The organism is Streptomyces sp. NPDC048507 (assembly GCF_043199995.1).
In the GTDB taxonomy this organism is placed as follows: Bacteria; Actinomycetota; Actinomycetes; order Streptomycetales; family Streptomycetaceae; genus Streptomyces.
The window spans coordinates 338107-394086 of sequence record NZ_JBICWZ010000006.1 but is presented as its reverse complement, the minus strand read 5'-3'; the positions used below and the strand labels follow the sequence as shown (position 1 = coordinate 394086).

The 55980-nt window shown below is 73.7% G+C and carries 51 protein-coding genes, 1 tRNA gene and 1 pseudogene (2 of these 53 cut by a window edge); 33 read left to right on the top strand and 20 right to left on the bottom strand.

Translation table 11 applies throughout. The features are described 5' to 3' along the window. From ACGFXC_RS19790 to ACGFXC_RS19755, 8 genes are all read left to right on the top strand, one after another. Nucleotides 1–608 carry the 3' end of a right-handed parallel beta-helix repeat-containing protein gene (locus tag ACGFXC_RS19790; protein WP_393714432.1) on the top strand. The gene continues 1531 nt to the left of window position 1, outside the view, so only the last 608 of its 2139 coding nucleotides appear in the window; its start codon lies off the left edge, out of view; it ends in the stop codon at nucleotides 606–608. 454 nt (nucleotides 609–1062) lie between these two features. Next, nucleotides 1063–1866 carry a hypothetical protein gene (locus ACGFXC_RS19785; protein WP_393714595.1) on the top strand — a complete coding sequence of 268 codons (804 nt, stop codon included), beginning with the start codon at nucleotides 1063–1065 and terminating at the stop codon, nucleotides 1864–1866. Nucleotides 1867–1928: 62 nt separating this feature from the next. Beyond that, the gene (locus tag ACGFXC_RS19780; protein ID WP_393714431.1) at nucleotides 1929–3266 is read left to right on the top strand and encodes a hypothetical protein; all 1338 of its coding nucleotides are present in this window, start codon (nucleotides 1929–1931) and stop codon (nucleotides 3264–3266) included. Nucleotides 3267–3311: 45 nt separating this feature from the next. Further along, nucleotides 3312–3932, top strand: coding sequence for a TetR/AcrR family transcriptional regulator (locus tag ACGFXC_RS19775; protein ID WP_393714429.1), 621 nt, complete (start codon nucleotides 3312–3314; stop codon nucleotides 3930–3932). Nucleotides 3933–4236: 304 nt separating this feature from the next. Further along, a complete protein-coding gene (locus ACGFXC_RS19770; protein WP_393714427.1) occupies nucleotides 4237–6471 on the top strand; it encodes a molybdopterin-dependent oxidoreductase in 2235 nt (744 codons plus the stop codon). A 73-nt stretch (nucleotides 6472–6544) separates the two neighbouring features. Then, a complete protein-coding gene (locus ACGFXC_RS19765; protein ID WP_393714425.1) occupies nucleotides 6545–8005 on the top strand; it encodes a CitMHS family transporter in 1461 nt (486 codons plus the stop codon). 98 nt (nucleotides 8006–8103) lie between these two features. Continuing rightward, complete coding sequence (locus ACGFXC_RS19760) at nucleotides 8104–9516, top strand: aldehyde dehydrogenase family protein (RefSeq protein ID WP_393714423.1); 1413 nt, start codon at nucleotides 8104–8106, stop codon at nucleotides 9514–9516. Between the two features lie 88 nt (nucleotides 9517–9604). Next, the gene (locus ACGFXC_RS19755; RefSeq protein WP_393714421.1) at nucleotides 9605–10690 is read left to right on the top strand and encodes a Zn-dependent alcohol dehydrogenase; all 1086 of its coding nucleotides are present in this window, start codon (nucleotides 9605–9607) and stop codon (nucleotides 10688–10690) included. Between the two features lie 19 nt (nucleotides 10691–10709). On the opposite strand, the gene ACGFXC_RS19750 is transcribed toward ACGFXC_RS19755, so the two are convergent. After that, nucleotides 10710–11408 carry a TetR/AcrR family transcriptional regulator gene (locus ACGFXC_RS19750; protein ID WP_393714419.1) on the bottom strand — a complete coding sequence of 233 codons (699 nt, stop codon included), beginning with the start codon at nucleotides 11406–11408 and terminating at the stop codon, nucleotides 10710–10712. An 89-nt stretch (nucleotides 11409–11497) separates the two neighbouring features. On the opposite strand from ACGFXC_RS19750, the gene ACGFXC_RS19745 reads away from it, so the two are divergent. The 3 genes and pseudogenes from ACGFXC_RS19745 to ACGFXC_RS19735 all read left to right on the top strand — a co-directional run bounded on the left by ACGFXC_RS19745 (nucleotide 11498) and on the right by ACGFXC_RS19735 (nucleotide 13655). Beyond that, on the top strand, nucleotides 11498–12649 hold the full coding sequence (locus tag ACGFXC_RS19745; RefSeq protein ID WP_393714417.1) for an acyl-CoA dehydrogenase family protein: 1152 nt from the start codon (nucleotides 11498–11500) through the stop codon (nucleotides 12647–12649). An 84-nt stretch (nucleotides 12650–12733) separates the two neighbouring features. Next, nucleotides 12734–12946, top strand: a pseudogene (locus ACGFXC_RS19740) (YiaA/YiaB family inner membrane protein); the annotation flags it as partial. An 82-nt stretch (nucleotides 12947–13028) separates the two neighbouring features. Further along, entirely contained in the window at nucleotides 13029–13655 is a 627-nt protein-coding gene (locus ACGFXC_RS19735; RefSeq protein WP_393714415.1) for a TetR/AcrR family transcriptional regulator, read from the top strand. A gap of 74 nt (nucleotides 13656–13729) precedes the next feature. Here ACGFXC_RS19735 and ACGFXC_RS19730 read toward each other — a convergent pair whose 3' ends face one another. After that, entirely contained in the window at nucleotides 13730–14191 is a 462-nt protein-coding gene (locus tag ACGFXC_RS19730) for a MaoC family dehydratase (RefSeq protein ID WP_393714413.1), read from the bottom strand. A gap of 95 nt (nucleotides 14192–14286) precedes the next feature. Here ACGFXC_RS19730 and soxR point away from each other — a divergent pair, with 95 nt between their 5' ends. Next, nucleotides 14287–14733: a redox-sensitive transcriptional activator SoxR gene (gene soxR, locus ACGFXC_RS19725; RefSeq protein WP_393714411.1), complete on the top strand. Its 447-nt coding sequence runs from the start codon at nucleotides 14287–14289 to the stop codon at nucleotides 14731–14733. Here the strand turns inward: soxR and ACGFXC_RS19720 are convergent. The 4 genes from ACGFXC_RS19720 to ACGFXC_RS19705 all read right to left on the bottom strand — a co-directional run bounded on the left by ACGFXC_RS19720 (nucleotide 14711) and on the right by ACGFXC_RS19705 (nucleotide 19200). Next, a complete protein-coding gene (locus tag ACGFXC_RS19720; RefSeq protein ID WP_393714409.1) occupies nucleotides 14711–15541 on the bottom strand; it encodes a 3-keto-5-aminohexanoate cleavage protein in 831 nt (276 codons plus the stop codon). The two genes, soxR and ACGFXC_RS19720, sit on opposite strands and share 23 nt — an antisense overlap. Further along, complete coding sequence (locus ACGFXC_RS19715; RefSeq protein WP_393714407.1) at nucleotides 15538–16206, bottom strand: hypothetical protein; 669 nt, start codon at nucleotides 16204–16206, stop codon at nucleotides 15538–15540. Before ACGFXC_RS19715 ends, ACGFXC_RS19720 begins: the two co-directional genes overlap by 4 nt. 154 nt (nucleotides 16207–16360) lie before the next feature. Then, the gene (locus ACGFXC_RS19710; protein ID WP_393714405.1) at nucleotides 16361–17848 is read right to left on the bottom strand and encodes a serine-threonine protein kinase; all 1488 of its coding nucleotides are present in this window, start codon (nucleotides 17846–17848) and stop codon (nucleotides 16361–16363) included. A 104-nt stretch (nucleotides 17849–17952) separates the two neighbouring features. Then, entirely contained in the window at nucleotides 17953–19200 is a 1248-nt protein-coding gene (locus ACGFXC_RS19705; RefSeq protein WP_393714403.1) for an exo-beta-N-acetylmuramidase NamZ domain-containing protein, read from the bottom strand. Between the two features lie 84 nt (nucleotides 19201–19284). On the opposite strand from ACGFXC_RS19705, the gene ACGFXC_RS19700 reads away from it, so the two are divergent. From ACGFXC_RS19700 to ACGFXC_RS19690, 3 genes are all read left to right on the top strand, one after another. Then, a complete protein-coding gene (locus tag ACGFXC_RS19700) occupies nucleotides 19285–20058 on the top strand; it encodes an SDR family oxidoreductase (protein ID WP_393714401.1) in 774 nt (257 codons plus the stop codon). Continuing rightward, nucleotides 20043–21743 (top strand): class I adenylate-forming enzyme family protein, encoded by a 1701-nt coding sequence (locus tag ACGFXC_RS19695; protein WP_393714399.1) that lies wholly within the window; start codon nucleotides 20043–20045, stop codon nucleotides 21741–21743. The genes ACGFXC_RS19700 and ACGFXC_RS19695 overlap by 16 nt, the downstream gene beginning before the upstream one ends. A 61-nt stretch (nucleotides 21744–21804) precedes the next feature. Continuing rightward, entirely contained in the window at nucleotides 21805–22416 is a 612-nt protein-coding gene (locus ACGFXC_RS19690; RefSeq protein WP_393714397.1) for a TetR/AcrR family transcriptional regulator, read from the top strand. Here ACGFXC_RS19690 and ACGFXC_RS19685 read toward each other — a convergent pair. Further along, nucleotides 22355–23551, bottom strand: a complete 1197-nt coding sequence (locus ACGFXC_RS19685) for an alkene reductase (protein ID WP_393714395.1) — start codon at nucleotides 23549–23551, stop codon at nucleotides 22355–22357. The genes ACGFXC_RS19690 and ACGFXC_RS19685 overlap by 62 nt on opposite strands. A 61-nt stretch (nucleotides 23552–23612) precedes the next feature. Here ACGFXC_RS19685 and ACGFXC_RS19680 point away from each other — a divergent pair, with 61 nt between their 5' ends. Then, nucleotides 23613–23996, top strand: coding sequence for a MerR family transcriptional regulator (locus ACGFXC_RS19680; RefSeq protein WP_393714393.1), 384 nt, complete (start codon nucleotides 23613–23615; stop codon nucleotides 23994–23996). Between the two features lie 13 nt (nucleotides 23997–24009). Here the strand turns inward: ACGFXC_RS19680 and ACGFXC_RS19675 are convergent, their stop codons facing one another. The 9 genes from ACGFXC_RS19675 to ACGFXC_RS19635 form a co-directional block, all read right to left on the bottom strand. Further along, nucleotides 24010–24672: an acetate uptake transporter gene (locus ACGFXC_RS19675; protein WP_393714391.1), complete on the bottom strand. Its 663-nt coding sequence runs from the start codon at nucleotides 24670–24672 to the stop codon at nucleotides 24010–24012. A gap of 228 nt (nucleotides 24673–24900) precedes the next feature. Continuing rightward, nucleotides 24901–26100, bottom strand: a complete 1200-nt coding sequence (locus tag ACGFXC_RS19670; RefSeq protein WP_393714389.1) for a S8 family serine peptidase — start codon at nucleotides 26098–26100, stop codon at nucleotides 24901–24903. A gap of 189 nt (nucleotides 26101–26289) precedes the next feature. Continuing rightward, entirely contained in the window at nucleotides 26290–27513 is a 1224-nt protein-coding gene (locus ACGFXC_RS19665) for an acyl-CoA dehydrogenase family protein (protein WP_393714387.1), read from the bottom strand. A gap of 9 nt (nucleotides 27514–27522) precedes the next feature. After that, nucleotides 27523–28563, bottom strand: coding sequence for a phosphotransferase family protein (locus ACGFXC_RS19660; RefSeq protein WP_393714385.1), 1041 nt, complete (start codon nucleotides 28561–28563; stop codon nucleotides 27523–27525). Nucleotides 28564–28719: 156 nt separating this feature from the next. Beyond that, complete coding sequence (locus tag ACGFXC_RS19655) at nucleotides 28720–29631, bottom strand: MBL fold metallo-hydrolase (RefSeq protein WP_393714383.1); 912 nt, start codon at nucleotides 29629–29631, stop codon at nucleotides 28720–28722. Nucleotides 29632–29744: 113 nt separating this feature from the next. Further along, nucleotides 29745–30041 carry a hypothetical protein gene (locus tag ACGFXC_RS19650; RefSeq protein WP_393714381.1) on the bottom strand — a complete coding sequence of 99 codons (297 nt, stop codon included), beginning with the start codon at nucleotides 30039–30041 and terminating at the stop codon, nucleotides 29745–29747. Between the two features lie 72 nt (nucleotides 30042–30113). After that, entirely contained in the window at nucleotides 30114–30437 is a 324-nt protein-coding gene (locus tag ACGFXC_RS19645; protein WP_393714379.1) for a DUF202 domain-containing protein, read from the bottom strand. Further along, complete coding sequence (locus ACGFXC_RS19640) at nucleotides 30434–30832, bottom strand: YidH family protein (protein ID WP_393714377.1); 399 nt, start codon at nucleotides 30830–30832, stop codon at nucleotides 30434–30436. Before ACGFXC_RS19640 ends, ACGFXC_RS19645 begins: the two co-directional genes overlap by 4 nt. 178 nt (nucleotides 30833–31010) lie before the next feature. Next, nucleotides 31011–31532, bottom strand: a complete 522-nt coding sequence (locus tag ACGFXC_RS19635) for an NUDIX hydrolase (protein WP_393714375.1) — start codon at nucleotides 31530–31532, stop codon at nucleotides 31011–31013. Nucleotides 31533–31617: 85 nt separating this feature from the next. On the opposite strand from ACGFXC_RS19635, the gene ACGFXC_RS19630 reads away from it, so the two are divergent. Further along, a complete protein-coding gene (locus tag ACGFXC_RS19630) occupies nucleotides 31618–33273 on the top strand; it encodes an FAD-binding dehydrogenase (RefSeq protein ID WP_393714373.1) in 1656 nt (551 codons plus the stop codon). Here ACGFXC_RS19630 and ACGFXC_RS19625 read toward each other — a convergent pair. Further along, nucleotides 33270–33776 (bottom strand): ASCH domain-containing protein, encoded by a 507-nt coding sequence (locus ACGFXC_RS19625; RefSeq protein WP_393714372.1) that lies wholly within the window; start codon nucleotides 33774–33776, stop codon nucleotides 33270–33272. The genes ACGFXC_RS19630 and ACGFXC_RS19625 overlap by 4 nt on opposite strands. A gap of 340 nt (nucleotides 33777–34116) precedes the next feature. Between ACGFXC_RS19625 and ACGFXC_RS19620 the strand changes: the two genes are divergently transcribed. The 12 genes from ACGFXC_RS19620 (at nucleotide 34117) to ACGFXC_RS19565 (ending at nucleotide 51900) form a co-directional block, all read left to right on the top strand. Further along, nucleotides 34117–35067, top strand: coding sequence for a hypothetical protein (locus tag ACGFXC_RS19620; RefSeq protein WP_393714370.1), 951 nt, complete (start codon nucleotides 34117–34119; stop codon nucleotides 35065–35067). A 47-nt stretch (nucleotides 35068–35114) separates the two neighbouring features. After that, nucleotides 35115–36659 (top strand): APC family permease, encoded by a 1545-nt coding sequence (locus ACGFXC_RS19615; RefSeq protein WP_393714368.1) that lies wholly within the window; start codon nucleotides 35115–35117, stop codon nucleotides 36657–36659. 218 nt (nucleotides 36660–36877) lie between these two features. After that, complete coding sequence (locus tag ACGFXC_RS19610) at nucleotides 36878–38317, top strand: amino acid permease (protein WP_393714366.1); 1440 nt, start codon at nucleotides 36878–36880, stop codon at nucleotides 38315–38317. 406 nt (nucleotides 38318–38723) lie between these two features. Continuing rightward, complete coding sequence (locus ACGFXC_RS19605; RefSeq protein ID WP_393714364.1) at nucleotides 38724–39950, top strand: MFS transporter; 1227 nt, start codon at nucleotides 38724–38726, stop codon at nucleotides 39948–39950. A 250-nt stretch (nucleotides 39951–40200) separates the two neighbouring features. Further along, the gene (locus ACGFXC_RS19600) at nucleotides 40201–44046 is read left to right on the top strand and encodes an amino acid adenylation domain-containing protein (protein WP_393714362.1); all 3846 of its coding nucleotides are present in this window, start codon (nucleotides 40201–40203) and stop codon (nucleotides 44044–44046) included. Next, nucleotides 44043–45323, top strand: coding sequence for an ATP-grasp domain-containing protein (locus ACGFXC_RS19595; protein ID WP_393714360.1), 1281 nt, complete (start codon nucleotides 44043–44045; stop codon nucleotides 45321–45323). The genes ACGFXC_RS19600 and ACGFXC_RS19595 overlap by 4 nt, the downstream gene beginning before the upstream one ends. Continuing rightward, nucleotides 45320–46297 (top strand): peptidase, encoded by a 978-nt coding sequence (locus ACGFXC_RS19590; RefSeq protein WP_393714358.1) that lies wholly within the window; start codon nucleotides 45320–45322, stop codon nucleotides 46295–46297. The genes ACGFXC_RS19595 and ACGFXC_RS19590 overlap by 4 nt, the downstream gene beginning before the upstream one ends. Before the next feature lie 32 nt (nucleotides 46298–46329). Further along, nucleotides 46330–48138 (top strand): asparagine synthase (glutamine-hydrolyzing), encoded by a 1809-nt coding sequence (gene asnB / locus ACGFXC_RS19585; RefSeq protein WP_393714356.1) that lies wholly within the window; start codon nucleotides 46330–46332, stop codon nucleotides 48136–48138. A 9-nt stretch (nucleotides 48139–48147) separates the two neighbouring features. Further along, on the top strand, nucleotides 48148–48969 hold the full coding sequence (locus tag ACGFXC_RS19580; protein WP_393714354.1) for a hypothetical protein: 822 nt from the start codon (nucleotides 48148–48150) through the stop codon (nucleotides 48967–48969). Nucleotides 48970–48979: 10 nt separating this feature from the next. Next, nucleotides 48980–49894: an aminotransferase class IV gene (locus tag ACGFXC_RS19575; protein WP_393714352.1), complete on the top strand. Its 915-nt coding sequence runs from the start codon at nucleotides 48980–48982 to the stop codon at nucleotides 49892–49894. Next, nucleotides 49882–50832 (top strand): AEC family transporter, encoded by a 951-nt coding sequence (locus tag ACGFXC_RS19570; RefSeq protein WP_393714350.1) that lies wholly within the window; start codon nucleotides 49882–49884, stop codon nucleotides 50830–50832. Before ACGFXC_RS19575 ends, ACGFXC_RS19570 begins: the two co-directional genes overlap by 13 nt. 105 nt (nucleotides 50833–50937) lie before the next feature. Next, on the top strand, nucleotides 50938–51900 hold the full coding sequence (locus ACGFXC_RS19565) for a TauD/TfdA dioxygenase family protein (RefSeq protein ID WP_393714348.1): 963 nt from the start codon (nucleotides 50938–50940) through the stop codon (nucleotides 51898–51900). 49 nt (nucleotides 51901–51949) lie between these two features. On the opposite strand, the gene ACGFXC_RS19560 is transcribed toward ACGFXC_RS19565, so the two are convergent. After that, nucleotides 51950–52037, bottom strand: a tRNA-Leu gene (locus ACGFXC_RS19560). 168 nt (nucleotides 52038–52205) lie between these two features. On the opposite strand from ACGFXC_RS19560, the gene ACGFXC_RS19555 reads away from it, so the two are divergent. The 3 genes from ACGFXC_RS19555 (at nucleotide 52206) to ACGFXC_RS19545 (ending at nucleotide 54871) form a co-directional block, all read left to right on the top strand. Then, nucleotides 52206–53531 carry a M20/M25/M40 family metallo-hydrolase gene (locus ACGFXC_RS19555; RefSeq protein ID WP_393714346.1) on the top strand — a complete coding sequence of 442 codons (1326 nt, stop codon included), beginning with the start codon at nucleotides 52206–52208 and terminating at the stop codon, nucleotides 53529–53531. A 137-nt stretch (nucleotides 53532–53668) separates the two neighbouring features. Beyond that, nucleotides 53669–53902 (top strand): chaplin ChpH, encoded by a 234-nt coding sequence (chpH, locus tag ACGFXC_RS19550; protein WP_362133708.1) that lies wholly within the window; start codon nucleotides 53669–53671, stop codon nucleotides 53900–53902. A 162-nt stretch (nucleotides 53903–54064) separates the two neighbouring features. Then, nucleotides 54065–54871 (top strand): chaplin, encoded by an 807-nt coding sequence (locus ACGFXC_RS19545; RefSeq protein ID WP_393714344.1) that lies wholly within the window; start codon nucleotides 54065–54067, stop codon nucleotides 54869–54871. A gap of 37 nt (nucleotides 54872–54908) precedes the next feature. Here the strand turns inward: ACGFXC_RS19545 and ACGFXC_RS19540 are convergent, their stop codons facing one another. Then, nucleotides 54909–55097, bottom strand: coding sequence for a DUF5703 family protein (locus ACGFXC_RS19540; protein ID WP_351822455.1), 189 nt, complete (start codon nucleotides 55095–55097; stop codon nucleotides 54909–54911). A 47-nt stretch (nucleotides 55098–55144) separates the two neighbouring features. Between ACGFXC_RS19540 and ACGFXC_RS19535 the strand changes: the two genes are divergently transcribed. Further along, nucleotides 55145–55813 (top strand): hypothetical protein, encoded by a 669-nt coding sequence (locus tag ACGFXC_RS19535; protein WP_393714342.1) that lies wholly within the window; start codon nucleotides 55145–55147, stop codon nucleotides 55811–55813. A gap of 61 nt (nucleotides 55814–55874) precedes the next feature. Here the strand turns inward: ACGFXC_RS19535 and ACGFXC_RS19530 are convergent, their stop codons facing one another. Continuing rightward, on the bottom strand, nucleotides 55875–55980 hold the 3' end of the coding sequence (locus tag ACGFXC_RS19530; protein WP_393714341.1) for an ATP-binding domain-containing protein. It continues 2369 nt past the right edge of the window; only the last 106 of its 2475 coding nucleotides appear in the window; its start codon lies off the right edge, out of view; the stop codon is at nucleotides 55875–55877.

Sequence of the window (55980 nt, the reverse complement as noted above, 5' to 3'; positions counted from 1 at the left end):
ACTACAACGTCCAGGCCCGCAAGCTCCCGGCCGGCTGCGACTGGTACGGGGCCCGCGGACTGGAGCGAGTGGAGACGCAGCTCGCCCTGGCGGTGGCGGCGGTGCTGCTGCTCGTCGGCGGGGTGCTGTGGTGGCGCCGCCTGCGCGGCTCACGGCTGGGCACGGCGGCGTCCGCGCTGGGGCTGGCCGGGCTGGCCCTGGACGTGGCGGGCTCCACCATGCCCCTCCAGGACACCTTCGTCCCCGCGCTGGCCCTCCTCCTGCTCGGCCTGTGGTGGACCGGCGCAGGGCTGGCCCTGCGGCCCGAACGCCCCTGGCTGGCGCGCCTGACCCTGCTCCTGGGGGCCCTGACCCTGCTGGACGCCTTCGACAAGGCCGTCCTGATGATCCCCTGGATCCCGCTGAGCCCGGCCTGGATACGGGCCCTGGTGGCGGTGGTGTGGGTGCTGTGGGCCGTCGTCGCCGCGGCCCGCCCCGGCCCGCCCGCCCCGGCCCGCCCCTCCGGCCCGGGCGACACCCCGTCGGGCGACCGGGTCCCCGTCCCCGCCGGCCCCGCCCCGGCCCTCAGCCGCCACGCCGACGACCCGAACCCCCGACCCACCCCCTAGGGGGTGTCCGACCCGCGCCGCCCGCCGCCGCACCGCAGCGGGCACCGCCCGGTGCCCGCGTCGCGGCGAGCGGCGGCCGGTACCACGGCCCGGCCTGCGGCGCCCGCGCCGCCGTGCCACCCACGAAGCCGAGCACCCTCGCGCCGCGCCCTCGCACCGAACCGCCCGCCACGACGAGCGGCCCCCCGCCCGAGCGCAAGCACGCCGGCCCGCCCCACCGGGGGCCGGCCGCCCGGCACGCGGGTCACGGGCCCCGGCGGGGGCACCGCAGGGCGCGGCCCGCTCCCACACCCCTCGGAGGACCGAAGTGAACGTCCCCGCACAGGACCGCATCCGGTGCGACGTCTGCCGGCCGCCCGGCTCCCGCCCCGAGCCCGGGGCGCCGTCCGGCTCCCCGGCCGGGCGGGGGCCGCGCCGACGGCCCGCCCGTACGGCGGCGCTCGTCGCCGTACTCCTGCTGCTCACAGGCGGCGCCGCCGGCGGCTGCGGCGGCAGGGCCACCACCCACCACAAGCCCGGTACCACCCACGAACAGGCATCCGGCAGCACCGGCACCCTGCTGGCCGCCCAGGACGGCGGCGGCCACCCCCTGCGCGAGGTCCCCGCAGACGGCGCGCCGCAGGTGAAGCTCGCCGCCCGCCCCGACTCCGAGGACGGCTGGAACCTCCAGCTGACCGTGACGAACTTCCGCTTCACCCCCGACAGCACCGGGGGCGCCGCCCTCCCGGGCGGCGGCCACGCCCACCTCGACCTCGACGGCCACAAACTGGCCCGGGTGTACGGCCCCTGGTTCCACCTGCCCGCCGCGCAGGTGCCCGAGGGCGCGCACACCCTGACCGTCCGCCTCTACGCCGACGACCACACAGCCTGGGCCGTCGCCGGGAAACCGGTCGAGGCGTCCGTCGCGCTGACCGGGGGTCCTCCGGGCCAGGAGTCCCACAGCCATCCCGCGGCCACCCCGACCGCCCCGTCGGCGCCCCCCGGAGCGCCGCAGGCCGACCGCACCGTCACCCTCGCCGTCCGGGACGGCAAGGTCGTCCCCGCGACCGGACGCACCGAGGTCAAGCGCGGCGAGCGCATCGCCCTGCGGGTCACGAGCGACCGCGCCGACACCCTGCACGTACACGGCTACGACAAGGAACTCGCCCTGCCCGCCGGCCAAGAGGCCACCCTGGTCCTGACCGCCGACCGCACGGGCCTCTTCGAGGTGGAGACCCACGCGTCCGGGCTCGTCCTGACCCAGCTCCTCGTCCGATGACCCCCGGCCCCGGGGCGGCGGCCCCGATGCCGGGATCGGTGCGGGGCCCGATGCCCGTGCCGATGGCGGAGTCCGTGCCGGGGGCGGGCCAGGGCGTGGTCCTTCACCCGGCCGACCCGTCGACCCTGCTCGCGCACGGAATCGGCTCCCAGCACGACCTGCCCATCTCTCCCTTCTACGCCTTCGCCGGAGCCTTCGCGGCCCTGTTCGTCTCCTTCCTCGCGCTCGGTCTCCTCTGGTCCTCCTCCCGCTTCCGCGGCAACCGCGCGGGCCTGCCCCTGCCCGCCGGGCTCCAGCGGGTGGCCGACGCGCCGGCCACCCGCACCGCCCTGCGCGGACTCGGTCTCGCCGCAGCCCTCACCGTGCTCCTCCACCTCCTGCTCGGTCCCGACGACCCCGGCCGCAACCCCGCTCCCGGCGCCGTCTACGTCCTCCTCTGGGTCGGACTCGTCCCCGCCTCCCTCCTCCTCGGCCCCGTCTGGCGCCTCCTCAACCCGCTGCGCACCCTGCACCGGCTGCTCTCCCGGGCCCGCCGCCACCCGCCCGCCGCAGGCCGGCCCCTGCCCGCCGGGATCGGCCTGTGGCCCGCCGCCGCCGGGCTGTTCGGCTTCACCTGGCTCGAACTCGTCTCGCCCGATCCCGCATCCACCACCACGCTCCTGATCGCCCTCACCGGATACACCGCCCTGCACCTGCTGCTCGCCGCCCGCTTCGGCGAGCGCTGGTTCACCGACGCCGACGCCTTCGAGGCCTATTCCGGCCTGCTGGCCCGGCTCTCCCCGCTCGGCCGCCGCGACGACGGCCTCCTGGTCCTGCGCAACCCCTTCCACGGACTCGACGCGACGCCCGAGCGGCCCGGACTCGTCGCCACCGTCTGCGTCCTGCTCGGCTCCACCGCCTACGACGGCTACTCCGACAACCCCGCCTGGATCAACACCGTCCAGACCTCCCCCCTCGGCCGCACCCCCGCGGCCACGCTCGGACTGCTCGTTTCCATCGCCCTCGTCGCCACCCTCTACTGCCTGTGCGCGGCAGCCACCCGCCTCGTCAGCGGACCGCACCCGCGCCCCCTGACGGCCTTCGCGCACTCACTCGTACCGATCGCCCTCGGCTATCTGATCGCCCACTACTTCTCCCTCCTGGTGACCGAAGGGCCACGCACAGTCATCATGGCACTCGGCACTGACAACGCCCCCGAGCCCAGTTCCCCCTTGGGTCCCGGGGGTTTGGCCGCCCTCCAGGTGATCGCCGTCGTCGGCGGCCACGTACTCGGAGTGATCGCCGCGCACGACCGCTCCGTGCGCCTCTTCCCGCCCGCCCGGGCCGTGGCCGGCCAGCTGCCGCTGCTCGCGCTGATGGTCACCTACACGATCGGCGGCCTCACCCTCCTGCTGAACTGACGCCCCGCCGCCGGAGCGCTGGACCCACACGTCTGGAGCGGCATGATGGACCCCGTGCCTCCCGCCCACCCCCTGCGACGGACCCCGGTCCAGCAGCGCAGCGCCGAACGCCTCGCCCGGATCCTCGACGCCTGCGCCGAACTCCTCGACGAGACCGGCTACGAGAACCTCAGCACCCGCGCCGTCGCCCTGCGCGCCGGAGTGCCCATCGGATCCGTCTACCGCTTCTTCGGCAACAAGCGGGCCATGGCCGTCGCGCTCGCCCACCGCAACCTCGACCGCTACGCCGACGGCATCCAGCGCCGGCTCACCGCCGTCCCGGCCACGCACTGGCGGCCCGTCGTGGACGCCATCCTGGACGAGTACCTGGCCATGAAGCGCAGCGTCCCCGGGTTCGCCCTCGTCGACTTCGGCGTGCCCGCGCCGCCCGCCGAGGGGCCGGCCTCCGACCCCAACCACCAGGTCGCCGAGCGCCTCACCGCGCTGATGTGCGGCCACCTCGGGCTGAGCCCCGACCCGACCCTCGAACGGGCGGTCCTGGTCTGCGTCGAGGCCACCGACGCGCTCGTCCAGCTGGCCTTCCGGTCCGATCCGGCCGGAGATCCCGGGATCGTCGTCGAAACGCGGGCCATGATGCACTCCTACCTGGCCCGCGTCCTGGACTGACGGCCCGCCCGTCCGCCCGGCCGTCCGATCGCTCGCCCGGCGGCCCGCCCGGCCGCCTTCCCGACCGTCCGCCCCGGGTGGCTCCCGCCGGCCCCCGGGCCGCCGCGTACGGTCCGGTCGCCCCCGGCCGGCGCCCGCCGCAGCCCCCTCCCGTACGTGCCTACCGGTCGGTATGCTCGGGGCGCCCGCCTGCCCGTGGCGTACGGCCGGGCCGTACCGGCCGCGCGTGCCGTGCGGCCGGACCGTACCGCCGGGGCCGTGCCGGGCCGCGCCCGTGCCGCCGCCAGCTGCCCCCGGAGGGCCCATGCCCCGCACCGCCCCGCGCATCTGCCCGCTCTGCGAAGCCACCTGCGGCCTCACCCTCACCATCGAGGGGACCACCGTCACCGGCGCCCGGGGCGACCGCGACGACGTCTTCAGCCGAGGCTTCGTCTGCCCCAAGGGAGCCGCCTTCGGGGCGCTCGACGCGGACCCCGACCGGCTGCGCACCCCGCTGGTCCGCCGCGCCGGACGACTGCGCGAGGCCACCTGGGAGGAGGCCTACGCCGCCATCGCCGCCACCGTCCCCGCCCTGGTCCGGGCGCACGGACCGCAGTCCGTCGGCGTGGTCCTCGGCAACCCGAACGTCCACACCATGGCCGGCGCCCTCTACCCGCCGCTGCTCGTCGGCGCCCTCGGCACCCGCAACCTCTTCACCGCCAGCACCCTCGACCAGATGCCCAAACACGTCTCCAGCGGGCTGCTCTTCGGCGACCCCTTCGCCATCCCGGTACCCGACCTCGACCACACCGACTTCCTGCTGCTGCTCGGCGCCAACCCGGTCGAGTCCAACGGCTCCCTGTGCACCGCCCCCGACTTCCCCGGCCGGCTGAGGGCGCTGCGGGCCCGCGGCGGCACCCTCGTGGTCGTCGACCCGCGGAGCACGCGCACCGCCCGGCTCGCCGACCGGCACCTCGCGCCCCGGCCCGGCAGCGACGCCCTGCTGCTCGCCGCGCTCGCGCACACCCTCCTCTCCGAGAAGCTCGCGGCCCCCGGCCGGCTCGCGGAACACACCGGGGGACTGGAGGAACTCGCCGACGCCCTCGCCCGTTTCACCCCTGAGGACGTCGCCCCCGCCTGCGACCTCACGGCCGCCGGGATCCGAGACCTCGCCCGCGATCTCGCCGCCGCGCCGACCGCCGCCGTCTACGGGCGGATCGGCAGCTGCACCGTCGAGTACGGCACGCTCGCCAGCTGGCTGGTCGACGTACTGAACATCCTCACCGGCAACCTCGACCGGCCGGGCGGAGCCCTCTTCCCGCTCGCGGCGGCCGGCCCGCGGCCCCGCCCCGCGGGTCCCGGCCGGGGTTTCGCGCTCGGCCGCTGGCGCAGCCGGGTCAGCGCCCACCCCGAGGCCAAGAGCGAACTGCCCATCGCCGCCCTGGCCGAAGAGATCGAAACCCCGGGGGAGGGGCGGATCCGCGCCCTCGTCGCCATCGCCGCCAACCCGGTGCTGTCCGCCCCCGACGGGCGTCGGCTCGACGCCGCCCTGGCCGGGCTCGACTTCATGGTCAGCGTCGACCCCTACCTGAACGAGACCTCCCGCCACGCCCACGTCGTCCTGCCGCCGCCGCCCCCGTCCCAGAGCGCCCACCACGACTTCGCCTTCAACGGCTTCGCCGTCCGCAACCAGGTGCGCTACACCCGCGCCGCCGTCCCCCTCGAAGCCGGGCGGCTCGACGAGTGCGAGATCCACGCCCGCCTCGTCCTGGCCGTCTCCGGCGCGGACGGCACAGCGGGGCCGTCCGCCGTCGACGAGCCGGCCATCCGGGCAGCCCTCGCCAAGGAGACCGCCGACCGGCGCTCCCCGCTGCACGGCGCGGACCCCGCCGCTCTCGCCGCGCGGCTCACCGGCGAGAACGGCCCGGAGCGCCGGCTCGACCTGATGCTCCGGCTCGGCCCGTACGGGGACCTGTTCGACCCCGCCGGGCAGCCGGCCGGGCTCAGCCTGGAGCGGCTCCTCTCCCACCCGCACGGCATCGACCTCGGCCCGCTGCGGCCGCGGCTCCCGGGCGTGCTCCGGACCCGCAGCGGCAGGATCGAGCTGCTGCCGGAGCCGATCGCGGCCGAGCTCCCCCGGCTGCGCGCGGCGCTCGCCGACCGCCCCGCCGCCCTGGTGCTCGTGGGCCGCCGCCACCTGCGGTCCAACAACAGCTGGCTGCACAACGTCCCGGCCCTCACCGGAGGTTCCAACCGCTGCACCCTCCAGGTCCATCCGCGCGACGCCGAGCGGCTCGGCCTCACCGACGGGGGCCGGGCCAGGGTCACCGCCGACGGCGGCAGCCTGGAGGTCCCTGTCGAGGTCACCGACTCCGTCCGCACCGGGGTGGTCAGCCTTCCGCACGGCTGGGGCCACGACCGTTCCGGCACCCGTCTCGCGGTGGCGGCCGCCGCGCCGGGGGTCAACGTCAACCAGCTCCTCGACGGGAGCCGACTCGACCCGCTCTCCGGCACGGCGGTGCTCAACGGCTTCCCCGTGGAGCTGGTACCCCTGCCCTGAGCTGGGGTTTTGCGCTTATTGCTCACGCGTTGGCATCTTGTTGGGGCCCTCGGGCGGCACCTACGTTCCCTGCATGCTGACCTTCCTCGGCTTCGCCATGATCGCCACCTTCCTGGTGCTGATCATGCTGAAGAAAATGTCGCCCATCGCGGCGCTCGTCCTGATCCCCGCGCTCTTCTGCGTGTTCGCCGGAAAGGGCGCGCACCTGGGGGACTACGTCATCGACGGCGTCGGCAAACTCGCACCGACCGCCGCCATGCTGATGTTCGCCATCGTCTACTTCGGCGTGATGATCGACGTCGGCCTGTTCGACCCGATCGTCCGGGGCATCCTGCGCTTCTGCAAGGCGGATCCGATGCGCGTCGTGGTGGGCACGGCCGTGCTGGCCGCGATCGTCTCGCTCGACGGGGACGGCTCGACCACCTTCATGATCACCGTCTCGGCCATGTACCCGCTCTACAAGCGTCTCGGCCTGAGCCTGGTGGTCATGACGGGCGTCGCGGCGACCGCCAACGGCGTGATGAACACCCTGCCCTGGGGCGGTCCCACGGCCCGCGCGGCGACCGCGCTCAAGGTGGACGCGGCCGACGTCTTCGTCCCGATGATCCCCGCCCTCGCGGCGGGGCTGCTGGCCGTCCTCGTGCTGGCGTACGTCCTGGGTCTGCGGGAGCGCCGCCGCGTCGGCTCGCTGGCCGTGCCCGGCTCCGGCGAGGGGGCGGCGGAGACAGCGGGGGCGGCGGCCGCCGTGGAGGCCGAGGAGGAGTCCCTGGTCACGGCCGGGCGGGGCGCCCGTTCCACAGCCGGCGCGGAAGCCGCGAAGGGGGCGGGCGCGGCCTCCGGCGGCGGACCGGCCGTGGGAGCCGGGCCGGCCGCCGCGCCGCGGGGCGAGGGGTTCCAGGGGCTCGACCCCGACCGGCCGACCCTGCGGCCCCGCCTCTACTGGTTCAACGCGGCCCTCACCGTCGCCCTGCTCACCGCGATGATCATGGAGCTGCTCCCGATCCCGGTCCTGTTCCTGCTCGGCGCGGCGCTCGCGCTCACCGTGAACTTCCCGCACATGCCCGACCAGAAGGCCCGGATCGCCGCGCACGCCGACAACGTCCTCAACGTCGCGGGCATGGTCTTCGCGGCCGCCGTCTTCACGGGCGTGCTCAGCGGTACGGGCATGGTCAAGCACATGGCGGACTGGCTGGTCGGCGCCATCCCCGAGGGCATGGGGCCGCACATGGCCCTCGTCACCGGGCTGCTCAGCCTGCCGCTGACCTACTTCATGTCCAACGACGGCTTCTACTTCGGCGTCCTGCCCGTCCTGGCCGAAGCGGGTGCCGCCCACGGGGTCTCCTCCCTGGAGATCGCCCGGGCCTCCCTGGTCGGGCAGGCCCTGCACATGTCGAGCCCGCTGGTTCCGGCCGTCTACGTCCTCGTCGGCATGGCCGGGGTCGAATTCGGCGACCACACCCGGTTCACCGTGAAATGGGCGGCCCTGACCTCCCTCGTGGTTCTGGCGGCGGGGATGCTTTTCGGCATCATCTGATCCCGGCGGCCCCTGGCGCCCGGAAAACTACCGGCGCTAGTTTGTAAGGTGTCGACGACGTCAGGTCCACGCGCTCGTACGTGCTCGGGAGGAATGCCATGAAGGCCCACGACGGGATGTACATCGGCGGGGAATGGCGGCCCGCCGCCGGAACCGACCGGATCGAGGTCGTCAACCCGGCCGACGAGCAGGTCATCGCCACCGTCCCGGCCGGCGGTGCCGAGGATGTGGACGCGGCCGTACGCGCGGCCCGCGCGGCCCTCCCCGGCTGGGCGGCCACCGCGCCGGCCGGGCGGGCCGCCCTGATCGGGGCGCTGCGCGACGTGCTGGCCGCCCGCAAGGGCGAGATCGCCGAGACCGTCACCGCCGAACTCGGTGCCACCCTCGGCTTCTCGGAGGCGGTCCACGTCGGGGCGCCGATCGCCGTGGCCTCCTCCTACGCCGAACTGGCCGCCTCGTACGCCTTCGAGGAGCGGATCGGGAACTCGACCGTGCTGATGGAGCCGGTCGGCGTGGTCGGGGCCATCACGCCCTGGAACTATCCCCTGCACCAGGTCGTTGCCAAGGTGGCACCCGCTCTCGCCGCCGGCTGCACCCTCGTCCTCAAGCCGGCCGAGGACACCCCGCTGACCGCACAGCTCTTCGCCGAAGCCGTGCACGAGGCGGGCATCCCGGCCGGAGTCTTCAACCTGGTGACCGGTACCGGACCGGTCGCCGGGCAGGCGCTGGCCGAGCACGAGGGAGTCGACCTCGTCTCCTTCACCGGCTCGACCGCCGTCGGCAAGAAGATCGGCGCCATCGCCGGAGCCGCCGTCAAGCGCGTCGCCCTCGAACTCGGCGGCAAGTCGGCGAACGTCATCCTGCCCGGCGCCGATCTGGCCAAGGCCGTCGCGGCGGGCGTCGCCGACGTCATGAGCAACTCCGGCCAGAGCTGCAACGCCCTCACCCGCATGCTCGTCCAGCGGGACCAGTACGAGGAGGCCGTGTCCCTCGCGGCAGCCGCCGTAGCCAAGTACCCCACCGGCGACCCCCGCGATCCGGCCACCCGCCTCGGTCCGGTGATCAACGCGAAGCAGCACGCCCGCGTGCGCGGGTACATCGCCAAGGGTGTCGAGGAGGGCGCGCGCCTCGTCGCCGGGGGCCCCGACGCACCTCACGAGCAGGGGTACTTCGTCACCCCGACCGTGTTCGCCGACGTCACCCCCGAGATGACCATCGCGCAGGAGGAGATCTTCGGCCCCGTGCTCGTGATCCTCCCGTACGAGGACGAGGAGGACGCCGTGCGCATCGCCAACGGCACCGTCTACGGCCTGGGCGGCGCCGTCTGGGCGGCGGACGCGGAGACGGCCGCGGCCTTCGCCCGCCGCATGGACACCGGCCAGGTGGACATCAACGGCGGCCGCTTCAACGTGCGCGCGCCCTTCGGCGGGTACAAGCAGTCGGGCGTGGGCCGCGAGCTGGGCCCGCACGGCCTGGGGGAGTACCTCCAGACCAAGTCCCTGCAGTTCTGACCGCCTCCTCCCCCCCCCGCAGCACCGACTGCACCCGACCGCACCCGACCGCACCGCGCAAGCGTCCGAAGACACGGAGACGACGACCATGGTCCGCGCCGCCATCCTGCCCGCCGTCGGAGCCCCGCTGGAGATCCGGGACATCGTGCTGCCCGAACCCGGCCCCGGGCAGGTCCGGGTGCGGCTCGCCGCAGCCGGCGTCTGCCACTCCGACCTCTCCCTCACCAACGGCACCATGCGGGTTCCCGTCCCCGCCGTCCTCGGCCACGAGGGCTCGGGGACGGTCCTCGCCGTCGGCGAGGGCGTCACCCACGTCGCCCCGGGCGACGGCGTGGTGCTCAACTGGGCGCCCTCCTGCGGGGAGTGCCACCACTGCGGGATCGGCGAGGTGTGGCTCTGCGCCAAGGCCCTGACCGGGGTGGGGGCGGTCCACGCCCATGACGCGGCCGGCACCGAGCTGCACCCCGGGCTCAACGTGGCCGCCTTCGCCGAGGAGACCGTCGTCGCGGCGAACTGCGTCCTGCCCGCGCCCGCCGGGATCCCGCTGCCGGAAGCCGCCCTCCTGGGCTGCGCGGTGCTCACCGGCTACGGCGCCGTCCACCACAGCGCCCAGGTCCGTCCGGGCGAGTCGGTGGCCGTGTTCGGGGCCGGCGGGGTCGGTCTGGCGGCGCTCCAAGCCGCCCGGATCGCCGAGGCGGGCCCGATCGTGGCCGTCGACGTCTCCCCGGCGAAGGAGGAGCTGGCCCGTGCGGCCGGGGCCACCCACTTCGTGCTCGCAGGCGACACCGCCGCCCAGCAGATCCGGGCGCTCACCGGCGGACGGGGCGCGGACGTGGCCGTCGAGTGCGCCGGCCGGGCCGCGAGCATCCGCGCGGCCTGGGACTCCACCCGCCGGGGCGGCCGCACCACGGTCGTCGGCATCGGCGGCAAGGACCAGCAGGTCACCTTCCACGCCCTGGAGATCTTCCACTTCGCCCGCACCCTCACCGGCTGCGTGTACGGCAACAGCGACCCGGCCCGCGACCTCCCGGTGATCGCCGAACACGTCCGGGCGGGCCGCCTCGACCTCGGCGCGCTCGTCACCGACCGCATCACCCTCGACGGCATCCCGGCCGCCTTCGACGCCATGCTCGCGGGCAAGGGCGGCCGCTCCCTGGTCGTCTTCGGAGCCTGACCCCGGACGGTTCGGGAGGTCAGGCGCGGGGCGCGCGCAGTGCCTCGTACTGGAGGGCCAGGCCGTCCAGGAGGGCGGTGAGGCCCGTCTCGAAGGCGCCCTCGTCGACCTCGCGGCCGCGTTCCGCCAGCAGGTGGGCGCGGCCCAGGTGGGGATAGTCCACCGGGTCGTACGCCGCTTCGTCGTCGACGAAGCCGCCCGCGAAGGAGGCCACCGCCGAGCCCAGGATGAAGTACCGCATCAGGGCGCCGATGCGCGTCGCGTGGGCCGGGGGCCAGCCCGCCGCCGTCATCGCCCCGAACACGGCGTCCGCCAGCCGGAGTCCGGCGGGCCGCCGGCCGGGCCCCCGGGCCAGCACCGGCACGATGTTCGGATGGTCCGACAGGGCGTCCCGGTAGGAGTGCGCCCAGGCGTGCAGTGCCGACCGCCAGTCGCCGGAGCCCCCGCCCGCTGCGACGCCGCCCGTCCCGCCGCGGTCGCCGCTCCCGTCGTGGCCCTCGAACATCGACAGGTCGACCCGGGCGCTCACCGCGTCCGCCACCGCCTCCAGGATCGCGTCCTTGGTCCGGAAGTGGTTGTAGAGCGACGGCCCGCTGACCCCGAGGGCGGCGGCCAGCCGCCGCGTCGAGACGGCCTCCAGCCCCTCCGCGTCCACCAGGGCCCCGGCGGCCTCGACGATGCGGTCTCTGCTGAGGAGGGGCTTGCGCGGTCTGGCCATGCGCCACATAGTAGGCCCCGACCGCCATAAACTACCGCTGCTAGTTAAACGCTGCCGACCGTACCGACCCGTACCGACCCGGAGGCCCCGTGAACCTGGAGCTCAGCGAGGAGCAGGAGGCCGTACGGGCCCTCGCCCGCGCGTTCACCGACCGCGAGATCGCCCCGTACGCAGCCGACTGGGACCGCGCCGAGAGCGTCGACCGGTCCCTCGTGAAGAAGCTCGGCGACGTGGGCTTCCTCGGCCTCACCGTCCCCGAGGAGTACGGCGGCTCCGGCGGCGACCACCTCTCCTACGTGCTCGTCACCGAAGAGCTGGGCCGCGGCGACTCCGCCGTGCGCGGCATCGTCTCCGTCTCCCTCGGCCTGGTCGCCAAGACCGTCGCCGCCTGGGGCACCGAGGAGCAGAAGCGCCACTGGCTGCCCCGGCTGTGCTCCGGCGAGGCGCTCGGCTGCTTCGGCCTGACCGAGCCCGGCACCGGCTCCGACGCGGCGGCCCTCACCACGCGCGCCGTGCGCGAGGGGGACGCGTACGTCATCAGCGGCAGCAAGATGTTCATCACCAACGGCACCTGGGCCGACGTCGTCCTCCTCTTCGCCCGCACCGGCGGTGAGCCCGGCCACCGCGGGATCTCCGCCTTCCTCGTGCCCGCGGACACCCCCGGCCTGACCCGCCGCGAGGTGCGCGGCAAGCTCGGCCTGCGCGGTCAGGCCACCGCCGAACTCGCCCTCGACGGCGTGCGCGTGCCCGCCTCCGCCCTCCTCGGCCCCGAGGGCAAGGGCTTCTCCGTGGCCATGTCGGCGCTGGCCAAGGGCCGGATGTCGGTGGCCGCGGGCTGCGTCGGCATCGCCCAGGCGGCGCTGGACGCCGCCGTCTCGTACGCGGCGCGGCGCGAGCAGTTCGGCAAGCCGATCGCCCACCACCAGCTGGTCCAGGAGCTGATCGCCGACATCTCCGTCGACGTGGACGCGGCCCGGCTGCTGACCTGGCGCGTGGCCGACCTCATCGACCGCGGCCGCCCCTTCGCCACCGAGTCCTCCACCGCCAAGCTCTTCGCCTCCGAGGCGGCGGTGCGCGCCGCGAGCAACGCCCTCCAGGTGCACGGCGGGTACGGGTACATCGACGAGTACCCGGCCGGGAAGCTGCTGCGCGACGCCCGCGTGATGACCCTCTACGAGGGCACCAGCCAGATCCAGAAGCTCCTGATCGGCCGCGCCCGCACCGGCGTCTCCGCGTTCTGACGCACGGCCCGGGCCGCACGGCTGAGTACCGGGCTGAGTACGCGCGCCCATACGGGCGGCGCGCCCCGGCCCGATGCTGGGGTCATGAACGAGACACCGGTCAAGCAGCAGAACACGGCGGCCTACCACGCCCAGGCCGTCGCCGCCTTCGCCATCGCGCTGGCCGCCGTGGCCATCGGGATCTACAACCTGAGGGTGGACGGCTGGGTCCGGGCCTTCCTCGGCATCGCCGTCCTCTACCTCACCACCTCGGCCTTCACCCTGGCCAAGGTGGTGCGCGACCGGCAGGAGGGCGGCCTCGCGGCCCGTCCGCGCTAAGCGCTTGCTCACCCTCCGGTAGGCTGTCGCTTCCTGTCACGGCGAAGAGGGTGAGCGAGCGATGGACGGCGCGGCGCAGACCGACGGCTACCAGCCGTGGTCCGAGGTCACTCCCGACGCCGCGCGGCGGCTGCTCGTCGCCGCCGTCGACGCCTTCGCGGAGCGCGGCTACCACGCGACCACCACCCGTGACATCGCCGGCCGCGCCGGCATGAGCCCGGCCGCGCTCTACATCCACTACAAGACCAAGGAAGAGCTGCTCCACCGGATCAGCCGCATCGGTCACGACAAGGCGCTGGAGCTCCTGGAGACGGCGGCCGCCGGACCGGGGGCCGCCGCCGAGCGGCTCGACGCGGCCGTCCGGTCCTTCGTGGGCTGGCACGCCGCGCACCACACCACCGCGCGCGTGGTCCAGTACGAGCTCGACGCGCTCGCGCCCGAGCACCGGGGCGAGATCGTGGCCCTGCGCCGCCAGAGCGACGCGGCCGTGCGCCGCATCATCGCCGAGGGCGTCCGGGCGGGGGAGTTCGACGTCCCCGACGTCCCCGGAACCACCCTCGCGGTGCTGTCCCTGTGCATCGACGTGGCCCGCTGGTTCAGCGCCGCCGGGCCGCGCACGCCCGACGAGGTCGGCACCCTGTACGCCGGCCTCGTGCTCCGCATGGTCGGCGCGCGCCCGCTCCGGTAGGCGGCGCCCGGAAAGGCCCGGGCGCCGGGGCCCCGGCCCGGGACGCGGACGCGGTGGCGGGGCCTGCCGGGAGATCAGAAGTAGTAGCGCGACAGCGACTGCGCCACGCACACCGGCTTCTCGCCGCCCTCGCGCTCGACGGTCACGGTCGCCGCGACCTGCACGCCCTCGCCCGCGTCGGTGACCGCCGTGATCACGGCGGTGGCGCGCAGCCTGGAGCCGACCGGCACCGGGGCCGGGAAGCGCACGTTGTCCACGCCGTAGTTGATGCCCATCCGCATGCCTTCGACCCGCATGATCTGCGGGACCAGGCTCGGGAGCAGCGACAGGGTCAGGTAGCCGTGCGCGATGGTGGAACCGAAGGGGCCGTCGGCCGCCCGCTCGGGGTCGATGTGGATCCACTGGTGGTCGCCGGTCGCGTCCGCGAAGAGATCGATCCGCTTCTGGTCCACCTCCAGCCACTCGCTCGGGCCGAGCGGCTCGCCGATGCCGGCGCGCAGTTCTCCGGCGGAGGTGAAGATCCTCGGTTCGGCCATGCTCTGCCCCTGTCTTCCGCTGACGAATAAGCGTTTGCTCAGCATGCTGGGGCCCGCATGCGTCTGTCAACGCACCTCCGACTAGGCTCGGCCGCGTGCCGCAGATTCCCGAGAACGTTCACGAACTCACGGTCGGTCAGCTCTCCGCGCGCAGCGGGGCAGCCGTCTCCGCGCTCCACTTCTACGAGGCCAAGGGCCTGATCAGCAGCCGTCGCACCTCCGGCAACCAGCGCCGCTACACCCGAGAGGCGCTGCGCAGGGTGGCCTTCGTGCGCGCCGCGCAGCGCGTGGGCATCCCGCTCGCGGACGTCCGCGACGCCCTGGCCGAGCTGCCCGAGGAACGCACCCCGACGCGTGAGGACTGGGCGCGGCTGTCGGAGAACTGGCGCGCCGAACTCGACGACCGGATCCGGCGGCTCACCGATCTGCGCGACCGGCTGTCGGACTGCATCGGCTGCGGCTGCCTCTCGCTCAAGAAGTGCGCCCTGTCCAACCCGGACGACGTCTTCGGTACGCGCCTCAGCGGCTCACGGCTGTCGTAACGGCGGCGGCCCCGGCCCCGCGGTCCAGCAACGCCCGGGCGGCCGAGACCAGTTCCGCATTGGAGCGGGCCGGCCGCCCGTCGGGCAGCAGCAGTACGTCCCCCACCCCGGTCCGCGCGGCCGCACCGCACCGCGCGGCCAGCCGCAGCACCGGCCAGGCGGCCGTGTCCCGCCCGTACAGCAGCACCGGCACCGGCGGCAGCCAGCGCAGCCCCGCCACCAGCGCGGGGTCCGCCCGCGCCAGCTCCACCACCAGCCGGACCCGGCCGTGATCCGGCGCGGCCCACTCCAGGAACCGGGCCAGCGGCTCCGGGCCGGCCCCGCCGCCCAGCGGGACCACGGCGTCCACGGCCACCCCGCGCTCCAGCAGGGCCCGGGCCAGCCGCCGGGCCCCCGCCTGCGCGAACGGCACCACGGCCCGGTCCGGCAGCACCGTCCAGGACCGCACCCGCTCCAGCCGCTCCCCGGGATCCGGCTCGGGGCCGACCCCCGCCGGAACCGAGAGGGGTACGCGGACCCCCGTGCCGCGCAACTCCTCCAGCAGCGGCCCCACCACCCGGGGCGAGAGGCTCTCGCGCCCGCACGGGGTCCGCGGGTGCACCAGTACCTCCCCGGCCCCGGCGGCGACGGCCGCCAGCGCCGACTCCGCCAGGTCCCGGGGGGACATCGGCACCGCGCCGCCCTCGGCACCGCCGCGCGCACCGTTCAGCGCCACCTGGAGCACGGGCCCCTGACCGCCCCGGCCGCCCGCCTCCCGGGGCCGCCCCACGCCGCCCGTGCCCGTACCGTCCGCGCCGGGACCGGTCACGCCGCGCCCGCCGACGCCGTGTGCGCCGACGCCGGATGGGCCGGGTGGATCACTCCGGGGCGCACCACCGTCGGGTGCGCCAGTACGGCGTCCGCCAGCACGTCGTCCGCCAGCGCCGGTCTCGGCACCACGATCCCGCAGCCCCCGCACACCGGCCCGTCCCACGCCCACGCCCCGGCCCACGCCCCGTGCACCGACAGGGCGGTCGACCACCGCAGTTCCTGCTCACCGCAGACCGGGCAGGCCGTGCCCGGCTCCGATTCCAGCGCCGTCACCAGCCGCCGCAGCACCTCGCCCAGCGAACCCTCCGGCCGCACCCCCGGATCGGCACACCGCACGACGGCGTCCCCGCTGCCGCCCCAGGCCCACTCCGGGCGCCGGACGCCGTCGTGCTTCTCGCGTCTGCGCCGCGCCGCGAACTGCCGCTCGTACTCCAGCCAGACCGCGCGGGCGTCCTCCAGCTCCTCCAGCGCCGCGACCAGCCGCAGCGGATCCGCGCCCCGGTCCTCGGGGGCGATCCCGTACCGGTCGCACAGGTGCCACCACGTCGCCCGGTGCCCGTAGGGGGCGAACCGTTCCAGGCAGCGGCGCAGCGAATGGCGCCGCAGCGCCCGGTCGTTGCGCGCGTCACGCACCTGGTAGGCCAGACTCCGAAATCCCGCCATCGCACCTTCACCTCCGCCGCCGTGCCCCCGCCCACACCTGTGTTCGCACTACTCCGTGGAACGAAGCAGCCCGCCCTGACGTGCCCAACATGCCCGGTCGGATGTGGGCGCATGCGGGGGCGGTCGAGGCGTGTGGGTGGCACATGGCCGGAAGTCAACGTCCCATGCGCCCCGCGCCGACCACGATCCGGGCGAGTTCCTCGTGGCAGACGTCGCTGTGCGCCCCCGACGGCGGCCCTCCGCGCCGCACCACGGAACCCGCGTCCACACTGACGCAGCCCGCCTCCGGCAGCCCCTCGCGCAGGGCCGCCTCCAGGCTCAGCCGCGGCGCTCCCGGCACGGCCTGCAGCCCGTCGTGCCCGATCGCGCCCCAGCGCTCGTCGAAACCCAGCAGTCCGGCCGAATCGCCCGCCATCCGGGAGGCCAGCGGATAGAACACCCCGAGGGCGCTGTCGTGGGAGGAGTGGCAGGCCACCACCGGCCCGGCCACCTTGTGCTGGAGCCCGCGCAGGGCCCCGCCGCGACGTGCGTCGTGGGGGAGGCGGTCGCTGAAGGCGTAGTGCGAGAAGGCGCCCTGCAAGAGCGTCAGGGACTTCAGGTGACGGGCGCCGTCGGGCGCGGCGCGCAGCGCGAAGGACACCACCCGCGCCCCGAAGCTGTGGCCGATCAGATGGACGCGCAGGGCCGGGCGCCGGGCGGCCAGGTCCGTCAGCACCGGCCCGAGCCCGCGCTCGCCGACGACCCCGGCCCGTTTCTTCATCTCGTAGTACGTTGCCTGGCGCAACAGCTCCTTCGCGCCGCTCCACAGGGCGCGCGATCCGTCCGGGGGCGCGAAGGCCGGCGCGGCGGAGCCCTGCGGCCCCGACCGGGCGAGGGCGTCGGCGAGGGTCCGGCAGACCTCCAGGACGTCCCGTGCGAAGAGGGCCGGCACGTCGGGTGCGCCGCCGTCGGGGGCGGCCCCGGTCCCGGCGGTCGCTGCCATCGCGTCGGCCCGGTCGACCTGGAGGAGTTCCCGTACGAGCGCCCCGAACTCGGCGAAGGCCGCCGCCGACTCCGGCCGTCCGTCCAGGAGTGCGGCGACCCGGGCGAGCTCCGCGTCCCGGCCGGGCCAGAACGCGCCGAGCGCGAGGCGGGTGGCCGGGTCCAGCGCCACCTCGGCGGTGGCGGCCGCAGCGGCGGCGGGCGGGTCGAAGTCGGGTATCGGCTCGTCGGAGAAGCGGATCGAGGGCCAGACCACCCCCACGTACCCGAGCCGCACCCCGGAGCCGACCAGGCCGGGAAAGGGGGCGAAGAAGCGGTCGAACAGCCGGGTCGCGGTGGTCCGGTCGCTGTTCCACCCGTGCGCGAACACCAGCAGGTCGGTGGCGTCGATCCGGGCCACGGCCGCCCGCGTCGCCGGGTCCACGTCCCCCTGGACGTCGAAGGTCAGCTCCCGGTACGGAGCCACCCCCACCGCCGGGACGGCCGCCGCGGCCGGACCGGCCGGAGGCCCGAAGGCGGCCTTGAAGCCCATCCCGGCTCCCACACCGGTCCCGGTCCCGACGATTGCTCCGGCCCCGCACCCGGCCCCGAACCCGGCCCCGAACCCGGCCCCGAACCCGGCCCCGAACCCGGCTCCGCCCACGGCTCCGTTGTCCGCCATGACGACCTCCCCCTCCGCGCCTCCGGTGCAAGGCAGCATCCCGCTGCCGGCGCCCTGCGGCCAGCCCCGCGGCAGCACCGGACCGGGTCTGTCCGGCTCCGGGGTCAGCGGTAGAGCAGGTACTGCTCCCGGACCGCCGCGAACCGGGCCAGCCCCGCCGCCCAGTCCCCGGCGATCTCCTCCACCCCCGCGCCCGCGTCCACCATCGTGCGGACCCGGTCCGAGCCGGTCAGCCGGTCGATCCAGTGGTCCGGCCGCCAGGCGAACCCGCTCCACGCCCGCCGCGCCGTGACCAGCAGCCCGATGCCCGTGCGGACCGGGTCGAAGGACTCGCGGTCGTGCACGATCAGCCGGAGGCCGCCGCAGGTCTTCCCCGAGTGCTTGGAGGAGGAGGGGGTGAACCAGGCCTCCCGGAACCAGACCCCGGGCAGCCCCAGCCCGTCGGCCGCCTCCGCCCACCGCCGGTCCATGCCCTCCGCGCCGAGGACCTCGAAGGGCGTGGTCGTGCCCCGCCCCTCCGACAGGCTGGTGCCCTCGAACAGGCAGGTCCCGGCGTAGGCGAGGGCGGTGTCCGGGGTGGGCACGTTGGGACTCGGCGGCACCCACGGCAGCCCCGTCTCCCCGAAGAAGGACCCGCGCCGCCAGCCCGTCATCGCCACCGTCCGCAGCCGCGCCGGACGCGCCTTCAGGAACTCCCCGTTGAACAGCAGGGCCAGTTCGGCGGCCGTCATCCCGTGGGCCAGCGCGATCGGCTCCCGGCCGACGAAGCTCGCGTACGGACGCTCCAGGACCGGCCCGGCCGCCCGCCGGCCGCCCACCGGGTTGGGCCGGTCCAGCACCACCACCGCCTTGCCGGCGAGGGCGGCCGCGCGCATGCAGTCGTACAGGGTCCAGACGTAGGTGTAGAAGCGGGCCCCGACGTCCTGGATGTCGAAGACGACCGTGTCGACGCCCGCCGTCGTGAAGAGGTCCGCGAGCCGCTGTCCGCTCGTGCCGTACGTGTCGTACACGGGCAGCCCCGTGGCCGGATCCCGGCCGGAGCCCTCCGAACCGCCCGCCTGCGCCGTCCCGCGGAACCCGTGCTCCGGCCCGAACACCGCGACCAGGTCCACCCGGGGGTCGGCGTGCAGTACGTCGACCAGGTGGCGGGCGTCGGCGGTGATGCCCGTGGGGTTGGTGACGACCCCCACGCGCTGGCCGGCCAGTTCCGCGTACCCGTCGGCGGCGAGCCGCTCGAAGCCCGTCCGCACCCGGCCCGCCGCGGCCGCCGCGGGCACCGTCGCGGCCCCCACGGCTCCGCCGGCCCCCACGGCCCCCGCCAGTCCCAGCACCCCGCGTCGTGACAGCGTCATCCGGACACGCTAGGGCCCGCACCCCTTCCGCCCTGACATACCGACTGGTTAGTCTGCCCGGGATCCGGCAGTCGGCGGCGAAAGGTGATCCCCGTGAGCGCGTACCAGGACCAGCGAGTCGTCGTCACCGGCGCGGGCGGCGGGATCGGCGCCGCCCTGGCCCGCCGCTTCGCCGCCGAAGGGGCCACCGTCGTCGTCAACGACCTCGACGCGGCCAAGGCGGCCGCCGTCGCGGGCGAGATCGGCGCCCGGGCCGTCGCGGTCCCCGGCGACGCCGGGGCGGTCGTCGCGCGGGCCCGCGAGGCCCTCGGCGGCGGCGTCGACGTCTACTGCGCCAACGCCGGACTCGCCTCCGGCGGGGACGCGTTCGCGGACGAGGACGTCTGGGCGGCGGCCTGGGACACCAACGTGATGGCCCACGTGCGCGCCGCCCGGGCCCTGCTGCCCGACTGGCTGGAGCGGGGCGGGGGCCGGTTCGTGTCCACCGTCTCCGCCGCCGGACTGCTGACCATGATCGGAGCCGCGCCGTACAGTGTCAGCAAGCACGGTGCCCTCGCCTTCGCGGAATGGCTCTCGCTGACCTACCGCCACCGGGGCGTCCAGGTCCACGCCATCTGCCCGCAGGGCGTGCGCACCGACATGCTGACCGCCGCGGGCTCGGCGGGCGAGCTCGTGCTGGCGCCGACCGCGATCGAGCCGGACGCGGTGGCGGAAGCACTGTTCGACGGCATGGAGAAGGGCCGGTTCTTGATCCTCCCGCACCCCGAGGTGGCGGACTACTACGCCGCCCGCGCAGGCGACCCCGACCGGTGGCTGGGCAACATGAACCGCCTCCAGCAGAAATGGGAGTCCCCGTGACCGACCCGGCGCGGTCCCGCTATGCCGCGCGGCCGTGGCTCGGCCTGCTGAGTCCGGCTCAGCTCGCCCCGGTCAGCCCGCCGCCCACGGTGCTGCACGCCTTCCGGGCCGCCGTCGCCCGGGCTCCGCGGCACCCGGCCCTCGCCTATTTCGACGGCCGGACCGGCTACGCCGAGGCCGACGCGCTCTCCGACTCGCTCGCCGGACACCTCGCCGCGCGCGGGGTGCGGCGGGGCGACCGGGTCGCCGTCATGCTCCAGAACACCCCGCACTTCGTGCTCGCCGTGCTGGCCGCCTGGAAGGCCGGGGCCGTGGTCGTCCCGCTGAACCCGATGTACAAGTCCGCCGAGACCGGCCACGCCCTGCGCGACAGCGGTGCGGCCGTGCTCGTCTGTGAGGACACGGCCTGGACGGGGTACCTGAGCGCGTGCGTCCCGGACACCGGGGTGCACACCGTGCTCACGGCCGACCCCCGCGACTTCCAGACCCGCGACGACCCCCGCGTCCTGCCCCCGCGCGCACCCGCACCGCCCTCACCCGCCGCCGCGCGGGGTGGGCTGCGGCCGGCCGATCTTGCCTTCGTGGCCCGTCGGGGCCACCCCGCGCCGCCCGATCCGCTCCTCACCGCCGACGACCTCGCCCTCATCAGCTACACCTCCGGCACCTCCGGCACCCCCAAGGGCGCCATGAACCCGCACGGCGCCCTCACCTACAACGCCACCCGCCAGGTCACCGGCCACCCCGTGCCGCCGGGCGCCGGCTACTTCGCCCTCGCCCCGCTCTTCCACATCACCGGCATGGTCTGCGAGCTCGCCGCCTCCTTCACCAACGCGGGCACCCTCGTCCTCGCGCACCGCTTCGACGCGGGCACCGTCCTGGACGCCTTCCTCGAACACCGCCCCGCCTACACCATCGGACCGGCCACCGCCTTCACGGCCCTCACCGCCCACCCCGCCGCCACCCCCGCGCACTTCGCCTCCTTCCGGGTGGTCTCCTCCGGCGGCGCCCCGCTGCCGCCCGCCCTGGTGGCGCGCCTGCGGGACGACTTCGGCTGCCACCTGCGCAACGGCTACGGCCTCACCGAGACCACCGCCGCCTGCGCCTCGGTCCCCGCGCACCTCGAAGCCCCCGTCGACCCCGCCTCCGGCACCCTGTCGGTCGGTGTCCCCGGCGCGCAGACCCTCGTACGGATCCTCGACGAGCGGGGCGCCGAGCTGCCCTTCGGCGAGCACGGCGAGATCGCCGTCCGCGGCCCCCAGGTCGTCCCCGGCTACTGGGGCCGCCCCGAGGAGAGCGCCGAGGCCCTCCCCGGCGGCGAACTGCGCACCGGCGACGTCGGCTTCATGGACGCGGACGGCTGGCTCTACGTCGTCGACCGGAAGAAGGACATGATCAACGCCTCCGGATTCAAGGTCTGGCCGCGCGAGGTGGAGGACGTCCTGCACGCGCACCCGGCGGTCCGCGACGCGGCCGTCGTCGGCGTGCCCGACGCCTACCGGGGCGAGAGCGTGAAGGCGTACGTCAGCCTGCGCCCCGGCGCCGCCGTCGGACCGGCCGAGCTGTCCGCGTACTGCGCCGAGCGGCTGGCCGCGTACAAGTACCCGCGCGAGGTGGAGATCCTGCCTGTCCTTCCCCGGACCACCAGTGGCAAGATCCTGCGACGGGAACTGCGCGACCGAGGCTGAAAATCGTCGGACGGTCGTACAGCGCGGGAATGTGATGCATCAGGAGAGGAAGGCGGGCACCATGGGCGCCAGCACCACCGAGGGACCCGAGGGCGTGGACCGGGAGACCCCGGTGCCGCAGCGGCTGCTGGCGGTCGCCACCAGGCTGTTCGCCGAGCGCGGCTACGACCGCACCTCCGTCCAGGAGATCGTCGAGGCGGCCGGCGTGACCAAGGGCGCGCTGTACCACTACTTCGGTTCCAAGGACGACCTGCTGCACGAGGTGTACGCGCGGATGCTGCGGCTCCAGCAGCAGCGGCTCGACGCGGTGGCCGGATCCGACGCCCCCGTCGAGGAGCGGCTGCGGGACGCCGCCGCCGACGTGGTGGTCACCACGATCGAGAACCTCGACGACGCGATGATCTTCTTCCGGTCGATGCACCAGCTGAGCCCGGAGAAGTACGCGCAGGTGCGGGCGGAGCGGCGGCGCTACCACGAGCGGTTCCGGGCCCTGGTCGAAGAGGGGCAGAAGAACGGGGTGTTCGCCCGGGCCACCCCCGCTGACCTGGTGGTCGACTTCTACTTCGGCTCCGTGCACCACCTGTCGACCTGGTACCGCACGGACGGTCCGCTCACCCCGCACCAGGTGGCCGACCACCTCGCCGACCTGCTGCTGCGCTCGCTGCGCCCGTAGCGGCCCGTGCCGTCCGCGGCCGCCCGGGGCGCGGGAGCGACGGGTAGTCGTTGTAGCCCTCGGCGCCCCCGACGTGCATCAGGAACTCCGGACGGAGCGCGTTGAGGGGCGCTCCCGCGCGCAGGCGTTCCACGAAGTCGGGGTTGGCGACGAAGCCCCGCCCCAGGGCGATCAGGTCGGCGCCCGATGCCAGCAGGCGTTCGCCCCCGGCCTTGCCGCCGTCGGCCGCCACCTCCTCGCGGGAGAGGGCGGGGTTGGCGATCAGCGTGCCCGGCCAGAGCGTGCGGATCCGCGCGTAGAGGGCGTCGTCGGGGTCGGCGTGCACCTGGTGCAGGTAGACCGGCGCCGGCTCGGCGAGCGCTTCGGCCAGGGCGGGGTAGAGCTCCGCGGTGCCGCCCTCCTCGATGCCGTTGACGTCCGCTCCGGGGGAGATCCGGACGCCGACCCGGTCGCGGCCGACGGCCGCCACGACGGCCCGGACCACCTCGACGGTGAAGCGGATCCGCCGCTCGACGGAGCCGCCCCAGGCGTCGGTGCGCAGGTTGGTGTTGCGCGAGAGGAACTGGTGCAGCAGATGGCCGTTGGCGGAGTGCACCTCCACCCCGGCGAATCCGGCGGCGACGGCGTTGCGGGCGGCGCTCGCGAAGTCGGCGATCGTGGCGTCGATGTCCGCCGCCGTCATCGCGCGGGGCGTGACCCCGTCGCGCGGCCCGCCCGGCGTGTGCAGCCGCTCCGGGAAGCGGACGGCCGACGGGGCGAGCGGTACGTGGCCGCTGGTGTCGGGGTGGCCGACCCGCCCGGCGTGCTGGAGCTGGAGGAACATCCGCCCTCCGGCGGCGCCCACCGCCCCGGTGACCCGGCGCCAGCCCGCGACCTGCTGCGGGGTGTGGATGCCGGGGATGTGCGGGTAGCTCTGGCCGACGGCGTTCGGCGTGGTGCCCTCGGCGATGATCAGCCCGGCCGAGGCGCGCTGCGCGTAGTGGGTGACCATCAGCTCGCCGGGCACCCCGTCGGCCCCGGCGCGGTTGCGCGTCAGCGGCGCCATCACCAGACGGCTGGGGAGGGCGAGACCGCCGAGACGGGCGGGTTCGAAGAGGCGGGAAGAAGGGGCGGGGGCCTGCGTCGGCTGCGTCATGCCGGTACCGTAAAACCTGACACCGGTGTGAGGTTCAAGGGCGGCGGCGGGGGAGCGGGGCATGCGGATCGGCGAGCTGGCACGACGCACCGGGGTGGGCGCGCGCTCCCTGCGCTACTACGAGGAGCAGGGGCTGCTGGCCTCCGACCGGACGCCCGGCGGCCACCGGGACTTCCCCGAGCGGGCCGTCGACCGGGTCATCCGGATCCAGGAGCTCTACGCGGCCGGCCTGCACAGCGCCAGGATCGCGCGGATCCTGCCCTGCATGCGGGACGAGGACGGCGGCCCGTCAGTCCGCGCCACTCCGGCGCTGGTGGCCGAACTGAGCGAGGAGCGGGAGCGGATCGACCGGATGATCGGTGAGCTGGTCCGCTCCCGCGAGGTGCTGGACGAGGTCATCGGCGCGGCGTCCGGCCTCCTCGCGTCCGCACCGCGCCCGGCCTGACCCCGTACGGGCCTCAGCCCAGCGGGAGGACCTTGCGGCCCCAGGTCTCCTCGGCCACCCCGGCGAAGGAGACGTACCAGGCGATGCCCGCGCACAGCAGGCCGAGGCAGCCGCCGGTGCGGCCGAGCCCGGTGACCTGGGTGAGGTCGCCGAGGGCGAGGAAGAGGAAGGTCAGGGCCAGGACGGTGAACAGGGCCCGGTGCGCCAGGTCCAGCTTCAGGGCAGCGACGGCCATGTACGCGGTGAAGACGAACCAGGCGATCAGGAACCAGCCGGTGGCCACGTGCGCCTGCCCGGCCGGCAGGGTCGGGACGACGAACTTCACGTAGCCGGCGAAGGACATCCAGAACGCGCCGTACGAGACGAACGCGGTGGTGCCGAAGGTGTTGCCGCGGCGGAACTCCAGCACGCCCGCGACGAACTGGGCGACGCCGCCGTAGAAGAGGGCCAGGGGCAGCACCACGGCGCTGAGGGCGGCGTTCGCGATCAGGCCCGAGTTGAAGAGGCTGAGCACGAAGGTGGTCAGCGCGAAGGCGGCGAGACCGAGCGGTCCGGGGTTGGCCAGGCGCGGTGCCGGTGCCGGTGCCGTGGCCGGGGTGGGCGCCAGGGCCTGCGGGGCCTGCTGGGCCTGCGGGGCCGTGGCGGGGACGGCCGGGGTCAGGGTGGGGCTGGGCATGACGATATGCACCTTCGGTGGGGGGATGTACCGAATATAGCCCACCGGAAGGTCCCCCTCCGCCCCCTCCGGCCGGGACTCCGGGGGGCGAAGGTCCCCTCCGCCTCCGCCGCCCGGAGTCCCGCCCGGACGCGACGGCGTCCGGACGCCGGTCCGGCCCGTCCTTCCGCCGCACCCCTGGCGGGGGCGGGCGGGAGGACGGGCCGGACCGCTCCGTCGGGTGTCCCGCTACGGGGCCACCTTCAGCAGCTTGTTCGCGGTGCCCGCCGACGGGTTGGTCACCGCTCCCGCCGTCGCCGCCGCGGTCAGGGCCGTGGCGGTCTGCGCCGGGGTCGAGGACGGGTGCCCGCCGAGGTAGACGGCCGCGGCTCCCGCGACGTGCGGGGTGGCCATGGAGGTGCCGGAGATGGTCTTCGTACCGCTGTCGCTGTCGTTCCAGTCCGAGGTGATGTCGGAGCCCGGCGCGTACAGGTCCACCACGGAACCGAAGTTGGAGAACGAGGACTGGGCGTCGTCGATGGTGCTCGACGCCACCGTGATGGCCTCGGGAACCCGGGCCGGGGAGCCCTGCCCGGCATCGGCCGACTCGTTGCCCGCCGCGACGGCGAACGTGATGCCCGAGGCCACGGCCCGGCGCACGGCCTCGTCGAGCGCCTCGTCCGCGCCCCCGCCGAGGCTCATGTTGGCCACCGAGGGCCCGGAGTGGTGCTCGGTCACCCAGTCGATGCCGGCGACGACCTGCTCGGTGGTGCCCGAGCCGTTGTCGTCCAGCACCCGCACGGCGACCAGCTTCGCCTTCTTGGCGACCCCGTGGGCGGTGCCCGCGATGGTCCCGGCGACGTGCGTGCCGTGGCCGTTGCCGTCGTCGGCGCTGTCGTCGTTGTCCACGGCGTCGAAGCCGCTCGTGGCGCGGCCGCCGAAGTCCTCGTGGGTCACGCGTATGCCGGTGTCGATGACGTACGCCGTCACCCCTTCACCCGCCCCGTCCGGGTAGACGTACTTCTTGTCCCCCTCCTTCGCGGTCTGGTCGATGCGGTCGAGCCCCCATGACGGGGGGTTGGGCTGGGTGGCCTTGGTGGAGAACTTCTTGTTCTGCACGACCTTGCCGACGGCCGGGTCGGCGGCGAGCCGCTTGGCCTCGGTCTCGCTCAGCCCCGAGGCCGAGAAGCCGTTGACCCGAGAGCCGTAGGTGCGTTGCAGTTCGCCTCCGTACTTGTCGGCGAGCTTCTGCTTGTCGGCCGATCCGTCGAGGATGACGACGTAACTGCCGTCGATCGCGCCGGGTGCGCCCAGTCCGTAGACGGTGCCTTCGGCCGGTGCCGCCGCTCCCGCGAAGGGGGTGGCGAGCAGGGTCACGGCGGCCGCGGTGGCGGCTCCCGTGACGACTGCCGCGTACCGGAAACCGCGCGAGCGCTTGTGAGTTGCCATGTGGAGGGATCTCCTCGTGGTGACGTGTGGGGCGTCGGACCTTCTGGAGAACCCTGTTCCGATTGACAGGAGCAAATCAAGATCACCCCTGCCTTCCGGCGTTATTCAACAACGTTTCTTAAAAAGCCCCCCGCATCGCCTTCACCGTGCACACACGTTCCACCGAACTCCCGCACGAATGCCCCACGTTCAGCCCCGCCCGGTGTACGGCCGCAGCTCCCGGCGCGCCAGCGAGCGCTGGTGCACCTCGTCCGGACCGTCCGCCAGCCGCAGCGTCCGCGCGGCCGCCCACAGTTCGGCCAGCGGGAAGTCCTGGCTCACCCCGCCGGCGCCGTGCAGCTGCACCGCCCGGTCCAGGATCTCCACGACCGCGCGCGGAGTCGCGATCTTGATGGCCTGGATCTCGGTGTGCGCGCCCCGGTTCCCGGCCGTGTCCATCAGCCAGGCGGTCTTCAGCACCAGCAGCCGCAGCTGCTCGATGGTGACCCTGGCGTCGGCGATCCAGCCCTGCACCACCCCCTGCGCGGCCAGCTCCTTGCCGAAGGCCGTACGTCCCACCGCGCGCCGGCACATCAGCTCCACGGCCCGCTCCGCCATGCCGATCAGCCGCATGCAGTGGTGGATCCGGCCCGGTCCGAGCCGCGCCTGGGCGATGGCGAAGCCGCTGCCCTCGGCGCCGATCAGGTTCGCCGCCGGGACCCGCGCCCCGTCGAAGACGACCTCGGCGTGCCCGCCGTGGTCGTGGTCGGCGTACCCGTACACCGTCATGGCCCGGCGGACCTCGACGCCCGGAGCGTCGCGGGGGACCAGGACCATCGACTGCTGGCGGCGCGGATCGGCGCCCCGCGGGTCCGTCTTCCCCATCACGATGAAGACCTTGCAGTCCGGGTTCATCGCCCCGGAGATGTACCACTTGCGGCCGGTCACCACGTACTCGTCACCGACGCGCTCGATCCGCGTCTCGATGTTCGTCGCGTCCGAGGAGGCGACCTCGGGCTCGGTCATCGCGAAGGCCGAACGGATCTCGCCGGCCAGCAGTGGCTCCAGCCACTGCTTCTTCTGCCCCTCGTCACCGAACTGGGCCAGCAGCTCCATGTTCCCGGTGTCCGGGGCCGCGCAGTTGGTCGCCATCGGTGCCAGGTGCGGGCTGCGGCCCGTGATCTCGGCGAGCGGGGCGTACTGGAGGTTGGTCAGCCCGGCCCCGTACTCCGCGTCGGGCAGGAAGAGGTTCCACAGGCCCTGACGGCGCGCCTCGGCCTTCAGTTCACCGAAGACGGCCGGGGTGTCCCAGGGCGAGGCCAGCCGCGCGCGCTGCTCGGCGGCGAGGGCTTCCGCCGGGTAGACGTACTCCTCCATGAACGCGAGCAGCCGCGCGCGGAGTTCCTCGGTACGGGAGTCGAATGCGAAGTCCATGGGTGCTGCTCAGCCTTCCTGGAGGGTGGTCAGACCGTGCTCGATGAAGACCGGGACCAGCTCACCGATCCGGTCGAAGCCCGCGCCGACCGTCTGCCCGAGCGTGAAGCGGTAGTGGATGCCTTCGAGGATCACCGCGAGCTTGAACCACGCGAAGGCCGTGTACCAGGCGATGGCACCGGTGTCCCGGCCGGAACGGGCGGCGTAGCGCTCGATCAGCTCGGCCGGCTCCGGATGCCCCGGCGCCCGGCTCGTCGTACTGACCGGGGAGTCGGCCAGCCCCAGGTCGGAGCTGTACATCACGAGCAGCCCGAGATCGGTGAGCGGATCGCCCAGCGTGGACATCTCCCAGTCCAGCACCGCCCGGATCGAGTCGTCCGGCCCGCCGATCAGTACGTTGTCCAGCCGGAAGTCCCCGTGCACCACCGTCGGCGCGGGGGAGGCGGGCAGCGCCCGGCCGAGCGCGGCGTGCAGCTCGTCGATCCCGGCCAGCTCCCGGCCCCGGGAGGCCGCGAGCTGCTTGCCCCAGCGGCGCAGCTGCCGGTCGAGGAAGCCCTCGGGGCGGCCGAAGTCGCCCAGCCCGACCGCCGCCGGGTCCACGGCGTGCAGGTCCACCAGGGTGTCCACCAGGGCGAGCACCGCCCGCCGGGTCCGCCCGGGACCGATCCCCGCCAGCTGGGCGGCGCTGCGGTACGGGACCCCGTCCACGAACTCCATGACGTAGAACGGGGCCCCCAGCACCCCCTCGTCCTCGCACAGCAGCAGCGGCCCGGGCACCGGCACGGCCGTCCCGTGCAGCGCGGCGATCACCCGGTGCTCGCGCCGCATGTCGTGCGCGGTGGCCAGGACGTGGCCCAGCGGCGGGCGGCGCACCACCCAGCGGGCGGCCCCGTCGGTGACCGCGTACGTCAGGTTCGAGCGGCCCCCTTCGATCAGCCGGCCGCTCAGCGGGCCGGTCACCAGCCCGGGGCGCGCGGCGTCGAGATGGCCGCGCAGCCGCTCCAGGTCCAGGCCGCGCGGGCTCGGGGAGCCTGCCGGGGCTGCGGTCATGGTGCGCACCTCCGTACGGAGTCGACGGTGAGGGGTGGAACGGATCGTCCCGGGACATCATGCCGACCAGTCGGTATGCCGTCCAGGGGGCGGGCCGGGGAACTCCCGCGGCCCGCCCCGCCCGGGGCCCTCGCCCCGGTCACGGGCGGTCCCGCGTCAGGCGTGACACAGGATGGGCGTGCCCCCGTTCATCACCGTCATGTCCCGCAGCACGGCCATGATGTCCAGCGGGGCCCCCTCCGGTTCCCCGGCCAGCTCCGCGTACGCCCGGTGCACGTTCGCCACCAGCCGCTCGCTCTCCCGCCACGCGGCGAACTCCCCGAGGTCCGCGCCCTGCGCCGTCTCCAGCGGGGTCAGCCCCTTGTCCCGGCCCTCCCGGGCCAGTTCGGCCACGAACCGCAGGTACCGCCCGGTGGCCTCGTACGCCGACGGGTCGGTCAGCGGGCCGTGACCCGGTACGACGGTCTCCGCGTCCAGGGTGGCCAGCAGCTCCAGCGCCCGCAGCGAACCGGACAGCGAGCCCATCGCGAGGAAGGGCGTCCCGCCGGCGAAGACCAGGTCCCCGGTGAAGACGACGCGCTGCCCGGGCAGCCACACGACCGCGTCCCCGGTGGTGTGCGCCACGCCCGGGTGGATCACCCGCACCTCGGTCCCGCCCACGTGCAGGGTCAGCCGCTCGCTGAAGGTCAGGTCGGGGGCGGTGATCGCTATCGCGCCGAAGTCGGTGGCGGGCCAGATCAGTTCGAGCTGGTGCCCGGCGGCGAGCTGCTCGGCGCGCGCGTTGTCGTGCCCGATGATCAGGGCCTCGGGGGCGAACACCCCGTTGCCGTAGGTGTGGTCGCCGTGGTGGTGGGTGTTCACGACGGTCCGCGGGAACGGCGCCCCCGCTGCCCGGACCGCCTCGCGCAGGGCCAGCGCCCGGCGTTCGGTGGCGGCGGTGTCGACGAGCAGGGTCTGTCCGCCGTCGCTGACGAACCCCGCGTTGTTGAGGCACCAGCCCCCGTCCGGCTGGACGTAGGCGTACACCCCGCTCGCGGGCTGGACGACGTACGGTGCGTCGACGGTCATGGTGCTCTCCCCGGGTCGCTGTGACGGTGACCGAAATCCTGTCAGCAGGGCCGGTGTCCGGGGAGAGCGGGGGTGTGGGGCGGCCGGGGCGCGTCAGTGGCCGTCAGCGGCCGTCAGTGGTCGTCGTAGTGGCCGTCGTGCTCGGCGTGCCGGTGCCCGTCGTGGACGTAGTCGACGTGGTCCCCGTGCGGAACGGACTCGTGCCCGCAGTCCGGGCCGTGCGCGTGCCCGTGGTCCGCGTGGGCGGTGTGGCCGGTGCTCTCGCACTCGTCCCAGTGCCCGGAGTGCTCCCGGTGCAGGTGGCCGTCGTGCGCGTAGTCGACGTGGTCGCCGTGCGGGACCGCCCGGTGGCCGCAGGAGGGGCCGTGGACGTGCGCGTGCGTGGGGTGCTCGTGGTGCAGGGTCGTCATGGCGCCGAGGCTAGTGGGCATCGCCCCGCAACACCCGTTGTGTCCCCCTTCGTGTCGCGCGCCCCGCGAAGGTCACCAGATCAGCGTCATCGCGAACAGCGCCAGCGCCACCGTGCACAGCACCGCGCCGACCGCCGCGCGTGGTGCGAGACCGGGCGGCCGGGCCGCCGCGAGCTGGCGCATCCGCAGGTGCGCCACCCCCAGGAACGCCAGCCAGATCAGCGCGATCACGGCGGTCCCGCCCACCTGCACCGGGGATCCCGAGCCGCGCAGCGCCTGCCGCAGCGCCAGGACGACCGCCACCGAGCAGGCCAGCGTCGTACGCCGCCACGCCAGCCGGGTCCGTTCCGGCTGCAGCCCCGCGTCGCGGACCGCCCCCGTACCGGGGCCGCTCACCGGCCGGACGTCCAGCCGAACAGCACGACGACCACCATGGCCGCCGCGACCAGGCCGACGCCCAGGCTCAGCACCACCGGGAACCGCGACAGCGGCAGGTCCTCGCCGCGCCGCATCGCCCGCTCGCAGCGAACCCAGTGGTTGACGGCCCGCAGCGCGCAGGCCGCGCCGACCGCCAGCAGGGCGAGGGCCATCCCGACCCGTACGCCCCACCGCAGGTCGGGCAGGAACTGGTCGACCGCGAACCCGCCCCCGACCAGCGCGAGCGCGGTCCGGATCCAGGCGAGGAAGGTCCGCTCGTTGGCCAGGGAGAAGCGGTAGTCCGGGGTGTCGCCCTCGTCCCGCAGCCGCTTCGGCGCGAACCAGAGGCGCACGTCTTTGGCGAAGTCGATCATCCGGCCAATCTACGGGCAGCGCTCCCGCGGACCCGGCAGCGGCCCGGCGCCTCGCCCCCCGCCCGGCGCCTCGCCCCCCGCCCGGCGCCTCGCCCCCCGCCCGGCGCCTCGCCCCCCGCCCGGTGCCTCGGCCCCCCGGCCCCTCAGCCCCCCCGGGCCGCCGCCCGCCCCGGCGCCGTCAGCCGCCGCCCGGCCGGAAGGCCGTCAGCCGCCGGTACGCCTCCAGGCCGTCCGGCACCCACGGCCACTCCCCGTCCGCGACCCGCCGCTCCAGCTCCCGCGGCGTCAGCCAGGTGTGCCAGTCCACCTCCGAGGCCTGCGGAGCCACCGGCAGGTCGCACCGCACCCGGTGCACGTACGACCACCAGGCGCCGCCCGGACCCTCGTACAGGAACTTGAACAGCGGCTCCGGCGGCTCCAGCCCGCTCACCCCCAGCTCCTCCTCGGCCTCCCGCAGCGCGGCCCCCGCGTAGTCCTCGCCCGCGCCCACCACCCCGCCCACGAACATGTCGTAGTACGCGGGGAACACCAGCTTCGACGCGGTCCGGCGGTGCACGAAGACCCGCCCCCGCGCGTCCGCGGCCAGCACGAACACGCACCGGTGGATCAGCCCCCGGGCGTACACCTCGCCCCGCGGGGCCCGTCCGGTGACCCGGTCGTCCCGGTCCACGACGTCCAGCACTTCATCAGCGGCACTCACGGAATCCATCCAACCACCGCTGTTGACTGGTTACCGCTCCGTAGCAAAGGATCTGCCCCACCACCGACCGGAGGACGGGCAACGCATGACGTACGACGCTGACGTGATCGTGATCGGAGCGGGCCTCGCCGGGCTCGTCGCCACCGCCGAGCTCGTCGACGCGGGCCGCAAGGTGATCCTCCTCGACCAGGAGCCCGAGCAGTCCATCGGCGGCCAGGCGCACTGGTCCTTCGGCGGGCTGTTCTTCGTCGATTCGCCCGAGCAGCGCCGGATGCGCATCAAGGACAGCCGTGACCTGGCCCTCCAGGACTGGGCGGGCACCGCAGGCTTCGACCGCAGCGAGGACGCCTGGCCGCGCCGCTGGGCCGAGGCGTACGTGGACTTCGCCGCGGGGGAGAAGCGGCCCTGGCTGCACGCCCGGGGGGTGCGCTTCTTCCCGGTGGTCGGCTGGGCGGAGCGCGGCGGCTACGGCGCGAACGGGCACGGCAACTCCGTCCCGCGCTTCCACATCACCTGGGGGACCGGCCCCGGCCTGGTCGCCCCCTTCGAACGCCGGGTCCGCGCCGGGGTGGCCCGGGGCCTGGTCCGGCTCGCCTTCCGGCACCGGGTCACCGGCCTGTCGGCCACCGCCGGCACGGTGGACACCGTCACCGGGGAGGTACTGGCCCCCTCGGACGCCGTACGGGGCTGTGCCAGCGGCCGCGAGGTGAGCGGAGCCTTCAGCCTGCGGGCCCAGGCGGTGATCGTCACCAGCGGCGGCATCGGCGGCAACCACGACCTCGTGCGCGCACAGTGGCCCGAGCGGCTCGGCACCCCGCCCGAGCGGCTGCTCTCCGGTGTCCCGGCACACGTGGACGGCCTGATGCTCGGCATCACGGAGGCCGCGGGAGCCAGCCACATCAACAAGGACCGCATGTGGCACTACACCGAGGGCATCGAGAACTGGAGCCCCATCTGGGCCCGGCACGGCATCCGGATCCTGCCCGGCCCGTCCTCGCTCTGGCTCGACGCGACCGGCAAGCGGCTCCCCGTACCGCTCTTCCCGGGGTTCGACACGCTCGGCACCCTCGACCACATCATGAAGACCGGCCACGACCACACCTGGTTCGTGCTCAACCAGCGCATCATCGGCAAGGAGTTCGGACTCTCCGGCTCCGAGCAGAACCCCGACCTGACGGGGAAGTCGGTGCGCGACGTCATCGACCGGGCGCGCCAGGCCGTCCCCGGTCCGGTCAAGGCCTTCATGGACCGGGGGGCCGACTTCATCGTCGAACGCGACGTGTCCGCGATGGTCCGCCGGATGAACGAGCTCACCAAGGAGAACCTCCTGGACGAGGCCGCCGTCCGGGCCGAGATCGTCGCCCGCGACCGGGAGATCGCCAACCCGTTCTCCAAGGACGCCCAGGTGACGGCGATCCACGGGGCGCGCAGGTACCTGGGCGACAGGCTGATCCGCACCGCCGCCCCGCACCGCATCCTGGACCCCGCCGCGGGCCCGCTGATCGCGGTCCGGCTCTCGATCCTGACGCGCAAGTCCCTGGGCGGTCTGGAGACCGACCTGTCCTCGCGGGTCCTGACCCCGGCGGGCGAACCGCTCCCCGGCGTCTACGCGGCCGGCGAGGCGGCGGGCTTCGGCGGCGGGGGCGTCCACGGCTACCGGGCGCTGGAGGGCACCTTCCTGGGCGGCTGCATCTTCTCGGGCCGCGCGGCGGGCCGCGCGGCCGCGAAGGCCGTGTCCTAGGCCGCCGGCGCGGGCCCCTCGGCGGCGTCCGGCGCGGCCCCCGTGCCGGTGTCCCGGCCGGGACCCGTGCCGGTGTCCGGCGCCGGGTTCCGCAGCAGCCGGAAGCGCTCGGTGACCACCAGGGTGTCGTCGTCGAGGGTGAACGGGGGCGCTTTTGGCCCCGCGAGCCGTTCCACGTCGCGCCAGAACCCCTCGTGCGAGGCGCGCCATTCGGCCACCGACGCGTACCCCTCCCCCTCGTCGAGGGCGTGCGGCAGGCCGACGTCGGCCAGCCGCACGACGTTCACCTCCGTCACTTCCAGGACAGCCAGCGGCCGTTCGGCGGAATCCACCAGCACCGAGCGCGCACCCGGCTCGGGCAGTGGCTCGCCCTCCCGCTCGTACTCCGCCAGGAGTCCCGTCGTCGTGGTCTTCGCCCCGCTCAGTACCGCCGCCACCAGCCGGTCGCGCAGCTCTCCGGGGAAGCCCAGCAGGAAGGGCGGAAGTCCGCCGTGCGTCGTCATGGGGACAGCCTACGGAGCCGGGCCGGCGGGGGGCGCCCGGCCCCGAACCGTCACAACCGCGCCAACTCGGCCACCGAAACGATGAGTTGAAACCCGCCACGCGCCGGGCTGGACCTTGACGCGGAGCTGTGCGTACCGGTTTGCTGTGCGTGATCATCCGGAACGCTCACCGGCAAGATCAAGCCGCAGCACCGCAACGACCGGCAACAAAGGCAACATCCCTAGCACGCGCATCACCGGCACCACCGGCACCACCGGCATCACCGTCCCCGTCGGCATCCCGTGCGCGCCCCCGCGCACGCCGCCCACCCGCGCCCGCGTCCTGGAGGGAAACCCGCGGATGTCCCCGCCTCCGCCGCCCCTCGGCCGCGCCCGCAAGCGGGACGCCCAGCTCTTCGACCCCGCCCTGTGCGACACCGAACTGGTTGCGGTGCGCACCCAGTTCACCCAGGGCCGGTGGTCCAAGGCCCGTACTCTGCTGGTCGGCACCGGGGACGACTGGGACCGCCGCGGCCACCGCCTCGTCGTCCTCGCCGAAACCCCGGCCGCCACCGCCTGGGCCGGTGAATGGCTGCTCGCCGAACCCGGCAGCGCCGACGCCGTGACCCTCCTCGCCTGCGCGGCCGTCTTCACCGCCCTGCGCGGCAAGGGCACCCCCGAGGCGGCCGACGGGGCCTGCCGACGCGCCGCCGCGCTGTTCCCGGCCGACCCCACCCCCTGGCTCGGCCTGCTGATGCTCTCCCGCGCCTTCGGCACGGAGGAGGAGTTCAGCCGTCACTTCGACCAGGTCCGGGCCCGGCACCGGGAGCACCACCACGCCCACCACCTGATGGTCGCCAAGCTCGCCGAGCGCACCCCGGCCGCCGGGCACGACCCGCTCCACGAGGTCTACGACTTCGCCGCCTGGGCCGCCGAGGAGTCCCCGGCCGACTCCCCGCTCGCCGTCCTGCCCGTCATCGCCCACGCCGAGCGCTACCGGGTGCTCGCCGCCGCCCAGGGCCGCGCCACCCCCGAGGGCGCCGCCGAACACTGGACGGGCCGCCGCGCCCGCCAGGTGCTGCGCTCCGCCTTCGACTGGTGGCTGGAGTGGGAGCGCGAGGACCACCCGCGCAACCGGGTCGACCTCAACTTCCTCGCCCACGCCAAGCTCTGCGAAGGGCGCCCCGCGGAGGCCGCCGCCCTCTTCCACCGCATCGGCAGCCACGCCACCCGCGCCCCCTGGTCCTATCCCGACCGGGACCCGCACAAGGCCTTCCTCGCCGCGCGCAGTGCCGCGCTCGGCACCGCCTGACCCCCCGGCCGGCCCCCCGGCCGGCCACCCCCCGAAAGGACCCCGCCATGCCCACGGGCAGATCCACCACGCTCCCGGCCGAGCCCGAGATCCGCACGTACAAGGGCCAGGACCGCGCCCTGCGCGCCGACCGGCTCGGCACCGCCGGACTGCTGCTCTCCGTACTCGCCGCGAGCGCGCCCCTGATGGTCGTCGCGGGTGTCATGCCCACGATCTTCGGGGTCATGGGCATCGTCGGCCAGCCGCTGCTCTTCGTGATCCTCGGCATCGTCCTCGCCCTGTTCGGCATCGGGTACGCCGAGATGAGCCGGCACGTCCACAACGCCGGCGCCTTCTACGCGTACATCGCGCGCGGCCTCGGGCCCACCGCCGGCGCCTCCGCCTCCCTCGTCGCCCTCGTCGCCTACAGCGCCATGCAGGTCGGCGTGTACGGCATCCTCGGCTTCGAGATATCCGGCCTCTTCGCCACCTACCTCGACGTGCGCGTCGCCTGGTGGATCCCGGCCCTGATCGCGGTCGCCGCCACCGGCGCGCTCGGCTGGCTCAAGATCGACCTCAACGCCAAGGTGCTCGGCGTCCTGCTGCTGATCGAATGCGCCCTCGTCGTCGTCTTCGACGCCGCCGCGCTCGGCAAGCCCGGTCCCGAGGGCCTCTCGCTGACCGCCTTCGACCCCGGCACCCTCTCCGGCGCCGGCCTCGGCACCGCCCTGTGCTTCTGCATCGCCGCCTTCGTGGGCTTCGAGCAGTCCCCGGTCTACGCCGAGGAGACCAGCAAGCCGCACATCGTCGTCTCCCGCGTGATGTTCCTCGCGGTCGGCTTCGTCGCCCTGTTCTTCGCCCTGAGCGCCTGGGCCCTTACCGTCGCCACCGGCCCCGCCGACGTCGTCAAGGCCTCCACGGACGCCGGTCCCGGCCTGCTCTTCGTGCTCACCGAGAGCCGCTTGGGCGCCGCGTTCACCGACGTCCTGCACGTGCTCTTCGTCACGGGCATGTTCGCGGCGATGCTGAGCTTCCACAACGTCGTCGCCCGCTACGCCTTCGCCATGGGCCGCGAGGGCCTGCTCCCCGCCCGCTTCGGCCGCACCAACCCCGGCACGGGCGCGCCCGCCACCGGCTCGCTGCTGCAGACCGTCGTGGCCGCCGTCGTGGTCATCGTCTTCGCGCTCACCGACGACCTGCCGGCCGGCGATCCCACGGCGCCCGTCCTGCACCTGTTCACCTGGATGGGCAGCGTCGGCGCCCTCGGCGTGACCGTGCTGATGGCCGCGTCCTCCGTCGCCGTCATCGCGTTCTTCGTCCGCCGCGGCACGGCCGGCGCGCAGACCTGGCGGCTGGTCGCCGCGGGTCTGTCCGGGCTCGCGCTCGTCGTCATCGCCGTCTACACCGTGCGCGACTTCGGCGTGCTCGTGGCCGCCGAGGAGGGCTCCGCGCTGAGCTGGGTGCTGCCCGCGATCATCGCCCTCGCCGCCGTGGGCGGGCTCGTGCACGGGCTGCTGCTCAAGCGGCGCCGCCCGGAGGCGCACGCCCGGATCGGGCTGGGCAACGAGGCCTTCCGCCTCGACCAGGCGGCGGAGACCGCCCCGCTCGACTGAGGCCCCCGGCCTCGCTTTCGTGCCCCCAGGAGGCCCCTCGCGACCGTTTCCATGGTCGCGGGGGGCCTTCGCGCGCATGGGGCCGATTTTGGCGGGCAGCGGAGGCTCATGGTCTATTGGGGCGACAAAATCACCGGAACGCGGCACGGGAGACACCACCCAGCTCGCCCGCACGCGCCCCGGACCTGCCTGTCCGAACCACGAAGGCGAAGCCCCGAATGAGTGACCGCACCTTGACCACGGCCCCAGCCGAGGCGTCGTCCCGCCATGTCGACGCCGGTGACGAGGGCTACAGCAAGGACCTCAAGTCCCGCCACATCAACATGATCGCGATCGGCGGGGCGATCGGCACCGGCCTCTTCCTGGGTGCGGGCGGCCGCCTGGCCGGCGCCGGACCCTCCCTCGCCATCGCCTACGCGGTGTGCGGGGCCTTCGCCTTCTTCGTGGTCCGCGCCCTCGGCGAGCTGGTGCTCTACCGCCCCTCCTCCGGGGCCTTCGTCTCCTACGCGCGCGAGTTCATGGGGGAGAAGGGCGCCTACACAGCGGGCTGGCTCTACTTCCTGAACTGGTCCACGACCACGGTGGCCGACATCACGGCCGCCGCGACCTACGCCCACTTCTGGTCGCTGTTCACCGACGTCCCCCAGTGGGTGCTCGCCTTCATCGCCCTGGCCGTGGTCCTGACCGCGAACCTGATCTCGGTGAAGTACTTCGGCGAGATGGAGTTCTGGTTCTCCCTGGTCAAGGTGGCGGCCCTGTCGCTGTTCCTGATCGTCGGCATCTACCTCGTCGCCACCAGCCACGACATCGGCGGCCACACCCCGGGCCTGTCCAACATCAGCGACAACGGCGGCCTCTTCCCGTCCGGCGTGCTCCCGATGCTGCTGGTCATCCAGGGCGTCGTCTTCGCGTACGCCTCCGTCGAGCTGTGCGGCGTCGCCGCGGGCGAGACCGAGAACCCCGAGAAGATCATGCCCAAGGCGATCAACTCGATCATGTGGCGCGTGGGCATCTTCTACGTCGGCTCCGTGGTCCTGCTCGCCCTGCTGCTCCCGTACACCGAGTACTCCGGCGACCAGAGCCCTTTCGTGACGGTCTTCGACAAGCTCGGCGTCCCCGGCGCCGCGGGCATCATGAACCTGGTCGTGCTGACCGCCGCCCTCTCCAGCCTGAACTCCGGGCTCTACTCCACCGGGCGGATCCTGCGCTCGATGGCGATGTCCGGCTCCGCCCCCAAGTTCACCGGCGTCATGAACAAGGGCAGGGTCCCCTACGGCGGCGTCCTGTTCACCGCCGCCTTCGGCATCGCGGGCGTCGGCCTGAACTACTTCATGCCCTCGGACGCCTTCGAGATCGTCCTGAACTTCGCCTCGCTCGGCATCCTCGGCACCTGGGCGATGGTCATGCTGTGCTCGCTCCACTTCTGGCGCCGCGCCCGGCAGGGGCTGCTGGAGCGCCCCTCCTACCGTCTGCCCTGGGCCCCCTACACCCAGATCGTCACGCTGGTCTTCCTCGTCACGGTCCTGGTCCTGATGTGGTGCGACGGCGGCGTCGGCCGCACCACGGTGCTGTTCGTGCCCGTCATCGGCGCGGCCCTCGTCGGCGGCTGGTTCCTCGTCCGCCGCCGCGTGGCCGAGCTCGCCGCCGCCCGGGGCTGACGCCCCGCGAGCCCCGCCCGCCCCGCACCCGACGCACGACCCCGGAAGGCCCCCGCACGCCCGTGCGGGGGCCTTCCCGTCGTACGGGCCCCGCACCGGGCGCCGGGCTACCCGCAAGTAGCCAGGACTTTCACGACATTCCTCCGGATGATTTCGCCAAGAATTTACCGCCCGCCCTCTGGGCATTCCCGTGTGACGAGCGCCACAGCATATTCCCTGGACGTGCCACCTCGGCACGTCTCTAATAGATCTTCGTGTCCGGCCGACGATCTCGGCCGGGTATCCACGGGGGAAATTCCCGAATCTTCGTTGGCAATGGCGCTGAACGAGAGGTCGGAGCGGTGTCAGTGATCCTGACGGTCGAGAAATGGTCCGGACAATTCAATCCGAGTGACATGGTGCGGCAATGCTGAGCCGGTTGCTCCCGAAGCGCGGCCCCGCCCGCACGCTCACCGGCGTCACGCTGGTGCACACCCTCGGGCAGGGCATGTGGATGGCGCTGAACGCCATCTACGCCACGTCCGTACTCAGGCTCTCGCCCGGCGAGTTCGGCATCGGAGTCGGTGTCGCCGCGGGCGTCGCGCTGGCCCTGAGCACCCCGAGCGGCCACCTGGCCGACCGGATCGGCCCCCGGGCCGTCCAGATCTGGTCCTTCCTCGCCCTCGGACCGCTCACCGCGGCCCTGCTCCTCGTCGACGGGTTCCGCCAGTACCTGCTGGTGCTCTCCCTCCAGGCCGTCGCGTACAGCGCCAGCCGCAGCGCCCGGATGGCCATGGTCGCCGGACTGGTTCCGCCCGAGGACCGGGTCTCCGTCCGCGCCTACCTGCGGGCCACCAGCAACGTCAGCGTCTCCGCCGGCGCCGCCCTCGCGGGCCTGGTCCTGGTGGCCGACACCCCCGCCGTCTACCGGGCGGCCGTCGTCCTCAACGCCTGCACCTACCTGGTCACCGGCCTGCTCACGCTGCTGCTCCCGGCCGTGCCGCCGCAGCCCGCCAGACCGGGCCCGGCCCTGGTCGTCCTGCGCGACCGGCCCTTCCTCGCCTTCGTCGTGCTGGACGGCCTGCTCTCCATGCACAACCTGCTGCTGGACGTGGTCCTCCCGCTCTGGGTGCTGCACCACACCGGCGCACCCCGCTGGATGATCGCCGTCATCCTCATCACCAACACCGTCGCGGTGGTACTGCTCCAGGTCAGGGCCGCGCGCGGCACCGACGAGCCGGGGGCCGCGGCCCGGGCGTCCCGGACCGGCTCCCTGTGCCTGGCCGTCGCCTGCGCGGTCTTCGCCCTGACCGAGGGCGCCTCCGCGGCCGTCGCCTCCCTCCTGCTGGTGGCCGGCGCGCTGGCCCACGTACTCGGCGAGATCAGACAGTCGGCCGGCAGCTGGGGCATGTCCTTCGGCCTGGCGCCCGAGCACGCCCAGGGCCAGTACCAGGGCACGGCCGCGATGGGCGCGGACCTCGGCAAGATGATCGCGCCCGCCGTGCTGACCTGGCTGGCCATCGAGCACGGCGCCGTCGGCTGGCTGGTCATGGCCCTCGGGTTCGCCGTGGTCGGCGCCCTGATGCCGCCGGTCGCCCGCTGGGCCGAACGGAACAGGAACTCCGTGCGCCCCCGCGTGCATTCCGTTCCGTAAACGCAGCTCCACTTCATCCCGCATTCCGTCAATCAGACCTTTCCGTTATTCCGTCATTCCGTCATTCCGTGTGCCGTCCCGGGTCCCGGGTTCCTCCGGCATGCGCGTAATCCGTACATCCGCACTTCCGGAGACCTGTGCGCAATTCAGGACACCTTCCGCGCACCCCACCGCGCGGGAATGCCGGTCCACCGCGCCCGCAGGCCGAAAACAGTGCCATCGAACGAGGGGAATCACGTCCGTGGGCGAAATGCCTGCCGCCACATCCGCCGCGCCCGAAGAGACGACGACCGCCGCCGCCCCCGCCCTCCAGCTCCCCGTCCGGGACACCGGCGGGCGGGAGGGGCGATCCCCGCGCACCCACGCCTGGACCGACAGCGCCCTCCAGCCGCTCGCGGAGTTCGTCGGGACCAGGGGCCTGGAAGCCGCCGAGCTGTTCAACGCGGCCTTCACCGTCCTGCTCCACCGCTACAGCGGCCAGGACGACCTCGTACTGGCCCGCGCCGGCGGACCGGCGGACCCGGGCTGCGGCCACCCCGTCGCCGTCCGCTCCCGGATCGGGGACGACGTCACCTTCGCGGCCCTGACCGCCGCCCTGTCCGCCCGGCACCGCGCCGCGGCCCGCCGGCCCGCCGCCGGCCCCGCCGACCTCGGCGCCGGACTGCGCGCCGGCTTCCTCAGCCGCGACACCACGGCGGACCCGGCCGCGCGAGCGGACCCGCGCCCCGAGGGCTTCGACCTCCTCCTGGAGGCGGAGCAGGCCCCGGGCACCGTCCGCTTCGCCCTGACCTACGACGCGAGCCTGTTCACCGAGGCCTTCGTCGCCCGCATGGCCGCCAACTACCGGACCCTGCTCCTCGACGCCTGCCGACGCCCCACCACCCCCGTCACGGAGCTGGCACTCCTCTCGGAGGAGGAGACCCGCCACCTGTCGGCGGCCCTGGAAGCCAACGCCCGGCCCTACCCCCGCGACACCACCCTCCACGCGCTCGTCGAGGCCCAGGCCGCCCGCACCCCCGGGGCCCCGGCCGTGGAGTGGCGGGGCACCACCCTCACCTACCGCGAGCTCGACGAACAGGCCAACCGGATCGCCCGCGCCCTGCTGGCGCGGGGCATCGCCCCCGGCTCGCGCGTCGGAGTCAGCGTCGCCCGCACCCACCGCACCGTCTGCCTCCTGCTCGCCGTCCACAAGGCCGGCTGCGCCTACGTCCCCCTCGACCCGGCCTACCCCGCCGACCGGCTCGCCGGCATCGCCGCGACCGCCGACATGGCCGCCGTCGTCCACGACTCCGACGCCGGCACCGCCGCCTGGCTCGACGCCGTACCCGCGACCGCCCTGCCCTGGGACGAACTGTGGGAGAAGGCCGGAGCCGAACGCCCCGACCCCCCGGAAGCCGGCGCCGACCCGGCCGCCACCACCCACCTGATCTACACCTCGGGCTCGACCGGCCTGCCCAAGGGCGTCGTCATCAGCCACCGCAACGTCGCCGCCCTGCTCGCCTGGGCCCGCGACACCTACCGGCCCGAGGACCTCGCCCGGGTGCTCTTCGCCACCTCCCTCAACTTCGACCTCTCGGTGTTCGAGCTCTGGGCCCCACTGGCCACCGGCGGCAGCGTCGTCGTCGTGGACAACGTCCTCGCCCTCACCGAGGACGACGGCCTGCGCCCGACCCTGGTCAACACCGTCCCCAGCGCCCTGAACGTGCTGCTCCAGCGGTCGGCCGTGCCCGCCTCCACCACGGTCCTGAACGTCGCCGGCGAACCCCTCGCGAAGGAACTCGTCAACGCCGCCTTCGCCCACACCGGCGTGGAGCGGCTCTACAACCTCTACGGGCCGTCCGAGGACACCACGTACTCCACCTGGAAGTGCTTCACCGGCCCCGTCACCCAGAGCCCCACGATCGGCGTCCCCCTCCCCAACACCGCCGCCCACGTCCTCGACGCACGCGGGCGGCAGGTGCCCCGCGGCGTCGTCGGCGAACTCCACCTCGGCGGCGACGGCCTGTCCGGCGGCTACATCAACGACCCCGGACGCACCGCAGCCGCGTTCGTCCCCGCCCCGCCGCACCTGCCGGCCGGCACCCTCTACCGCACCGGCGACCTGGCCCGCTGGACCGAGGACGGCGAACTGCGGTTCATGGGCCGCAAGGACAACCAGGTCAAGGTCCGCGGCTTCCGCGTCGAGCTCGGCGAGATCGAGTCCGTGCTCCGCGAAGCCGTCGGCCTGAGGGACGTGGCCGCCCTCGCCGTCCGCAAGGACGACGACACCCGCCTGGTCTGCTACGTCGGCCTCGAAGGCGCCGACGTCCCCGTCGAGACGATGGCCGGCCACCTGCGCCGCAAGCTCCCGCACTACATGCGGCCCGCCAAGATCCTGGTCGAGGACCGGCTCCCGCAACTGCCGAACGGCAAGGTCGACCGCAAGGCCCTGGCCGCCCGCGCGATCGACTGGAACGTCAACGGGGGAGCCGACGGCGCCTTCACCACCGACGACCCCGACGAGGCCGCCGTCGCCGCGGTCTGGAGCGACCTACTCGGCGTCGCCCACCTCGGCGCCGACCGGGACTTCTTCTCCATCGGCGGCCACTCCCTCCTCGCCAACCTCCTCGCCGCCCGGCTCGGCGACACCGCCGGCCACACCGTGCGCGTCGCCGAGATCTACGAGCACCGCACCCTGGCCGCCCAGGCCCGGCTGCTGCGCGACAAGCGCGCCCGGGCGGCGGCCGCCCCCGCCACCGCCACGACGGGGGCCGCCGCCCGGCAGGCCGCCGTGGCCGAGACCCTCCACGAGTCCGGCCGCGGCCACGGCGTCCCCGGAGCCGCCGCGGCCGTCTACGCCGACGGCACGCTCAGCCGCACCTACTACGGCGTCGACGACATCGAGACCGGCGCCCCCCGCGGCGCGGACTCCCGCCAGCGCGTCACCTGCATCACCAAGCCGATGCTGGCCTTCACCGTGCTCCGGCTCGTCGACCGGGGCCTGATCGGTCTCGACGAACCCCTGGCCCCCCTGCTGCCGAAGGCGTTCCGGCGCGCCGACGGCCGCACCGTCGAGGTGACGCTGCGCCAGCTCCTCTCCCACACCAGCGGCATCGACGACTCCTACGAGGTCTGGCACGACACCGCCCTCCCCGACCTCGACCGCTACCTCGACACCTTCTCCGGGTACGGACAGCTCTTCGAGCCCGGCGAGGTGTTCGCGTACTCGGCCTGCGGGACCTCCATCGTCGCCGGGCTCATCGAGAAGCTCCTCGGCGTCCCCTGGCGCCGCGCCGTCAACGACCTGCTGCTGACCCCCCTCGGCATCGAGGAGATCCCCGGAACCCTCACCGAGGGCGGCCACTACGGGGACACCGTCTCGGCCGGCTACCTGTGGAGCGAGAGCGGGCAGCGCTACGTCCGCCACGACCCGCCGCCCCAGACCGTCGCCGACGACGCGGCCGGCTCCTTCTCCGTCTGCCTCACCCTCGACGACCTCGCCAAGATCGCCCTCCTCGCCCTGAACGACGGCGTCACCCCCGACGGCGAGCGGCTGCTCTCGGCCGCCCTCGCCGCACAGATGCGCACCCCGCAGATCGACGTCCCCGGACACCACTTCATGCACGCCTGGGGCCTGGGCTGGCTGATGTTCGGACCGACCGCCTTCGGCTTCAACTCCAACGGCAGCGGCCACCACAACTTCATCCAGATCTTCCCCGAGCAGGGCACCTTCCTGCTCCTGCTCGCCAACGCCTACCCCGCCTTCGGCCTGTACGAGGACCTCCTGCGGGCCCTGACCGGCGAAGGCCTCATCCGCACCGGCCGCCCCTTCGACCTCGACCTCGACGCCTGCGCCGGCCTCTACGACTCCGACGGCTACCGCCTGAACGTCCTGCGGGGCGGCGAACACCTCGGCTACGAGTACTCCGAGCGCGGCCGCGACGGAGGGTGGCGCCGGCTCGACGAGGGCGACCTCGTCCTCTCCGGCGCCGGCGGCTTCAGCTCCATGTCGAAGAACAACGTCCTCGCCGGCTCCATCTCCTTCATCCCCGCCCCCGGAACCCGAAACCCCGCCTTCGTGCGGATCGGCCAGCGATTCGCCAGGAAGGTCCGATGACAGCGCACCGCGAAGCACCCCGGCACGTCCTGTTCGTCACCTGGAAGACCGGCAACGCCCCCGCCTTCGAGGCGGCCAAGCGGCTCGGCCACGAGGTGACCCTCATCCGCTCCCTGCGCATGGAGAAGTCCCAGAACATCGACTTCGACGCCTCGCCCTACGGCGCGTACGTCGACACCGTGCACGTCCTCGACGACGCCACCGACCACGAGGCCCTGCGCGCCCTCGTCCTCGACGTCCACCGCCGCCGCCCCGTCGACGGGTTCGTCGCCACCGTCGACGCCCTCGTCGTGCCGGTCGCCCGCATCGCCGAGGAGATCGGCGTCCCCTTCACCTCCGCCCGCGGTGCCGAGGCCGCCAAGCTGAAGCACCGCTGCCGCGAGGTGCTCGCCGCCGCCGGGGTCGACACCACCCGGCACGCCGTCGTCACCGGCTTCGCGCAGGCCGCCGCGTTCGCCGGGGTCACCGGCTACCCGGTCGTCGTCAAACCGGCCCGCGGCTCCGCCAGCGAGGGCGCCCACGTCGTCCCCGACGAGACGGCACTGCGCGAGGTCCTGACCCGGGCGCTGGCCGACGACGCCACCTACGAGGCGGGCATCCTCGTCGAGGAGTACCTCGGCGGCCGGTTCCTCTCCGCCGAGATCGGCCTCTCCCACGGCCGCTTCCTGCGACTGGCCGTCAGCGAACGCTCCACCTGGCACCGCCACGAGGCCCTGGAGACCGGCACCACCATCCCCGCCGCCATCGGCGCCGAGGACCACGCGGCCGTCATGGACTTCGCCGAAGCCGTCGTCGCGGCCCTCGGCCTGCGCCTCGGCGTGTTCCACGTGGAGATCATGCTGGGCGCCGACGGCCGCCCCCGGCTCATCGAACTCAACCCGCGCATCATGGGCTCCTGCCTGCCCAACCTCTACCGGCTGGCCGGCGGCGGCGACATCTTCGAACTGCTGGTGCGGATCCACCTCGGCGAGCGGATCGAACCGCAGCCCCCCGCCTTCACCCGGTACGCGACCGTCCGCTGGTTCGGCGCCGCGGACCCCGCCCCCCGCCCCGACCGCGTGCCCGCCCTGGACTGGGCGGCCGCCGAGTACGGGGACTGCCTGCACGCGCTGACGGTCCGCTTCCCGGACGGCGACGTGCTGCCCGCCTGCCGGGGCAACCTCGGCAACTTCGGCGAGGTACAGGTCGTCCACGCCGACCACGCGACATCGATCAGGATCGCGGAGCAGATCGTCGGACGGACGGCGGACCTGCTCGGCATCGAGGTGACGGGATGACGATGACGACACCCACCACGGCCCCGGCCCCCGCCCCGGCCCCCGCCGAGGCCGCCCCCTGCCGGCCCTTCTTCGCCGAGACCAGGGCCCAGCTGGCCCGCCTCGGCCTGCCCGGCGCCGACGCCCCCGCCGGCGAGGGCTCCGGGAAGACCTTCGACGACGGCTGCCACTTCCGCGTCGAGGTGCCCACCGTCAACTCCGTACAGGCCGCCGAGACCCTGCTCTCCCAGAGCCGGCGCCGCGGATTCACCATCAACCGCATCACCGAAACCCGCGGCATGTACCGCCACACCGCCCGCGAGATCACGCAGTACGTGGCCCTCGGCCGCGAGTACGGCGCCGAGATCCTGATGTCGGTGGGCCCCCGCGCCAGCTACGACACCGGCGGCAGCGTCCAGACCCCCGAGGGCGTCCGCATCGGCTACCGGCTGCGCGGCCAGGAACAGATGGTCCGGGCCGTCGAGGACGTCAAACGCGGCCTCGAACTCGGCGTCCGCGGATTCGTGGTCTACGACGAGGGCCTGCTGTGGGTGCTCAACCGGCTGCGCACCGCCGGGGAACTCCCCGCGGACATCCACCTCAAGGTCTCCGCCCACTGCGGCCACGGCAACGCCGCCTCCGCCCAGATGCTGGAAATGCTCGGCGCCGACAGCTTCAACCCCGTCCGCGACCTCACCCTCCCGATGATCGCGGCACTGCGCCAGGCCGTGTCCATCCCGCTCGACTGCCACGTCGACAACCCCCGCATGTCCGGCGGCTTCGTCCGCACCTACGAGGCCCCCGAATTCGTCCGCGTCGCCGCCCCGATCTACCTCAAGACCGGCAACAGCGCCCTGGAGGGCCACGGGGTCAGCCCCACCCTCAGCCAGCTCGACGACATCCTCCGCCAGGTCGAGATCGTCACCGAGTTCCTCGGCCGCCACCACCCCGAGGCCCGCCAGAGCCCCTCCGGCCACCACCTCGCCGGCACCTGAGCCCCGCCCGCACACAGACAGAGGTCACCAGCATGTGCCGCATCTACGGCCACTTCGGCGCGGAGCCCGTCGACCGCGACGTCCTGCACGCCGTCGCACGGGCGATGCACCAGGGCGGTCCCGACGACCAGACCGTCCACACCGCCCCCACCTGGGCGCTCGGCAACAACCGGCTCGCCGTCCAGGGCATCGGCCACGGCCGCCAGCCCTTCGTCCTCGGCGACATGACGTGCGTGTTCAACGGCGAGATCTACAACCACCGCGAACTGCGCGCCGAGCTCGCCGCCGCCGGCCACCGCTTCGAGGGCGACTGCGACGGCGACGTCCTGCTGCCCCTGTACGAACGCCACGGCGACGCCTTCGTCTCCCGCCTGGAGGGCATGTTCGCGATCGCCGTCGTCGACCGCCGCGCCGAGCCCTGCCTGAAGCTCTTCAACGACCACGCGGGCATGAAGTCCCTCTACTACCACCTCTCCGCCGACGGCCGCCGCCTCAGCTTCGCCTCCGAACTGCGGGCCCTGTCCCGCTTCCCCGACTTCCCCGACACCCTCGACCCCCTCGCCATCGACCGCTACCTCGGCGGCCGGGCCGTATGGGGCCCCGAGACCGTCTACGCCGGGGTCCGCACCCTGGCCCCCGGCACCGCCCTGCGCTTCGCCGACGGCCGGCTCACCGCCACCCGCACCCCGCTCGCCCCCGCCGAGGTGGACTGGCCGGACACCGGGCCCGGCCTCACCGCCGCCGCCTCGATCCTCGACGGGCTCCTCCAGCACGAACTCACCCGGATGCTCGACGCCGACGTGCCCGTCTGCGTCATCACCAGCGGCGGCCTCGACTCCAGCTACACCTCGGCGATCGCCGCCTCGGTCGTCCCCGACCTGGCCTCCTTCAACGTCGCCTACCGGGGCGACTGGCCCGCCGACGAACGGCACTTCGCCGCCGAGGCCGCCCGCCACAGCGGCACCCGCCACCACCAGGTACTGCTCGATCCGGCGGACTTCCCCGCCCTCGTCGACCGCTTCGTACGCCACCTCGACCAGCCGAACAACGCCCCGCACAGCCTCAGCACCTTCGCCCTGTTCGAGGCCATCCACGAAGCCGGGTTCAAGGTCGCGCTCACCGGCGACGGCGCCGACGAACTCTTCGGCGGCTACGCCCGCTACGTCAAGGCCGCCCGCGACGGCTCCGCCACCTGGCACCGCGGCTACCAGGACACCATGGCCGCCATCGGCACCACCACCCTGGAGCGGCTCTACACCCCCGCCCACCGCGCCCACCTCGCCGCGCACGGCGGACTCTTCACCGACCGCACCGGCGACGCCCTCGACCGCCGGGTCCGCTCGGGGGAGCGCGCGGGGCGGGACAAGCTGGAGACGCTGCTGCGCTACGACCAGGACGAACGCTTCCCGTACTACATCCTGCGCCGCGTCGACCACCTGAGCATGGCGCACTCCGTCGAGGCCCGGATCCCCTTCCTCCAGCCGGCCGTCATGCGCTTCGCCCACGCCCTGCCCGCCGGGCTCAAGGTCGTCGGCGACACCGTCAAGGCGCCGGTCGCCGAGGCCGCCCGCCGCTGGGTCCCGCGCAGCGTCATCGACCGGCCCAAGCAGCCCTTCACCCTGCCCATCGCCGCGATGATCAAGCCCGGTGAGGCGCTGCACGAGCTGATCGGCGACACCCTCCTCGCCCCCGGCGCCCGCTACCGCGACCACGTCCGCCAGGACGTCGTCCGTGACCTCTTCCGCATGCAGTCCGAGACCCCGGGCGCACACACCGCGGAAGTCCTCTGGTCCCTGCTGATGCTCGAAACCTGGCTCTCCGCCAGGAACCTCACCCCGTAGGAGACAGACATGTCGCAGTCCCCCCAGCCCATCCGCTCGCTGCTGGCCGGCGTCACCAAGGACGACATCCGACGCGATCCGTTCCCGCACATCGTGATCTCCGACGCGCTGCCCCGGCCGCTCTACGACGCCCTGGCCGCCACGATGCCCGACGTCGACTACATCGGCACGCGGATCGGCAAGGAGATCACCTCGAACGAGCGCTACAACTACATGTCCGAACCCATCCTCCGGGACGAGGCGATGGCCCGGGTGTGGAAGGACTTCGTCACCTACCACTCCTCGCCCGAGTTCTACGCCCAGTTCCTCGACCTGTTCCAGGACGACCTGCTCGCGAACCTGCCCGACGCCGAGAAGCAGTGCGGCCCCCTGCGCGACCTGCGCGTCGGCCGCCGCAACCGGGACGGCTTCGACACCCACGACATCCTCATGGACTGCACCGCCGTCATCAACTCGGCCGTCACCGGCCGCCCCTCCGCCTACCGCGGCCCGCACGTCGACAAGCCCTACAAGCTGTTCGGCGGACTCTTCTACATGCGCCTCGCCGAGGACGACGCGACGGGCGGCGACCTGGTCCTCTACAAGTACCGTGAGGGCGCCCACAAGTTCACCACCAGCGCCTCCGAGTACGGCGACAACCGGTTCGACATCGATCCGCAGTACGTCGAGGAGGTCGCCACCGTCCCGTACCGGAGCAACACGCTCGTGATGTACCCGATCAACCCGCTGGCCCTGCACGGTGTGTCGGTGCGCAGCCTCACCCCCCACCAGCGGCGCTTCGTCGCCCTCGTCGGTGATCTCCAGAACCCGCTCTTCGACCTTGCGCTCTGAGGTGCCCCCCTTGCTTCCCTTCGACCAGCGAACCGGTCACATCTGGCTCGACGGCGCCCTCGTCGACTGGGCCGGGGCCAGGCTCCACGTCCTGACCCACGGCCTGCACTACGCCAGCAGCGTCTTCGAGGGCGTCCGCGTCTACGGCGGCGCCCCCTTCATGCTCCGCGAGCACCTCGCCCGGCTGCGGACCTCCGCGCGGATCCTCGACTTCGACCTCGAACACGACGAGGAGACACTCCACCGGGCCACCCTCGACGTCGTCGCCAAGGCGGGCATCACCGAGGGCTACGTCCGCATCAACGCCTGGCGCGGCTCCGAGGTCATCCAGACCGCCGCCCTGCACACCTCCGTGCACACCTCGGTGGCCGCCTGGGAGATCCCGGCCGGCTACTACGCGGCGGCCGACGCCCTCAAGACGGGCATCTCCCTCGTCACCGCCGAGTACCGCAGGCCCTCCCCGCTCTACGCCCCGGTCAAGAGCAAGGCCGCGGGCAACTACATGATCGGCACGATCAGCAAGAACCACGCCCTGCGGGCCGGTTTCGACGACGCGCTGCTCCTCGACGACCAGGACAACATCGTGGAGGCCACCGGCGCCCACGTCTTCTTCACCCGCGGCGGGACGCTCCTGACCCCGACCACCCGGTGCACCATCGACGGCATCACCCGGGCCTGCGTCCTGGCCATCGCCGGGCACGAGGCGATCCCGTACGAGATCACCGACCTGGGCCGCGATTTCCCCGCCGAGGCCGACGGCGCCTTCATCTGCGGCACCGCCTGCGAGATCCTCCCGGTCTCCCGCATCGACGACCACCACTACGACCTGACCGGCAACGACGTGATCGGCCGGCTGATCACCGGCTACCACGACCTCATCGCGGGCCGCAGCCCGGTGGAAGTGCCGCACACATGGGGGCGCTGACCGCCCTGGAGAAGCTGCTGCCGGTGGTCCTGGCCTTCGGCTGCGGCGTCCTCCTCGCACGGCGCAAGGTCGTACCGGCCGAGAGCTCCAAGGCCTTCGCCGACTACGCCTTCCTCTTCGCGGTGCCCTGCTACCTGTTCGGCAACATCTACGCGAGCGACCTGGCCGCCCTCTTCGACTGGCGGGCGATCGGCGGCTACGCGGCCACCGCCGCCTGCGCGGTGGCCGTCGTGGGCGTCGTGGCCCGGCTGTCGGGCGTGCTCGACCCCCGGGGCGTGGCCCTGCGGATCATGGCGGGCGTCCAGGTGAACACTGCCTACTTCGCCGTACCGGTGTTCATCATGCTCTTCGGGAACGCGGCGCCGATCTTCCCCGTGCTGCTCTTCCAGGTCTGCGTCCTGTCCCTGGTCGTCATCTCGATCATGGAACTGGGCCGCCCGGAGCACACCGGAGGGCCCGGCGCCCGCCTGGCCCGGGCCGTCGGGGCCTCCCTCGTGACGCCCGTCGTCCTCGCCTGCAACGCGGGCATCCTGCTGAACCTGCTGTCGGTGCACCTGCCGAAGGCGGTCCTGGACAGCTTCGCCTTCGTGGGCGACAGCGCCTCCCCGGTGGCCCTGTTCGCCCTGGGCCTGCACCTGGGCGGAGCGGGCCTCAGCCTGCGGGGCACCACGGCGGAGGAGGTCTGGCTCGTCGCGTTCAAGTGCCTGGTCTTCCCCTTCATGGCCTGGGCGGTCTGCCGCTGGGTCTTCGGCGTCGACGGCGACTGGCTCGCCTACCTCGTCCTGATCGCCGCGATGCCGGCCCCGCAGAACCTCTTCATCTTCGCGCAGCGCTACGACGTCGACGTGGCCATGTCGGCGGAACTGGTCGTCAAGAGTTCCCTCGCCTCGCTGCTCGTGCTGCCCCTGTGGGTGCAGTGGACCGTCCACTTCGGCTGACGCCGCGGCGGCCGGTCCCGCACCGGGGCCACCACGCTCCCCTTCCCCCCTCCCTCCTCCTTCCTCTTCTCCTTCACCCCACGATCCGAGAGGCGGCTCACAGCCGTGCCCCAGACAGCACAGACCAGCAGGATCACCGTCCGCCAGGTCGCCGGCCACATAGGCGCCGAGATCTCCGGCGTGGACCTGGGCGCGGACCTCGACGACGCCACCATCGCCGAGATCCGCCTGGCGGTCCTCACCCACCGCGTGGTCTTCTTCCGCGACCAGGACCTCGACCACGCCCGCCACATCGCCTTCGGCCGCCGCTTCGGCGCCCTCACCCGCCGCCCCGGCAAGAAGCACGGCGTCTCGCCCGAGGGCTTCCCCGAGATCCTCACCGTGGACGCCAAGGCGGACGTCGAGCGCTACGGCAAGAACTTCGAGGAGCACTACCGCCGCAAGTGGGTCTCGCCCATCGCCGGCTGGCACAGCGACCTCACCCAGGCCGTCAACCCGCCCGACCTGTCCATCCTGCGCGCCGAGACCACCCCGTCCTTCGGCGGCGACACCCAGTGGACCAACACCGTCGCCGCCTACGAGGCCCTCTCGCCGCAGCTGCGCGACCTCGTCGACACGCTCAGGGCCGAGCACGCCTTCTTCAGCGCGGTCCACCTGCGCCACTCCGACGCACGCGACCGCGGCATCCTCGACATCTACTGCGCGGACCCGCAGGTCGCCGTCCACCCGGTGGTCCGCGTGCACCCCGAGACGGGGGAGAAGGCGCTCTTCGTCAGCCCCGGCTCCACCACCCGGATCCAGGGCTTCAGCGAGCTGGAGAGCCGCCACCTGCTCGACCTGCTCCACCAGCACATGACCAGCGCCGAGTACACCGTGCGCTTCCGCTGGGAGCCGGGCAGCGTCGCCTTCTGGGACAACCGGAGCACCTGCCACTTCGCCCCCACCGACTTCGGCCACCTGGACGTGGACCGGATCATGCACCGTGTGACGGTCCTCGGCGAGCCCGCCACCGGCCCCGACGGCTTCACCTCGGAGCTCGTCGCGGGCGACCGGCTCGGAGCCTGGTAACCACCCCGGGAAACGAAGAAGGACCCCGCCGAAGCGGGGTCCTTCTCTGTGGTGTCCGAGGGGGGACTTGAACCCCCACGCCCGATAAAGGGCACTAGCACCTCAAGCTAGCGCGTCTGCCATTCCGCCACCCGGACAAGGTGTCTGTCTCGCGTCCCTCGCGGGCCGTTCCGACGTGGAAAACATTACCAAACATTCCGGGGTCCTCGATCACACCCCCCGGTGACCGGGGATCGCCCTTGGGGAGAGCGGCCCGGGGCGCGAGGATGGGGAGGTAGCCGGTACTGATCAATGGGAGGAACAGCGTGAGCGAATCGGGCGCGGGCAAGACCGTCTCCGGCCAGGACGAGGTCGTCGACCTCTGCCGGGACCTCATCCGGATCGACACCAGCAACTACGGGGACCACTCGGGCCCGGGCGAGCGCAAGGCCGCGGAGTGGGTCGCCGAGAAGCTCGCGGAGGTCGGGCTGGAGCCGCAGATCTTCGAATCGCACAAGGGACGCGCCTCGACCGTGGCCCGGATCGAGGGGGAGGACCCCTCCCGCCCGGCCCTGCTCATCCACGGGCACACCGACGTGGTCCCGGCCAACGCCGCCGACTGGACGCACGACCCCTTCTCGGGCGAGATCGCCGACGGGTGCGTGTGGGGCCGCGGCGCGGTCGACATGAAGGACATGGACGCGATGACGCTGGCCGTCGTCCGCGACCGCATGCGCAGCGGCCGCAAGCCCCCCAGGGACATCGTGCTCGCCTTCCTCGCGGACGAGGAGGCCGGCGGCATCTACGGCGCCCGCCACCTGGTGGACAAGCACCCCGGGCTCTTCGAAGGGGTCACCGAGGCGATCGGCGAGGTCGGCGGCTTCTCCTTCACCGTGAACGAGAACCTGCGCCTCTACCTCGTGGAGACGGCCCAGAAGGGCATGCACTGGATGCGCCTCACGGTGGAGGGCACCGCGGGCCACGGCTCCATGACCAACAACGACAACGCGATCACCGAGCTCTGCGAGGCCGTGGGCCGCCTCGGCCGCCACCAGTGGCCGGTGCGGGTGACCAAGACCGTACGGTCCTTCCTCGACGAACTCTCGGACGCCCTCGGAACCCCGCTCGACCCCGACGACATGGACGCCACCCTGGCCAAGCTCGGCGGCATCGCCAAGATGGTCGGCGCCACGCTGCGCAATTCGGCCGCCCCCACCATGCTCGGCGCCGGGTACAAGGTCAACGTCATCCCCGGCCAGGCCACGGCGCACGTCGACGGCCGCTTCCTGCCGGGCTACGAGGACGAGTTCTTCGCCGACCTCGACCGGATCCTCGGGCCGCGCGTGAAGTACGAGGACGTGCACGGGGACAAGGCCCTGGAGACGGACTTCGACGGACGCCTCGTGGACGCCATGCAGGGCGCCCTGAAGGCCGAGGACCCCATCGCCCGCGCCGTCCCGTACATGCTCTCCGGCGGCACGGACGCGAAGTCCTTCGACGACCTCGGCATCCGCTGCTTCGGCTTCGCGCCGCTCCAGCTCCCGCCGGAGCTCGACTTCGCCGGGATGTTCCACGGAGTGGACGAGCGGGTGCCGGTCGACGGACTCAAGTTCGGCGTGCGCGTCCTCGACCGGTTCATCGACAACGCCTGACGCCGGGAAATCGAGAACGTGTGCGCATTCCACTGAGAAGAGTGAATGCACTCATACGCTCGTAGCCCCGGTGATCCCTCCTCGTTACAGGTGGTGCGGTCCGCGGCTGGGACCGCACTTGCCTACTAGGAGGAACAATGCTCAAGAAGGTTGTCGCCGCTGCGGCTGCCACCGGTGGTCTGGTTCTCGCGGGTGCCGGCCTCGCCGTCGCCGACGCGGGCGCCCAGGGTGCGGCCATCGGCTCCCCCGGTGTCCTGTCCGGCAACGTCATCCAGGTTCCGGTCCACGTGCCCGTGAACGTCTGCGGCAACACGATCTCCGTGATCGGCCTGCTCAACCCGGCCTTCGGCAACACCTGCGTCAACGCCTGACGCGTCTGAAGTCCTGGCCCCGGAGCGCACTCCAGCGCTCCGGGGCCGCCGGGCTTTCCGGCCCGGAACCACGATCTTCGGCGTAGCAGGCGGGGGAGCCTGTACGGCCTGTACGTCGACCGACACGTACGACGACACGTACACACCAGGGGACGAGTACAGATGCGACGACCTGTTCAGGTCACGAGGAAGACGCTGATCACGATGGCGGCGGCGGGGGGAGTCCTCGCACTGGGCGGCGGCTACGCCCAGGCGGCCTCCGGAGCGTCCGGGCACGCCGCGAACTCGCCGGGCCTGCTATCCGGCAACACCGTGCAGGCGCCCGTGGACGCGCCGGTGAACGCCTGCGGGAACTCCGTGACGGTCATCGGGGCCCTCAACCCGGTCTTCGGCAACCGCTGCGCCAACGCGTCCGGTACGCCGCAGCACCCGGGCCACCCCGGGCACCCCGGGCACCCGGGCGGCGGTGACGAGCCCTGCGACGACGAGCCGGGCACCCCGGGCCACCCGGGCACCCCGGGCGGTCACCACCCCGGCAACCCGGGCACCCCCGGCGGTCACCACCCCGGCAACCCGGGCACCCCCGGCGGTCACACCCCGGGCCACCCCGGCGACCACAACGGCGGCGGCGACGCCCCGGGCACTCCGGGCGGTGGCACTCCCGGTACGCCCGGCACTCCGGGCGGTGGCACTCCGGGCACTCCGGGTGGCGGCACCCCCGGCACCCCCGGCAATCCCGGCGGTGGGACCCCGGGCACGCCCGGCGGGCAGAACCCCGGGACCCCGGGAACGGGAACCCCGGCCACGCCCGGCGGCCCCGCCGGCCAGACCCCCGTCACGCCCGGCCAGGGCACCGGCGGGCTCGCGGCGACCGGCGCCGGTGACGTCCTCTCGGCCGGCGTACCGCTCGCGGGCGGTCTGCTGCTGGCCGGGGCCGTGCTCTACCGCCGCGCCCGCAAGGCCGCCTGACCGGCACCCCGACGCGGGCCCCGGGCCGGGGCCCGCGTCACCAGGTCGCGCGGACCTGGCGGATGATCCGGCGGCGCAACCGCACCCGTCGGCTGCCGTCCCGGTACAGGGCCAGGCGGTCCAGCTCCCAGTGCCCGTACTCGGCATGGTCGGTCAACAGGCGGGTCGCCTCCTGGCGGGAGGTGCCGCGCGGTACGTACACGTCGACAAATTCGTATTCCGGCATCGCATCTATTGTGCGGGCACGGGCCCGCTACGGATAGCGTCTGCACTATGTCTGATGCCGCTCTGCCCACTGTTGCCGAGGTACGCGCCGCCGCCGAGGCGGTCAAGGCCGCTCTCGACCGTCACCTCGCCGCGGTCGAGAGCAGGATCGGGGACGAGGACCCGGCCGTCTACGCCGCCTTCAACGAACTCGCCGCCGCCGCCGAGGAGTACGACGAACTCCTCTACGACCGCTACGACGAGGTCACCCCCTTCGAGATCCCCACGCCCGAGGACGGGGTCGCCTACACCGGTCCCGCCGAGCCCGCCGCGTTCAGCGTGCTCATCCGCCGCGACTACGCCGTGGTCGAGCCGGCCCGGCTGATCGCCCAGGCCGAGCGGGTCGCCGCGCACGACCGGGACGCCGAACTCGTCGACGACGGCAGCACCGCCGGAGCCCTCGGGGTGCTGTTCGGGGAGTACGAGCCCGACGAGATCGCCTCCCGGTACAAGGAGTTCGGGCTGGAGGAGGGCGACTCCACCCTCTGGATCGCCGCCCTGGAAGAGGTCGCGGAACCGGGGGACTGGCTCAACTCGCCCTTCGGGCACGTCGATCAGCAGGACGTCCTGCACCGGTTCGACGTGAGTTCCGTCTTCGACGAGGACGAGGACGGGCTGGAGGACGCGGACTTCGACGAGGACGAGGAGAACGCCGAGCCGGGACTGACCCCCGCCTGAGCCTCCGTCACCCACCGCGCCCCCGGCCGCCGTTGCCGGCCGGGGGCGCGGACCGGGCGGGTCAGACGGACTGCTCCTGGGCGGCCGTCAACGCCCTCAGCAGGCCCGTCAGCCGCGTCGTCCGCGGCTTCGGCAGCACCTCGGCCACCGCGCGGGGCAGCGCCTGG

What these genes read in the sequence shown, in the direction of transcription:
- ACGFXC_RS19780 (WP_393714431.1), top strand. Translation starts at nt 1,929, where the DNA reads ATGGCGGAGTCCGTGCCGGGGGCGGGCCAGGGCGTGGTCCTTCACCCG.
- ACGFXC_RS19775 (WP_393714429.1), top strand. Translation starts at nt 3,312, where the DNA reads ATGGACCCCGTGCCTCCCGCCCACCCCCTGCGACGGACCCCGGTCCAG.
- ACGFXC_RS19770 (WP_393714427.1), top strand. Translation starts at nt 4,237, where the DNA reads ATGCCCCGCACCGCCCCGCGCATCTGCCCGCTCTGCGAAGCCACCTGC.
- ACGFXC_RS19765 (WP_393714425.1), top strand. Translation starts at nt 6,545, where the DNA reads ATGCTGACCTTCCTCGGCTTCGCCATGATCGCCACCTTCCTGGTGCTG.
- ACGFXC_RS19760 (WP_393714423.1), top strand. Translation starts at nt 8,104, where the DNA reads ATGAAGGCCCACGACGGGATGTACATCGGCGGGGAATGGCGGCCCGCC.
- ACGFXC_RS19755 (WP_393714421.1), top strand. Translation starts at nt 9,605, where the DNA reads ATGGTCCGCGCCGCCATCCTGCCCGCCGTCGGAGCCCCGCTGGAGATC.
- ACGFXC_RS19750 (WP_393714419.1), bottom strand. Translation starts at nt 11,408, where the DNA reads ATGGCCAGACCGCGCAAGCCCCTCCTCAGCAGAGACCGCATCGTCGAG.
- ACGFXC_RS19735 (WP_393714415.1), top strand. Translation starts at nt 13,029, where the DNA reads ATGGACGGCGCGGCGCAGACCGACGGCTACCAGCCGTGGTCCGAGGTC.
- ACGFXC_RS19730 (WP_393714413.1), bottom strand. Translation starts at nt 14,191, where the DNA reads ATGGCCGAACCGAGGATCTTCACCTCCGCCGGAGAACTGCGCGCCGGC.
- ACGFXC_RS19715 (WP_393714407.1), bottom strand. Translation starts at nt 16,206, where the DNA reads ATGGCGGGATTTCGGAGTCTGGCCTACCAGGTGCGTGACGCGCGCAAC.
- ACGFXC_RS19710 (WP_393714405.1), bottom strand. Translation starts at nt 17,848, where the DNA reads ATGGCGGACAACGGAGCCGTGGGCGGAGCCGGGTTCGGGGCCGGGTTC.
- ACGFXC_RS19705 (WP_393714403.1), bottom strand. Translation starts at nt 19,200, where the DNA reads ATGACGCTGTCACGACGCGGGGTGCTGGGACTGGCGGGGGCCGTGGGG.
- ACGFXC_RS19695 (WP_393714399.1), top strand. Translation starts at nt 20,043, where the DNA reads ATGGGAGTCCCCGTGACCGACCCGGCGCGGTCCCGCTATGCCGCGCGG.
- ACGFXC_RS19690 (WP_393714397.1), top strand. Translation starts at nt 21,805, where the DNA reads ATGGGCGCCAGCACCACCGAGGGACCCGAGGGCGTGGACCGGGAGACC.
- ACGFXC_RS19685 (WP_393714395.1), bottom strand. Translation starts at nt 23,551, where the DNA reads ATGACGCAGCCGACGCAGGCCCCCGCCCCTTCTTCCCGCCTCTTCGAA.
- ACGFXC_RS19680 (WP_393714393.1), top strand. Translation starts at nt 23,613, where the DNA reads ATGCGGATCGGCGAGCTGGCACGACGCACCGGGGTGGGCGCGCGCTCC.
- ACGFXC_RS19675 (WP_393714391.1), bottom strand. Translation starts at nt 24,672, where the DNA reads ATGCCCAGCCCCACCCTGACCCCGGCCGTCCCCGCCACGGCCCCGCAG.
- ACGFXC_RS19670 (WP_393714389.1), bottom strand. Translation starts at nt 26,100, where the DNA reads ATGGCAACTCACAAGCGCTCGCGCGGTTTCCGGTACGCGGCAGTCGTC.
- ACGFXC_RS19665 (WP_393714387.1), bottom strand. Translation starts at nt 27,513, where the DNA reads ATGGACTTCGCATTCGACTCCCGTACCGAGGAACTCCGCGCGCGGCTG.
- ACGFXC_RS19660 (WP_393714385.1), bottom strand. Translation starts at nt 28,563, where the DNA reads ATGACCGCAGCCCCGGCAGGCTCCCCGAGCCCGCGCGGCCTGGACCTG.
- ACGFXC_RS19655 (WP_393714383.1), bottom strand. Translation starts at nt 29,631, where the DNA reads ATGACCGTCGACGCACCGTACGTCGTCCAGCCCGCGAGCGGGGTGTAC.
- ACGFXC_RS19650 (WP_393714381.1), bottom strand. Translation starts at nt 30,041, where the DNA reads ATGACGACCCTGCACCACGAGCACCCCACGCACGCGCACGTCCACGGC.
- ACGFXC_RS19640 (WP_393714377.1), bottom strand. Translation starts at nt 30,832, where the DNA reads ATGATCGACTTCGCCAAAGACGTGCGCCTCTGGTTCGCGCCGAAGCGG.
- ACGFXC_RS19630 (WP_393714373.1), top strand. Translation starts at nt 31,618, where the DNA reads ATGACGTACGACGCTGACGTGATCGTGATCGGAGCGGGCCTCGCCGGG.
- ACGFXC_RS19625 (WP_393714372.1), bottom strand. Translation starts at nt 33,776, where the DNA reads ATGACGACGCACGGCGGACTTCCGCCCTTCCTGCTGGGCTTCCCCGGA.
- ACGFXC_RS19620 (WP_393714370.1), top strand. Translation starts at nt 34,117, where the DNA reads ATGTCCCCGCCTCCGCCGCCCCTCGGCCGCGCCCGCAAGCGGGACGCC.
- ACGFXC_RS19615 (WP_393714368.1), top strand. Translation starts at nt 35,115, where the DNA reads ATGCCCACGGGCAGATCCACCACGCTCCCGGCCGAGCCCGAGATCCGC.
- ACGFXC_RS19610 (WP_393714366.1), top strand. Translation starts at nt 36,878, where the DNA reads ATGAGTGACCGCACCTTGACCACGGCCCCAGCCGAGGCGTCGTCCCGC.
- ACGFXC_RS19605 (WP_393714364.1), top strand. Translation starts at nt 38,724, where the DNA reads ATGCTGAGCCGGTTGCTCCCGAAGCGCGGCCCCGCCCGCACGCTCACC.
- ACGFXC_RS19600 (WP_393714362.1), top strand. Translation starts at nt 40,201, where the DNA reads ATGCCTGCCGCCACATCCGCCGCGCCCGAAGAGACGACGACCGCCGCC.
- ACGFXC_RS19595 (WP_393714360.1), top strand. Translation starts at nt 44,043, where the DNA reads ATGACAGCGCACCGCGAAGCACCCCGGCACGTCCTGTTCGTCACCTGG.
- ACGFXC_RS19590 (WP_393714358.1), top strand. Translation starts at nt 45,320, where the DNA reads ATGACGATGACGACACCCACCACGGCCCCGGCCCCCGCCCCGGCCCCC.
- asnB (WP_393714356.1), top strand. Translation starts at nt 46,330, where the DNA reads ATGTGCCGCATCTACGGCCACTTCGGCGCGGAGCCCGTCGACCGCGAC.
- ACGFXC_RS19580 (WP_393714354.1), top strand. Translation starts at nt 48,148, where the DNA reads ATGTCGCAGTCCCCCCAGCCCATCCGCTCGCTGCTGGCCGGCGTCACC.
- ACGFXC_RS19570 (WP_393714350.1), top strand. Translation starts at nt 49,882, where the DNA reads ATGGGGGCGCTGACCGCCCTGGAGAAGCTGCTGCCGGTGGTCCTGGCC.
- chpH (WP_362133708.1), top strand. Translation starts at nt 53,669, where the DNA reads ATGCTCAAGAAGGTTGTCGCCGCTGCGGCTGCCACCGGTGGTCTGGTT.
- ACGFXC_RS19545 (WP_393714344.1), top strand. Translation starts at nt 54,065, where the DNA reads ATGCGACGACCTGTTCAGGTCACGAGGAAGACGCTGATCACGATGGCG.
- ACGFXC_RS19540 (WP_351822455.1), bottom strand. Translation starts at nt 55,097, where the DNA reads ATGCCGGAATACGAATTTGTCGACGTGTACGTACCGCGCGGCACCTCC.
- ACGFXC_RS19535 (WP_393714342.1), top strand. Translation starts at nt 55,145, where the DNA reads ATGTCTGATGCCGCTCTGCCCACTGTTGCCGAGGTACGCGCCGCCGCC.